General features: G+C 71.0%; 49 protein-coding genes, 4 tRNA genes, 1 pseudogene and 1 riboswitch (1 of these 55 only partly in view). Of the genes and pseudogenes, 27 read left to right on the forward strand and 27 right to left on the reverse strand.

All coding sequences use genetic code 11. The annotated features are described in order from the left end of the window. Positions 1–487: 487 nt before the first annotated feature. Positions 488–2,419, reverse strand: a complete 1,932-nt coding sequence (locus tag ACZ6CL_RS30360) for a DNA cytosine methyltransferase (RefSeq protein WP_468941339.1) — start codon at positions 2,417–2,419, stop codon at positions 488–490. A gap of 827 nt (positions 2,420–3,246) precedes the next feature. Here ACZ6CL_RS30360 and ACZ6CL_RS30365 point away from each other — a divergent pair. Beyond that, on the forward strand, positions 3,247–3,702 hold the full coding sequence (locus tag ACZ6CL_RS30365; RefSeq protein ID WP_468941341.1) for a very short patch repair endonuclease: 456 nt from the start codon (positions 3,247–3,249) through the stop codon (positions 3,700–3,702). A 402-nt stretch (positions 3,703–4,104) separates the two neighbouring features. Further along, positions 4,105–4,842 carry an HNH endonuclease gene (locus tag ACZ6CL_RS30370; protein WP_468941344.1) on the forward strand — a complete coding sequence of 246 codons (738 nt, stop codon included), beginning with the start codon at positions 4,105–4,107 and terminating at the stop codon, positions 4,840–4,842. 32 nt (positions 4,843–4,874) lie between these two features. Here ACZ6CL_RS30370 and ACZ6CL_RS30375 read toward each other — a convergent pair whose 3' ends face one another. Continuing rightward, on the reverse strand, positions 4,875–5,507 hold the full coding sequence (locus ACZ6CL_RS30375) for an ATP-binding protein (RefSeq protein WP_468941347.1): 633 nt from the start codon (positions 5,505–5,507) through the stop codon (positions 4,875–4,877). Between the two features lie 225 nt (positions 5,508–5,732). Here ACZ6CL_RS30375 and ACZ6CL_RS30380 point away from each other — a divergent pair, with 225 nt between their 5' ends. The 3 genes from ACZ6CL_RS30380 to ACZ6CL_RS30390 all read left to right on the forward strand — a co-directional run bounded on the left by ACZ6CL_RS30380 (position 5,733) and on the right by ACZ6CL_RS30390 (position 7,060). Continuing rightward, a complete protein-coding gene (locus ACZ6CL_RS30380; RefSeq protein WP_468941350.1) occupies positions 5,733–6,578 on the forward strand; it encodes a helix-turn-helix domain-containing protein in 846 nt (281 codons plus the stop codon). After that, entirely contained in the window at positions 6,578–6,787 is a 210-nt protein-coding gene (locus tag ACZ6CL_RS30385) for a DUF397 domain-containing protein (protein WP_468941352.1), read from the forward strand. The genes ACZ6CL_RS30380 and ACZ6CL_RS30385 overlap by 1 nt, the downstream gene beginning before the upstream one ends. 81 nt (positions 6,788–6,868) lie before the next feature. Next, positions 6,869–7,060 carry a DUF397 domain-containing protein gene (locus ACZ6CL_RS30390; protein WP_468941354.1) on the forward strand — a complete coding sequence of 64 codons (192 nt, stop codon included), beginning with the start codon at positions 6,869–6,871 and terminating at the stop codon, positions 7,058–7,060. A 63-nt stretch (positions 7,061–7,123) separates the two neighbouring features. On the opposite strand, the gene ACZ6CL_RS30395 is transcribed toward ACZ6CL_RS30390, so the two are convergent. Continuing rightward, positions 7,124–7,723, reverse strand: a complete 600-nt coding sequence (locus ACZ6CL_RS30395) for a hypothetical protein (RefSeq protein WP_468941357.1) — start codon at positions 7,721–7,723, stop codon at positions 7,124–7,126. 176 nt (positions 7,724–7,899) lie between these two features. Between ACZ6CL_RS30395 and ACZ6CL_RS30400 the strand changes: the two genes are divergently transcribed. Further along, the gene (locus ACZ6CL_RS30400; protein WP_468941360.1) at positions 7,900–8,226 is read left to right on the forward strand and encodes a hypothetical protein; all 327 of its coding nucleotides are present in this window, start codon (positions 7,900–7,902) and stop codon (positions 8,224–8,226) included. 260 nt (positions 8,227–8,486) lie between these two features. Then, positions 8,487–8,753, forward strand: a complete 267-nt coding sequence (locus ACZ6CL_RS30405; RefSeq protein WP_468941363.1) for a hypothetical protein — start codon at positions 8,487–8,489, stop codon at positions 8,751–8,753. Positions 8,754–8,970: 217 nt separating this feature from the next. On the opposite strand, the gene ACZ6CL_RS30410 is transcribed toward ACZ6CL_RS30405, so the two are convergent. The 5 genes from ACZ6CL_RS30410 to ACZ6CL_RS30430 all read right to left on the reverse strand — a co-directional run bounded on the left by ACZ6CL_RS30410 (position 8,971) and on the right by ACZ6CL_RS30430 (position 14,480). Beyond that, a complete protein-coding gene (locus ACZ6CL_RS30410) occupies positions 8,971–9,918 on the reverse strand; it encodes an aldo/keto reductase (protein WP_468941365.1) in 948 nt (315 codons plus the stop codon). 151 nt (positions 9,919–10,069) lie between these two features. Continuing rightward, positions 10,070–11,242 (reverse strand): M23 family metallopeptidase, encoded by a 1,173-nt coding sequence (locus ACZ6CL_RS30415; protein WP_468941368.1) that lies wholly within the window; start codon positions 11,240–11,242, stop codon positions 10,070–10,072. An 11-nt stretch (positions 11,243–11,253) separates the two neighbouring features. Continuing rightward, positions 11,254–11,383, reverse strand: a riboswitch (cyclic di-AMP (ydaO/yuaA leader). Between the two features lie 288 nt (positions 11,384–11,671). After that, entirely contained in the window at positions 11,672–12,934 is a 1,263-nt protein-coding gene (locus tag ACZ6CL_RS30420; RefSeq protein WP_468941371.1) for a PP2C family protein-serine/threonine phosphatase, read from the reverse strand. Between the two features lie 263 nt (positions 12,935–13,197). Further along, complete coding sequence (locus tag ACZ6CL_RS30425; RefSeq protein ID WP_468941373.1) at positions 13,198–13,557, reverse strand: hypothetical protein; 360 nt, start codon at positions 13,555–13,557, stop codon at positions 13,198–13,200. 152 nt (positions 13,558–13,709) lie between these two features. After that, the gene (locus ACZ6CL_RS30430; protein ID WP_468941375.1) at positions 13,710–14,480 is read right to left on the reverse strand and encodes a DUF6227 family protein; all 771 of its coding nucleotides are present in this window, start codon (positions 14,478–14,480) and stop codon (positions 13,710–13,712) included. A gap of 416 nt (positions 14,481–14,896) precedes the next feature. Here ACZ6CL_RS30430 and ACZ6CL_RS30435 point away from each other — a divergent pair, with 416 nt between their 5' ends. The 3 genes from ACZ6CL_RS30435 to ACZ6CL_RS30445 all read left to right on the forward strand — a co-directional run bounded on the left by ACZ6CL_RS30435 (position 14,897) and on the right by ACZ6CL_RS30445 (position 16,675). After that, positions 14,897–15,247: a hypothetical protein gene (locus ACZ6CL_RS30435; protein WP_468941378.1), complete on the forward strand. Its 351-nt coding sequence runs from the start codon at positions 14,897–14,899 to the stop codon at positions 15,245–15,247. A 254-nt stretch (positions 15,248–15,501) separates the two neighbouring features. Further along, the gene (locus ACZ6CL_RS30440) at positions 15,502–15,966 is read left to right on the forward strand and encodes a hypothetical protein (protein WP_468941380.1); all 465 of its coding nucleotides are present in this window, start codon (positions 15,502–15,504) and stop codon (positions 15,964–15,966) included. Positions 15,967–16,204: 238 nt separating this feature from the next. Next, positions 16,205–16,675 (forward strand): hypothetical protein, encoded by a 471-nt coding sequence (locus ACZ6CL_RS30445; RefSeq protein WP_468941383.1) that lies wholly within the window; start codon positions 16,205–16,207, stop codon positions 16,673–16,675. Between the two features lie 105 nt (positions 16,676–16,780). Here the strand turns inward: ACZ6CL_RS30445 and ACZ6CL_RS30450 are convergent, their stop codons facing one another. The 5 genes from ACZ6CL_RS30450 to ACZ6CL_RS30470 form a co-directional block, all read right to left on the reverse strand. After that, a complete protein-coding gene (locus tag ACZ6CL_RS30450) occupies positions 16,781–17,860 on the reverse strand; it encodes a right-handed parallel beta-helix repeat-containing protein (RefSeq protein ID WP_468941386.1) in 1,080 nt (359 codons plus the stop codon). Between the two features lie 181 nt (positions 17,861–18,041). Beyond that, positions 18,042–18,114, reverse strand: a tRNA-Lys gene (locus ACZ6CL_RS30455). Positions 18,115–18,221: 107 nt separating this feature from the next. Beyond that, positions 18,222–20,483 (reverse strand): DEAD/DEAH box helicase, encoded by a 2,262-nt coding sequence (locus ACZ6CL_RS30460; protein ID WP_468941389.1) that lies wholly within the window; start codon positions 20,481–20,483, stop codon positions 18,222–18,224. A gap of 282 nt (positions 20,484–20,765) precedes the next feature. Then, positions 20,766–21,323, reverse strand: coding sequence for a hypothetical protein (locus tag ACZ6CL_RS30465; protein ID WP_468941392.1), 558 nt, complete (start codon positions 21,321–21,323; stop codon positions 20,766–20,768). Between the two features lie 118 nt (positions 21,324–21,441). Next, the gene (locus tag ACZ6CL_RS30470; protein ID WP_468941395.1) at positions 21,442–21,792 is read right to left on the reverse strand and encodes a metallopeptidase family protein; all 351 of its coding nucleotides are present in this window, start codon (positions 21,790–21,792) and stop codon (positions 21,442–21,444) included. Between the two features lie 128 nt (positions 21,793–21,920). Here ACZ6CL_RS30470 and ACZ6CL_RS30475 point away from each other — a divergent pair, with 128 nt between their 5' ends. Both ACZ6CL_RS30475 and ACZ6CL_RS30480 read left to right on the forward strand, forming a co-directional pair. After that, a complete protein-coding gene (locus ACZ6CL_RS30475) occupies positions 21,921–23,390 on the forward strand; it encodes a metallophosphoesterase family protein (RefSeq protein ID WP_468941398.1) in 1,470 nt (489 codons plus the stop codon). A gap of 81 nt (positions 23,391–23,471) precedes the next feature. Further along, positions 23,472–23,544 (forward strand) — tRNA-Glu (locus tag ACZ6CL_RS30480). Positions 23,545–23,613: 69 nt separating this feature from the next. On the opposite strand, the gene ACZ6CL_RS30485 is transcribed toward ACZ6CL_RS30480, so the two are convergent. Next, complete coding sequence (locus ACZ6CL_RS30485; protein WP_468941400.1) at positions 23,614–26,559, reverse strand: glycoside hydrolase family 2 TIM barrel-domain containing protein; 2,946 nt, start codon at positions 26,557–26,559, stop codon at positions 23,614–23,616. Positions 26,560–26,830: 271 nt separating this feature from the next. Here ACZ6CL_RS30485 and ACZ6CL_RS30490 point away from each other — a divergent pair, with 271 nt between their 5' ends. From ACZ6CL_RS30490 to ACZ6CL_RS30525, 8 genes are all read left to right on the forward strand, one after another. Continuing rightward, a complete protein-coding gene (locus ACZ6CL_RS30490; protein ID WP_468941403.1) occupies positions 26,831–28,114 on the forward strand; it encodes an ABC transporter substrate-binding protein in 1,284 nt (427 codons plus the stop codon). After that, positions 28,111–29,139 (forward strand): carbohydrate ABC transporter permease, encoded by a 1,029-nt coding sequence (locus ACZ6CL_RS30495; protein WP_468941406.1) that lies wholly within the window; start codon positions 28,111–28,113, stop codon positions 29,137–29,139. The genes ACZ6CL_RS30490 and ACZ6CL_RS30495 overlap by 4 nt, the downstream gene beginning before the upstream one ends. Before the next feature lie 107 nt (positions 29,140–29,246). After that, positions 29,247–30,053 carry a carbohydrate ABC transporter permease gene (locus ACZ6CL_RS30500; RefSeq protein WP_468941608.1) on the forward strand — a complete coding sequence of 269 codons (807 nt, stop codon included), beginning with the start codon at positions 29,247–29,249 and terminating at the stop codon, positions 30,051–30,053. 33 nt (positions 30,054–30,086) lie between these two features. Next, the gene (locus ACZ6CL_RS30505) at positions 30,087–31,022 is read left to right on the forward strand and encodes a 5-dehydro-4-deoxyglucarate dehydratase (protein ID WP_468941408.1); all 936 of its coding nucleotides are present in this window, start codon (positions 30,087–30,089) and stop codon (positions 31,020–31,022) included. A gap of 8 nt (positions 31,023–31,030) precedes the next feature. Beyond that, positions 31,031–32,263 carry a glucarate dehydratase family protein gene (locus tag ACZ6CL_RS30510; RefSeq protein ID WP_468941411.1) on the forward strand — a complete coding sequence of 411 codons (1,233 nt, stop codon included), beginning with the start codon at positions 31,031–31,033 and terminating at the stop codon, positions 32,261–32,263. After that, a complete protein-coding gene (locus ACZ6CL_RS30515) occupies positions 32,257–33,408 on the forward strand; it encodes a hypothetical protein (protein ID WP_468941413.1) in 1,152 nt (383 codons plus the stop codon). Before ACZ6CL_RS30510 ends, ACZ6CL_RS30515 begins: the two co-directional genes overlap by 7 nt. A 137-nt stretch (positions 33,409–33,545) precedes the next feature. Further along, positions 33,546–33,620, forward strand: a tRNA-Asp gene (locus ACZ6CL_RS30520). 4 nt (positions 33,621–33,624) lie between these two features. After that, positions 33,625–33,698, forward strand: a tRNA-Phe gene (locus ACZ6CL_RS30525). Between the two features lie 394 nt (positions 33,699–34,092). Here the strand turns inward: ACZ6CL_RS30525 and ACZ6CL_RS30530 are convergent. From ACZ6CL_RS30530 to ACZ6CL_RS30550, 5 genes are all read right to left on the reverse strand, one after another. Beyond that, entirely contained in the window at positions 34,093–34,569 is a 477-nt protein-coding gene (locus ACZ6CL_RS30530; protein WP_468941416.1) for a glycine-rich domain-containing protein, read from the reverse strand. 173 nt (positions 34,570–34,742) lie between these two features. Further along, positions 34,743–34,886: a hypothetical protein gene (locus ACZ6CL_RS30535; protein WP_468941419.1), complete on the reverse strand. Its 144-nt coding sequence runs from the start codon at positions 34,884–34,886 to the stop codon at positions 34,743–34,745. A 47-nt stretch (positions 34,887–34,933) separates the two neighbouring features. After that, positions 34,934–35,365 (reverse strand): hypothetical protein, encoded by a 432-nt coding sequence (locus ACZ6CL_RS30540; RefSeq protein ID WP_468941422.1) that lies wholly within the window; start codon positions 35,363–35,365, stop codon positions 34,934–34,936. A 73-nt stretch (positions 35,366–35,438) separates the two neighbouring features. After that, positions 35,439–36,689 carry a helix-turn-helix domain-containing protein gene (locus ACZ6CL_RS30545; protein ID WP_468941424.1) on the reverse strand — a complete coding sequence of 417 codons (1,251 nt, stop codon included), beginning with the start codon at positions 36,687–36,689 and terminating at the stop codon, positions 35,439–35,441. A 149-nt stretch (positions 36,690–36,838) separates the two neighbouring features. Then, the gene (locus ACZ6CL_RS30550; RefSeq protein ID WP_468941426.1) at positions 36,839–37,078 is read right to left on the reverse strand and encodes a hypothetical protein; all 240 of its coding nucleotides are present in this window, start codon (positions 37,076–37,078) and stop codon (positions 36,839–36,841) included. Here ACZ6CL_RS30550 and ACZ6CL_RS30555 point away from each other — a divergent pair. The 4 genes and pseudogenes from ACZ6CL_RS30555 (at position 37,069) to ACZ6CL_RS30570 (ending at position 40,601) form a co-directional block, all read left to right on the forward strand. After that, entirely contained in the window at positions 37,069–37,650 is a 582-nt protein-coding gene (locus ACZ6CL_RS30555) for a LysE family translocator (RefSeq protein WP_468941611.1), read from the forward strand. The genes ACZ6CL_RS30550 and ACZ6CL_RS30555 overlap by 10 nt on opposite strands. Positions 37,651–38,011: 361 nt before the next feature. After that, positions 38,012–39,352, forward strand: a complete 1,341-nt coding sequence (locus ACZ6CL_RS30560) for an MFS transporter (RefSeq protein WP_468941428.1) — start codon at positions 38,012–38,014, stop codon at positions 39,350–39,352. Between the two features lie 33 nt (positions 39,353–39,385). After that, a pseudogene (locus tag ACZ6CL_RS30565) lies at positions 39,386–39,514 on the forward strand (aldo/keto reductase); the annotation flags it as partial. 106 nt (positions 39,515–39,620) lie between these two features. Continuing rightward, positions 39,621–40,601 carry a sulfotransferase family protein gene (locus ACZ6CL_RS30570; protein ID WP_468941431.1) on the forward strand — a complete coding sequence of 327 codons (981 nt, stop codon included), beginning with the start codon at positions 39,621–39,623 and terminating at the stop codon, positions 40,599–40,601. A 109-nt stretch (positions 40,602–40,710) separates the two neighbouring features. On the opposite strand, the gene ACZ6CL_RS30575 is transcribed toward ACZ6CL_RS30570, so the two are convergent. Genes ACZ6CL_RS30575 through ACZ6CL_RS30600 form a run of 6 tightly spaced genes read right to left on the reverse strand, consistent with a single transcriptional unit; the run spans position 40,711 to position 47,856 of the window. After that, entirely contained in the window at positions 40,711–41,571 is an 861-nt protein-coding gene (locus ACZ6CL_RS30575) for a TauD/TfdA dioxygenase family protein (protein WP_468941433.1), read from the reverse strand. Between the two features lie 13 nt (positions 41,572–41,584). Beyond that, positions 41,585–42,868, reverse strand: a complete 1,284-nt coding sequence (locus ACZ6CL_RS30580; RefSeq protein WP_468941436.1) for an FAD-dependent oxidoreductase — start codon at positions 42,866–42,868, stop codon at positions 41,585–41,587. Further along, positions 42,865–44,607, reverse strand: a complete 1,743-nt coding sequence (locus tag ACZ6CL_RS30585) for a prenyltransferase/squalene oxidase repeat-containing protein (protein WP_468941439.1) — start codon at positions 44,605–44,607, stop codon at positions 42,865–42,867. The genes ACZ6CL_RS30580 and ACZ6CL_RS30585 overlap by 4 nt, the downstream gene beginning before the upstream one ends. Then, positions 44,601–45,746 (reverse strand): UbiA family prenyltransferase, encoded by a 1,146-nt coding sequence (locus ACZ6CL_RS30590; RefSeq protein ID WP_468941441.1) that lies wholly within the window; start codon positions 45,744–45,746, stop codon positions 44,601–44,603. Before ACZ6CL_RS30590 ends, ACZ6CL_RS30585 begins: the two co-directional genes overlap by 7 nt. Further along, complete coding sequence (locus tag ACZ6CL_RS30595) at positions 45,743–46,768, reverse strand: polyprenyl synthetase family protein (protein WP_468941443.1); 1,026 nt, start codon at positions 46,766–46,768, stop codon at positions 45,743–45,745. The genes ACZ6CL_RS30590 and ACZ6CL_RS30595 overlap by 4 nt, the downstream gene beginning before the upstream one ends. Beyond that, on the reverse strand, positions 46,765–47,856 hold the full coding sequence (locus ACZ6CL_RS30600) for an aminotransferase class I/II-fold pyridoxal phosphate-dependent enzyme (RefSeq protein ID WP_468941445.1): 1,092 nt from the start codon (positions 47,854–47,856) through the stop codon (positions 46,765–46,767). The genes ACZ6CL_RS30595 and ACZ6CL_RS30600 overlap by 4 nt, the downstream gene beginning before the upstream one ends. 251 nt (positions 47,857–48,107) lie before the next feature. Here ACZ6CL_RS30600 and ACZ6CL_RS30605 point away from each other — a divergent pair, with 251 nt between their 5' ends. After that, positions 48,108–49,142, forward strand: coding sequence for a LysR family transcriptional regulator (locus ACZ6CL_RS30605; protein ID WP_468941448.1), 1,035 nt, complete (start codon positions 48,108–48,110; stop codon positions 49,140–49,142). A gap of 127 nt (positions 49,143–49,269) precedes the next feature. On the opposite strand, the gene ACZ6CL_RS30610 is transcribed toward ACZ6CL_RS30605, so the two are convergent. Further along, complete coding sequence (locus tag ACZ6CL_RS30610; RefSeq protein WP_468941451.1) at positions 49,270–49,677, reverse strand: ATP-binding protein; 408 nt, start codon at positions 49,675–49,677, stop codon at positions 49,270–49,272. A 416-nt stretch (positions 49,678–50,093) separates the two neighbouring features. Between ACZ6CL_RS30610 and ACZ6CL_RS30615 the strand changes: the two genes are divergently transcribed. Next, positions 50,094–50,489 carry a helix-turn-helix domain-containing protein gene (locus tag ACZ6CL_RS30615; RefSeq protein ID WP_468941454.1) on the forward strand — a complete coding sequence of 132 codons (396 nt, stop codon included), beginning with the start codon at positions 50,094–50,096 and terminating at the stop codon, positions 50,487–50,489. 163 nt (positions 50,490–50,652) lie between these two features. On the opposite strand, the gene ACZ6CL_RS30620 is transcribed toward ACZ6CL_RS30615, so the two are convergent. Continuing rightward, complete coding sequence (locus ACZ6CL_RS30620; RefSeq protein ID WP_468941457.1) at positions 50,653–51,678, reverse strand: ABC-2 transporter permease; 1,026 nt, start codon at positions 51,676–51,678, stop codon at positions 50,653–50,655. Between the two features lie 110 nt (positions 51,679–51,788). Here ACZ6CL_RS30620 and hrpA point away from each other — a divergent pair, with 110 nt between their 5' ends. Then, positions 51,789–55,410 carry the 5' portion of an ATP-dependent RNA helicase HrpA gene (gene hrpA / locus ACZ6CL_RS30625; RefSeq protein WP_468941459.1) on the forward strand. 305 nt of this gene lie beyond the right edge of the window, so 3,622 of the gene's 3,927 nt are visible here — the first part of the coding sequence; the start codon lies at positions 51,789–51,791; its stop codon lies off the right edge, out of view.

Consider the following 55,410-nt stretch of genomic DNA (forward strand, 5'->3'; position numbering starts at 1 on the left):
AGACGCAGCCTGCCGGTCGGAGTCAGCGGGGCATTACGGTGGATCAACGAGGGCCTCCTGGTGCCGGTACAGATGTCGCAATCCACACCGAAACCAGAGGCCCTCGCCTCTTTCAAGCACCACTCACAGCGCGTCGCCCGTCACCAACGTGCCGGGACAGCATAACTAGTTCGTTGATCGCGTCTTCTGCCGCGCCTCAGCGCGATGCGACCGTCCCCGTCGCTGAATACGAGCAGCTGTCGGCGACGGCTGAAATGTGGACCAGTAGCGACGCTTGAAGGTCGGCCCTCAGGTGGTCTGACTCGTTGAGCCGGACCGAGAGAAGTGGTGATCCGCGGTGGATCATCGCCGATGCTGCTTTCGAGGAACGCGGCCGATCTGATCGCCGGGCACTGGCAGCTGCTGACCGGCCTCGGCGCCGTCCCTAGGACGCTGGTGGTCACGGAGGCTGCGGACTCCAACGGCTCGGAGCGACCTCGCCGATCAATTACTTCTGGGTAATGGCAAAAGTCAGCAGGTCGTCGGACAACTTGTCCCGGCTGACACAGTGAGCAACGAGCGGGCACTCGGAGCACACGGGCTGGTCCTCCCTGCAGAGATCCATACCGATAAGCCGAATCGCTCCCATGCGCAGCGGTGCGTCCTCACCCGCGCCCACGAGCTTGACCAGATTGACGCGGCCCTCGCTGAGGCGGTTCACGTGGTCCGTATCCACACCGTTCACTCGAGCCGCGACCCGCAGCGTGCTCTGGCCGACCAGCATGAGGTCCTCTCCGATCAGTAGTCGGTAGAGGGCCGCCTCGGCTGGCTTCATGCCGAGTTTGGCGGGTACGTCGAGCCGCTTTTTCCACTGCCAGTCATAGGGCTTTTCCACCAGCGGGGCCAAGCGGTCCACACGGGACCGGACCGGCACCGTAGGCGCTGCGTCAACCAGCTTCTTAAAGAGTGCCGCGGTAAGCGTCTTTGACCTTCTGACAGGGAGCATCAACTCCGCCATCACAGCTGGCTTGACCTTTGCGCCGGAGACTATGGCCACCACTGCGGCGTGAAGGGATACCGGCTCTTCGCTGGGGAGCTGGTGCCAGTCCCCGCCATGACGCTTTTGCTTCGCCCAATCCGTCAGACCGTTCCTGACCTCCCGCCAGTGGGGCCGCAGCCCGGCAGTCTCGGCAGCGGCGTCGCCAGTCGGCTTCAGCACCTCCGCAGCGGCCTCTCCCAGTAGCGGGGGAACGGCGTTCCCGATCTGCCGAAAGGCGTCACTTCGGGTACCGGCGAACCGGAAGTGATCCGGAAACGTCTGTACGCGCGCTGCCTCCCGCACGGTGAGAGTCCGCGGCTGCTCCGGGTGGATGTACCAGTAGCCGTCCTTGGCGATGTGAGCGGTGATCGTACGGCTGAGTTCTCCCCAGGCCAGCTTCTTGTACTTGTCCGTGTACTTTTCCGCGCTGTACCGCTGGTATTCCTTCTCGTCTTCGGTCAGCTTCTCGTGAAGATCCGAGTATTTGGTGTCGGACTCCATGACCTCGAAGATCCGGTAGTCATCCTTCCGGACCCTCCGTGTCATGTGGTCCCAGATCAGCCCGCGAGCTGCCCTTTCGCGCATCTTCTTGGCGAAGGGGGACAAGTTACGAGGCTTCCGGTATTTCAGCTTCCGCTCTCCGACCCGTTCCGTGGCAACGACCTCCAGCTTGGGCAGGTCGCCGATAGCATCGCGGAGGGTGGTGCGCTTGGGTTCGGGCTGCCGCCACGCGAAGTCGTCGACGTCTTTCCTGGCCAAGAGGATGAGACGCTTCCGATGCTGCGGAACGCCGTAGTGCCACGCGTCGACGAGCCTCACCTGCGTCGCGTAGCCGAGCTCTTCCAGCTCCTCCTCAATCGTCCGGATGACGAAGAAGTCATCGTGGAGCCCCATGTCGGGGACGTTCTCCATGAGGACTGCTCGCGGGTTGATCCGCTTGACCATGTCCAGGTAGGCGCTCCACAGCTCCTTGCGGCGGTCCTCTGGGTCGCGGCCGTGGTGTTTGACGAGGTCACGGATCTTGTTTCGCCCGGCCCTGCTGAAGGGCTGGCAGGGGGGGCCACCCGCCACAAGGTCGATCTTGGCGGGCTTGAGGATCTCCTCAAGCCTGTCACGCTCGCCGGGGTCGCCGAGATTCATCTTCAGGCTGAGGCCCGGGAAGTTCGCCCTGTGACTCTCCAGCGCACGCCCGTCGAAGTCCACCGCTGCCGCAGTGGTCCATCCAGCGAGTTCAACACCGGCACTGAGACCGCCGGCGCCGGAGAACAGATCCACGGCCAGCCTCTTCCCCTTACCGAAGCCTTCCAGCCAGTCCTGGAATTCCTCCGGGGTGCAGCTGTTCTCGTTCGGATCCAGCTTGAGGTAGTCGCTGCGTTCAAGAGGTACGCCGTAGTGCCCCACCTTTACAGCACAACCCTTCGTACGCATGACATGAACGAGCACCAGGACATCACAGACGCGCTGGTGGAAGCAAGGATTCCGCCGAAGCGGACAGTGGGAAAACCCGCTGCTCACCCGCCGTGGCTTCCCCCGGGTATCGCGGTCTCAGGACCCCCCGGCCCCAGGTCCGAACCGATGCTCTGGCGGACTCTGAGACCACCAATCTTAAACGACCGAGAGACCATGATCCCCATCAGTTCAACAACAGGGCCCGCAGGGGGACACACTCATAGGTTCCCCCGATTCAGCCAGGTGGACCCTTGCCTGAAGGGTGGCATCGCGTCCGGTCTGCGCAGCATGAGGGCAGGTCCGAGCCTGGGGTCTCGACGCGTCAAACAGCTCCCTGCACCGGCCGCCGGTCAGGCATGATCGGCACATGATCCCCGAGTTCGATGTAGAGATCGGCGACAACTAGCGACCTCACGCATCAACTTGACGACCGAGAAGGTTGCCGCTGGTTTCGTCGAGCACCACCACGACCAGTGGCCAGGAGTGGCCGGCGTGAGTCGCGCCCTCAGCGCAGCTCGGACCGCCACCTTCTACTCCTGCTCCAGCGAGCTCGGCAACCACCAGCCAAGTATCCGATGGCAGACGTCGTCGTGAGCACCCCAGACGGTCAGTGCATGAGGCGTGAAGGCTCAGCCTCACCACGGTGGCCGCCCCCGCGCTTTCATGGACGGCGACTACTGGGTGGTGGCAGAGACCTCTGCCACCGAACAGGCAGCCCTCTGCCCCCGAGACGAAGAAGGCGTCTGAGGACTGAGTAGTGTCGGAGGTGGAGGCATGTAATGGCGACAGAGACACCTTGGATCCCGCCGGACGGATCATGGGCGTCGTCTGAGTCCAGACGACGGAACATGCAGGCGATTCGGAGCCGCGACACGAAGCCGGAGAAGCTCATCCGGCGCTTGGTCCATGCGCAAGGTCTTCGCTATCGCGTGGCAGCCAAGCCCCTCCCAGGCCTTCGCCGAACGGCTGACATGGTCTTCCGCCCGGCGAAGGTCGCGGTGTTCATCGACGGCTGCTACTGGCACGGCTGTCCCAAGCACTACGTGCCGCCGAAAACCAACCAGGGCTACTGGTCAGGCAAAGTGGCTGGGAACGTCGCACGCGATAGAGACACCGATCAGCGCCTTGCGGACGCGGGATGGACCGTGCTCCGCTTCTGGGAGCATGAGTCAGCTGACAGCTGCGCACTCGCGATCGCCGCTGCCGTCACCAAGCTCCGCCCCGGGCGGGGCTGACGGGTCCCCGAAGAGGTCGCGGTCGGGATCTTTGAGGTCTTCGGCTCGTTCGTCACGCCCAGGCCGCACACCCCGAGCTTGCGCCATGCCTCCTTGACGCGGGTCGGCCCGAGGCCAGCGCCGCCACGCTTCATCGATCTCGCTGAGGGCCGGGTGATGGAACCCAGCCCTGTGCAGTTCGACCGCTTGGCCTCCGGCACCAGTGCAGATCCCCACTGAGGCGAACTTGGCCTCAGTGCGAGTCAGGCACCCTCCTTCCGAACGGAAGGCACTGTGTGCAATCAACCCAGCACAGGGGGCGATAAGGCCACTGACGCTGTGACTCGCCAAGTGGGCGGGACAGCCTCGCCCCACACCGCCCGCCTCATACACATCTCTGCGAACACTCATACGATATTGCCTATGCGAAGCCCTGCATGGACCCGGGACGAATTGCTGCTGGCGTGCGTACTCGTCGTCGACAATGGTTGGCGCGAGCTGCGTGAAAACGATCCGCGGACGCATGAGCTATCCAGGCTGCTCCGTTCGCTCCCCCTTCACGGCGACGCAGTCAAGAGCGTGCCCAGCTTCCGGTCCGTTGGCAGTGTCAGCCGCAAAACCACTGACCTGGCCACAAACCATCCCGCGTACCAGGGGAAACCCACCAGGTGCGGGCGCCTGGACCGGGAGGTGATCAGCGACTTCATCTCTCAGCCGTCGAGGATGGTGAACGCAGCCAGGGCAATCGCGGAAGGCATCCGCTCCGGCGAACTCCAGCAGATACCCGAGCAGCCGGACGAGGCAGCCGAGGACGGCGCCACCGGTACCGAAGGCCGTCTCCTCGCGCGCTGGACGATTTCGCGTGAGCGCGACCCCAAACTCCGCCAGCGCAAGATCGACAGGGTTCGGTACCTCGGTCAGCCGTTGGCGTGCGAAGTCTGTGACTTCCACTTCGGCCGCTTCTACGGAGCGCTCGGCGAGGGCTACATAGAAGTGCACCACGTGCTGCCCCTCCACATATCCGGGCCGCGCGAAACCAAGCTGGACGACCTTGCCCTCCTGTGCTCCAACTGCCATCGCATGTGCCACAGGGGCCGACTCGGCGAATCATGGCGCACCCCCACCGCCCTCCGCACCGAGATCCGGAAAGCAGCCGGGTAGGCACACGCTGTCATCCCCGCGGCCTCTCGCGGCTATGCCACCTCCAGCCCAGCCTCGAAGTGGGTCTGGGCGCGGTCGAGGATGTCGTCGGGGTCGAGGCCCTGTGCGGTCAGCCAGTGCAGCAGGTCCAGGATCAGGCTGGTCGCCGAGTCCTCCAGGACGGGGCGGTGGGTGAGCCGGGCGGCCGGACCGCCGACTGCGAGGCCGTACGTCTCCATCACGGCCGTCGCGCGCTGGATTCGGCGGCGGGTTTCGTCCGGGGTTACAGGCAGTTCGCACCAGACCGCCTTGCCGGCCGCCGTACGGATCGTGCCCCAGGAGGGGGACAGGGCGGCAAGCAGTTGCAGGCCTCGGCCGTTTTCCTCGTCGCACGTCGGATGGAGACGCTGAGGCTCCTTGCCACTCTTGTCGTGCAGTTCGACGCGGAGTTGGTCCGCTCCGGCGTCGAGGACGAGGGTGGCGGCGGAACCCTGGCCGACGTGTTTGATCACGTTCGACACCAGCTCCGTGGTGATCAGCTCGACCTCGTCGGTTAGGGCTGACATACCCCAAGCGGCGAGTTCGGCTCTCACCGTTCGGCGGAGGCCGGCCAGTTGGGGAGCGTCGGCCGTGAAGGGGAGGACGCATCGGCATGGTCGGGGTTCGGTGACTGAGTAGCGGTACATGGCCACACTCCTTGGGTGCCACGTCAGCGCTGCGCCAAGCCGTGTCCGTACGGCTGCGCTGCGTAGCCTCACTGCTGCGAGTATGGCAGTGAGAAGTCTCGCTATGTAACTTCTCATGGAATCTCGAACGGGTGAATCCGCTGGTCCGCCAACTTCGCCCGGTCATAGCCTTGTTGCCGCTGGCCTCGTCCTTCACCGCCAGCCTCAGAGGAAGAGGTAGCCGTCATGCCAGCGCGGGCCACTACTCGTCGCCGCCAGCTCGGCGTCATGATGCGCAAGTTCCGGGCCCGCAAGGGGATGACGCTGGAGGAAGCCGGTCGGCTCGTCGGCGTATCGAAGGCGACCGTCAGCCGGTACGAGACGCAGGAAGGGCCCGTGAAGTGGCCCATCGTGGATGCGCTGTGCAGGGAGTACGGGGCGAGTGAGGCGGAGCGGAAGGCCGTGGTCGGCCTGGCGAAGGACGCCAAGCGGCAGGGGTGGTGGACCTCGTTCGCGGACTCGCTTCCGGAGACCATGAACCTGCTGTTCACGCTGGAGGACGAGGCGGTCCGTGAGGATCACTTCGCCTGCCTCTACGTGCCGGGCCTGCTGCAGACGCGTGGCTACACGGAGGCCGTGCAGCACGCTTCCGAGATGCGGTTGTCCGCGGAGGAGGTCGAGCGCCTGGTCGACATCCGCATGAAGCGGCAGGAGATCCTGAGCCGACCGAAGGCGCCGCACCTGTGGGCGATCCTCGATGAGTCGGTGATCCGGCGGGTGGTCGGCTCGCGCGAGGTGATGCGGGAGCAGCTGGACCATCTGCTCCGGGCCAACGAGTCGACCGACATCACGCTCCAGGTGCTGCCCTTCGCGAAGGGCGCGCACTCGGCGGCCATGGGGAGCTTTGTGGTCCTGGGCGGCGTGGAGCCCTCCCTGGACGTCGTGTACGTGGACATCCACGTCGGCTCGCTCTTCATGGAGAAGGACGAGGAACTGGAGCGCTACCGGCTCGCGTTCGACTACCTTCGCGCTCAGGCGCTGGACATGTCCGCGTCCTCCGCCCTCATCGAACGCGTCCGCGAGGAGATCTGATGCGCGAGCCCTGCATATCCGAGAGAGACGCCGGTTGGTTCAAGTCCTCCTACAGCGGTGCCGGTAACACTGAATGTGTAGAGGCGTCCTTCGGGCCGGGCAGGGCCGCCGTGCGGGACTCGAAGGAGCCGGGGCGGGGCGTGCTCGGGTTCTCGGCAGGGGCCTGGGGCGACTTCGTCACGGCCGTGCGGGGCGGGCAACTGGGCTGAGCCCTCGCTCGCCGGGCGCCGTTTCCATCCAGACGTCGCTCTGCCCCGTCAGGGGGCGGGGCGGGACAGGGAGTCGACCGGATGACACCTCTCGTGTGGCACAAGAGCAGCTACAGCAATGGGAGCGGGGGCAACTGCGTGGAGACGGCGAAGCTGCCGGACCACGAGACCGCCGTGCGGGACTCGAAGGAGCCGGGGCGGGGCGTGCTCGGGTTCTCGGCGGGGGCCTGGGGCGACTTCGTCACGGCCGTGCGGGGTGGAGAGTTGAGCTGAACGGCCGCGCGCCCGGCCGGGCCGGAGGGCCCGCCGGGCGCGCGTGGCGTGAGGTGCGGGGGCTTACGGGTGGTACTTCTCCTCGACCGACTCGGCAGCGCCGGACTTGCGGTCCATGGTGACGCGGACGGTCACGCTGTTGGTCTTCGCGGCCTTCTCCAGCTCCTCCACGGTGCACTTCTTGGTGCCGTAGCCGTCGTCGCCGATGCTCGGGCTGCCACTGTCGTCGACGCAGATCGCGGCCGCGCCGAGGATCTGCGTGGCGTTGGCGACCAGGAACGCCTGCTCCGTGCCGCCGTCCTCGGGCTTGACGGTCAGCTTGCCGGGCGCGAGGTACGCCAGCGTGCCCTCGATCGTCTTGTGGTTGCCCGCGTTGGCGACGCCGCCCCCTTCGGAGGGGGCCTTGCTGCCGGTGCCACCGGTGGACTTGCCGCCGTCCTGGCCCTGCGCGCCGGAGTTGTCCGAGGAGGAGCCGCCACCCGTGGACCCGGTCGAGCCCGAGGCGTCCTGCGAGGCGGACGCGGTCGAAGAGCTTGAGGAGCTCGCCGCGCCGTCTTCGGGCCCGCAGGCCGTGGCCCCCAGGCCCAGCGCCGCGGCGGCGACGACGGTGATGGCGATGCGGCGGCCGGCGCGGCCGCGGAAGCGGTTGGTGGCGGTCTTCATGGTGCTTCTCCCGTTGCTCTGTTCTCTCGTCTCGTTTCCGGACGAAGATCAGCTTCGACGACCGCGCTGGTGTTCTACTAACAAATAGCTAATGAAGTGCAGCGATGCACCGCAGCGCACTTGCGCCCCTGCATAGGGTCGGGGGCAACGAGACCCTTGGAGTGGGAGGCAGCGGGATGGCTGGAGTACCGGCGGGCGTCGTGGCCGCGGGTGGGTTGATCGGGGGGTACGGGGTCGCCCGGTGGACCAGGAAGCGGCCGCTCGGTGGGGTCGCGCTGGCGGCGGCCGGGGCCGTGGCCGCCAAGGGGTGGCGGGAGAAGGCGGGGAACGGGACGGCTGCCGCGCTCAGCGGTTTGTACGTGGCCGCGTTCGCCGGGTCGCATCCGTTGGCGAGGAAGGTCGGGGCGTGGCCGTCCGTCTTCGGGGTCGCCGGTGCGGTTGCCGCCGCTTCGTGGGTGCTGGCCGATCGGCGCGGGGCGTACGGGTGTCCGGATACGCGCTGACGGGCGGCGGCGCGGAGATGCACTACCCGTCCACGATCACGGCGTACTCAGTGGGCATCTGCTTCGACTGATCCGTCGGCCCGTGACTGCCTTCGGCACCGCAGCACGGCGGGCGCGTCACTGCGCCATTGGAGGTGACCGACGGACAGTCCTTGGGCTGTGTGGGTCAATTCCGGCGCCTTCATCCGCATTTTTTATGATTTTCTCTCTTAAATCTGAGGTGACAGTCGACATCCGACTGCGCTTCATATGGAGGAATCATGCAGATCGCGAAGAAGGCGGCCTTCCTGGCCGCGACCGCCGGCAGCCTGGTGCTCCTCGGGACCGGCACCGCGGCCGCCCACGGTGGCACGGACCACGACGTTCCGCCTCCCCCCGCCAACGTCCAGACCTGCAGCGTCCAGACCGGCGACATCAGCTTCACCAACGGTGACGTCACCACCGGGAACGTCGGGGACGACTCCCCGGTCGCCAACAACACCATCATCATCAGTGTCAGCTGCTTCAACACCACCGATGGCGCCTGAGGTGGCTTAAGGAGTAAAAGAGCTGGGAGTCTCCGGGCGACGATCATGAACTGAGCGAGTGGGAGAAACGCGCCGTGCATGTCGCCCCGGGACTCCCAGCGCACCCGACCCGTCAGGCTGCCCATGCTTGGTGGGTGTTGGCGGATCGGCGCCGGGGGGGTAGAGGCCCGGGCGGCCGGGACGGCGGATTGTCGTCCCGGTGCCGCGCGGGTCGGGGTCAGTCCGAGGCGGACGTCAGCAGGTCCAGTTCCGGCTGGGTGAGCTGGAGGTCCGCCGAGGCCAGCAGGGCCGGGAGTTGGGCCGGGACGCGGGCGCTGGCTATGGGGGCGACCACGGTCGGCTGGGCAGCGAGCCAGGCCAGGGCGACGGTGGCGTGGTCGGCGTTGTGGTTGGCGGCCACGTCGTCGAGGGCGGCGAGGACCTTCTGGCCGCGCTCGGTCTCCAGGTGCTGGGCGGCGCCCGTGGAGCGGGCGCTGTCGACCGTGGTGCCGGGGCGGTACTTGCCGGTGAGGAAGCCGGACGCCAGCGCGTAGTACGGGAGCGTCGCCAGGCCGTGGCGGGAGGCGACGTCGGCCAGCTCGCCCTCGAAGGTGTCGCGCGAGACCAGGTTGTAGTGGGGCTGGAGGGCGACGTAGCGGGCCAGGTTCTCCCGGGCTGAGAAGTCGAGGGAGGCCTCGAGGCGCTCGGCGGAGATGTTGGAGGCGGCGATCTCGCGGATCTTGCCCGCCTTCACCAGCTCGTCGAGGGTGGAGATGATCTCCTCCACCTCCACCGACGTGTCGTCGTAGTGGGTGTAGTAGAGGTCGACGTAGTCGGTGCCCAGGCGCTGGAGGGACTCGTCCAGGCCGGACTTGATGGCGGAGGAGGAGAGTCCGCGGGGCTCCGGGACGCCGGCGCCGACCTTGGTGGCGAGGACGATGTCGTCGCGGTTGCCGCGGGAGGCGAACCACTTGCCGAGGACCGTCTCGGACTCGCCGCCCTGGTTGCCGGGCGCCCAGGCGGAGTAGACGTCGGCGGTGTCGATGAAGTTGCCGCCCGCCGCCGCGTACGCGTCGAGCACCTCGAAGGACTCGGCCTCGTCGGCCGTCCAGCCGAAGACATTTCCGCCCAGGGAGAGCGGGAAGACGGACAGGCTGCCGATGTTCTTGCGGGTCGTCTCAGTCATACATACATACAGCGTCTCCGACGGGCCCGTGTATTCCGGTGGCGGCGGGGCGGCGGTAAGACGGACCGGCGGCCCTGGCGTCAAGGGGGGAGAGAGCGCCAGAGCCGCCGGAACGAGGGGCCGTCGCGGCGGCGACGGCCGGATCAGGGAGTCACGGGTTCAGCCCGTGGTCGCGCAGCCAGGTCAGCGGGGCGATCGGGGAGCCGCCGCCCGGCCGTACCTCCAGGTGGAGGTGGGGGCCCGTGACGTTGCCGGTGGCGCCGACGCGGCCGATGGTCTCGCCCGAGGACACCTTGCCCGAGGTGACGACCATGGACGACAGGTGGCAGTACCAGATCTCGGTGCCGTCATCGAGCTTGAGCACGATGCGGTAGCCGTACGAACCGGCCCAGCCCGCCTGGGTGATGGTGCCGCCGCTCACCGCCTTGACCGGGGTGCCGGTCGGGGCGGCGAAGTCCTGGCCGGTGTGGTCGGCGGACCAGATGTCGCCGGCCTGGCCGAAGCCCGCGGTCAGGGTGTACGAGGCGACGGGGAGGGTGAACCCGGCGGAGGTGGAAGTGGAGGACTTGGCGGGGGCGTCGGCGGCCTTGGCCGCGGCGGCCTTCTTCTCGGCCTCTTCCTTCGCCTCGGCGGCCTCGGCGGCCTTCTTCTTGGCGGCGGCCTCGGCCTTCTTCTGCTCCGCCAGGTCGCGGGCCTTGGCCGCGGCCTTCGCGGCGTCGTCGGCGGCGGCCTTCGCGGCGGCGCGCGCCGCGGCCTCGCGCCGGTCGTCGTCCGCCGCGGTCTGCTGGCTCTCGGCCTGCTGGAGGATACGGGTGCGCAGCGCCTCGCCCGAGTCGGTACCGCTCGTGGCGAGGGTGGCCGCGGCGGGCTGGGCGGAGTCCTGGTCGTCGGCCATCAGGGAGCCGATGCCGGGCAGGTCCTTGGCGGCGGGCAGCTGGGCCTTGACCTCGTCGGCGACGTGGGCGAGGTCCGGCATGGAGATCGGTGGGTTCGGCCGGTCCTTGGCGCTCGCCATGCCGCCCGCGCCGACCGCCGCGATGACGCCGACGCCGAGCACGGCACTGCTGCGGGCCATGGTGCCGCCGCGCGGCTTGACGACGCGGTGCCTGCCGCGCAGCGGAGCGATGGACTCCTCGGTGGGGTTCCACTCGTCCCAGACGGCTTCCTTGCCTGCGGACGGCTCATCTGGTTCGGCACCGAGGCCGACTGCGGGGCGGGCGCCGGCTCCGGCGTCGAAGCCGACTCCGTACGCGGTCGCGGTGCCGATGCCGGTACCGGACGAGCGGTACGGAGCTTCGTCCAGTACGGACCTGTTGGACGCCACCGGGGCGCACTCCTTTCCTTCCCTCTCGCCTACCGGGTTAGCTGACGGGTTCGGAGCAGGAAGGTCTCCTACGGGTCAGGTTCGACCCGATTCACCCCAAGGTGGTGGTTCCCCGGTTCCCTGGTGCCGCGACTGTTGCTGCCGTGGTGCGTGGTGGTGCGTGGTGCTCAAGGTGGTGCTGTCGCTGCACGTAACGGGATTCGGCGACGGCGCACGGTGCCGCCTCTGCGACGGCTGTGCCGACCGCGCTGCGTTATCGAACGTTAATAGAGAGCGCGACATGATTCCAAGCTCTTCTGAAGAATTCGCGCAGCTTTGGCATGAACTTAGTAACCAAGGAAGGACAGATGGGGGCGTTTCACCCCACTTGAAAAGGGATGGCAAAAACCTCCGGCGGGCTGATCGTGTGTCAATCGTTATGCGCGCGCGTCACGGTTGGCTACGGTCCGTGTCCGGAGCGGGGGGTGTCGTTCCGTTCGGCGCCGTTCCGTTCGGCGCCGTTCCGTTCGGCGCCGTTCCGTTCAGGCCGGGCGGGCGCCGCACCGCGAGCAGTGCCATGTCGTCCGAGGTCTCCCCGCCCGAGTGCAGCGCGACATCCTCCACCAGCGCGTCGAGCATGCCGCCCGGTCCGGTGAAGCGGCGGCCGCGCAGCCGCTCCTCGGGGACGTAGAAGGTGCCGTGCCGGTCGCGGGCCTCGGTCACCCCGTCCGTGAACAGCAGCAGCGTGGCGTCCTCCGGAAACCGCAGCTCCGTCACCCGGTCGGGCCACGCGCCCAGTTCGCCCATCCCCAGCGGCAGCGCGGGCGTCTCCGGCTGCAGTGGGCGCACCTCACCGTCGCCGGGCAGCAGCAGCGGCGCGGGGTGGCCGCGGTTGATGAGGCGGAGGGTGGAGTCGCCGCGCGGGATCTCGCCGAGGACGGCGGTGGTGAACCCCTCGAACGCCTCCAGCTCGGCCCGCCGGGCGCCCTCGCGCCGCAACGCCCGCTCCAGCCGTCCCGCCAGCCCCTCCAGCGTGGCCTCCTGCTCGGCCGCCTCCCGGAACGCGCCGATGAGGACCGCGACGACCTCCACCGCCTGCAGCCCCTTGCCGCGGACGTCCCCGACGATCAGCCGTACCCCGTGCGGGGTGTCCTGGACCGCGTACAGGTCGCCGCCGATCGCGGCGTACCGCTCGGCCGCCACATAGCGCGCCGCGACGTCCAGCCCGGCGATACGGGCGGGCGGTACGGGCAGCACGGCCCGCTGCGCCGCCTCCGCGATGCCGCGCGCCGAGGCCAGCCGCCGGTCGCCGCGGCGGACGACGCGGTTGATCACGAGCGCGAGCAGGGCGACGGTGGCCACGGTGGCGATCTCGGTCGCGGCCTGGGTCGGGTCCCGTACGCCGTGCAGCTCCGCCAGCAGGCAGACGGCGGTGAGGGCGAGGACCGTCGTGACGATGGTCTGCCGCAGCGGGAAGAGGGAGGCGGCGACCAGCGGGGCCGCGGCGAAGAAGGGGGACGCGGTGTACGGGGCCGGGGCGGCGAGGTCGAAGGCGACGCCGCCGAGCAGGAGGAGGGCGGGGGTCCACGGGGCCAGCTGGCGCCCCGGCGAGGCCCGGACGGCCTCCTCGGCCGTGATGAGACCGGGGGCCGTGCCCGAGGAATCGGGGGCGGCGGGCGTACGGGCGCCCGGACGAGCCCTGCTCCCTCGCACCCGCGCCACCGGCCTGTCTCGCTTTCCCTGGTTCGTGGCCCCGTCCATCAGACTTCCGGGTGCCGGGCCGCCGTGCGAGTCGATGGCGGCCATGTGGGTGCGTCAGAAGTGCTTCGCGGACGGGGCGTGGTTGTGCGGGGGTTGACGGCCCCCGGGTGCCCTGCGGCCCCGGATGGCGTGCATCCGGGGCCGCAGGGTGAGCCGTGGCGTTCGCCGGGGCTCGGTCAGCCGCGGCCGTGGCCGCCACCTTGGTGTTCGTCGCTTCAGGGGGTGCCGAGGGCGATGTTGGAGCACTTGCTGCCGATGTTGATGTCACCCGTCGGGGCGAGCGCGGCGGCGCCGGTGATCGGACCGGTGGCGGTGTCGCAGTCGTTGCTCTGGACGGCCGCAGTGCCGTTGGTGAAGTTGATGCAGTCGGAGGCGATGTTGAGATCGCCCGCCGGAGCGGCCACGGCGCCCTGGATGATGGCGCTGGTCGCGGTGTCGCACGCGTTGGTCTGGATCGTCCCGAAGGGGTCGAAGCCCCCGCCACCGTAACCGTGGGCGGACGCTCCAGCCGCACTCCCCAGGACCAGGGCGCCTGCCGCCACGGTCAGGACAGCAACCTTCTTGCCGATGTTCACGAGATTTCCTCCAGAAGAGCTGAATCCGCGGAAAACCACACATTGCGATTCAACGAAAGGACATCCGCGACACCGGGGAGGCGCGCACGCACTTCACCCGATGGGCCCACTGTCGGACTATTCGGAAGCCAGCGCGTCAGGGATCGACGCCGTCAGAGATCGACGCCAAGGGCGCGGGCGTGGCGGTCGGCCGCCAGCTCCGCCGACACCTCGTCGAGGTAGACCTCGCACACCAGCCGCCCGTCCCGGGTCAGGTTGTGCTCCAGCTCCCACAGCACGATCTCGTCCCCGCCCGCGAGCAGGAAGGCGTGTTCGTAGAAGCGGCACCAGGTGGCGTCGGGGCCGCCGGAGCGGCGGCGCGGCTTGGGGGCGAGGGCGATGTCATGGGCGAAGGCGGTCATCAGCAGCCGCTCGGTCTCCTCCCCCGGCCGGTCGGGGTTCTCCGCGCGGCGCAGGACGCGGCGGGCGTGGTCGGCCGAGTTGTCGGCCACGTACGCGCGCTGGACGCCCGGGGGCTCGGCAGCCTGGAGCAGTTGGTCCGGCAGCCACAGCGGTAACCCGTCCAGCTCTTCCCAGCGGGCACCGCCGATGCAGCGGTGGACGCGGCCCTCGGCGAGCGCGAGGGCGCCCTCGTCCGCGTACAGCTCGAAGAGCGGGTGCTCCTCCGGGCCGGTGTTGTGCTCCAGCTCCCACAGCAGCAGGCTGCTGCCGTCGGGCAGCAGGAAGACATGCCGGTACGTCGTATAGCCACGCGGACCTGACGGCTCGTTGCACTGCCGGCAGGAACGCAGCTCGGACTGGTGCATCAGGGCGCTCCGCGCCCGCTTCAGCACCGCCTCGCCGATCTCGAAGCCGTTCTGCGCACGGGCCAGCAGCCCGTCCATCAGCTCGGCGGGGGTTCCCCCCGCTCCTGAGTGCCCCACGTCTCTCCTCCCGCCCCCGGGTGACCGCCTCGCACACTTAGCGTAGCGGCGTGAACACGCGCCGCGCCTGTGGTTCCGCGAAGCAGCCGGTCGGACTTGCGCCTCACTCACTCCTGCGTCATGGAGCCAGGATGTATCACTTGTTCGACGGACCGAACAAGTCGGAATGTCATATTCCGGATACCTGGCCGCCATCGACGGGCCACCGGCAGGCCGGGACAGAGCCGCCGCACACTTCACTCCGGCCTTTTCGGATTTCCCGAAAAGGCGGCACGCCTCACGCCCCTGAATGCCTGTCATATGAGGGACGCCCTATGCCAGACGAGTGAAACGAAGTCCTCACCCAGTGCCTTTCCTGAATGCCTTCGTTGAGTCAGGCGTCCGTGAATCCGCGGAATAACCACACGGAGGATTAAGTGAACATCGGCAAGAAGGCAGCCTTCCTGACCGCAGCGGCCGGCGCTCTGGTCTTCGTCGGCGCTGGCGCCGCTAGCGCGCACAACTACGGCTCCGACCTGGGCGCCATTCAGACCAACGCGTGTGACACCGCCACCAGCGCCATCATCACCGGCGCCGTGGCCGCTCCGTCGGGCGACTTCAACCTCGGCTCCGACTGCATCAACTTCACCAACTCCGGTGCGGTCTACCAGAGCAACGACTGCGACACCGCGACCGGCCCGATCACCACCGCCGCCGCGCTGGCCCCGACGGGCGAGATCAACATCGGCAGCAACTGCACCAACATCGCGGTCGACGACACCCCGTGACGTCTCCGCGTCGCTGAACACCCCACGGTGTTCCTGTGGAAACGGCGGCCCTGGAAGCACTCTTCCAGGGCCGCCGCCGCATGAATGGACATTGACCCACGATGTGTTTACTGCGCCATTCGGGTACGGCGATGGCGTTCCGGGGAGCCTCAGCTGGTCGGCGTCGTTCATCAGGTGTTCGCTGATATCCGGGAAAAACACTAGGAGGCTCTTAGATGCACATGGGAAAAAGGACGGCGCTTCTCGTAGCAGCCGTGAGCGCACTGGCCATCGGTGGCGCGGGTGCCGCCGACGCCGCCGACAGCGGCACCGGTCCATCGACACTCCCGCTCGGCGGCGGAGTCCAGCAGAACCGCTGTGACACCAGCTCTCTCATCGGCACCATCGAGATCACCGGCGGCGGCGAGGACATCACCAACGAGACCAATTGCGTCAACTACGCGGAGTCGGGGGTGTCGGAGCAGAAGAACCGTTGCCGGACCCATTCCGTCGTCGGGCCCATCACGGTCGCCCTGGCGCCCGGTTCCGAGGTCACCAACCGGACCAACTGCATCAACGTCAGCGAGTCGGGCGAGGTGACGAAGCAGAGCAACGACTGCGGGACGACCTCCGTGCTCGGTCCCATCACGCTCGGCCCCGGCACCGAGGTCACCAACGAGACCAACTGCCTCAACGTGGCCGGAAACGGGGAGGACCAGAGCAGCGGAACGGCGGAGTAGTCGACGGCGCTTTTTCATTCGCGCGGCCCCCGGAATATCTTCACGGGGGTCGCGTACTTTTTTGACGCCCGGAGTTTCCGGCCGCCAGAGTTTTCGGTGACTGGGGACAAGGGGTGAAGATATCCAAACTGCGGCGGACGGGTGAAGCTCCCCGCCGTACCGGATCCTCCGGTCTTCGTCTTCGTTGATTGGGTGTCTGCGGAATATCGCGGAGAATCACCTACGGAGGCACCAAGCAATGAAGATCGGCAAGAAGGCAGCTCTCATGACGGCCGCGGCCGGCGCCATGGTCATCGGCACCGCGGGTGGAGCGAGCGCCTACGGCCTCGGCGGCCTGACCGGCGGCAACAACGGGGCCCACCAGGCGAACTCGTGTGACACCGCGACCAGCGCCATCATCACCGGCGCTGTGCTCGCCCCCTCGGGCGTCCTGGATGTCGCCTCCGACTGCGTCAACTTCACCAACTCCCGCGCGGCCACGCAGGTCAACGACTGCGACACCGCCACGGGCCCGGTCACCACCCTGCCCGCTGTGGCGCCGACCGACGACATCGAGCTGGGCAGCAACTGCACCAACATCGCGATCGCCGAGCCGCCGACCGTCGTCGTCAAGCAGGTGGTGAAGGAGAAGCACCACAAGGTCGTGAAGAAGGAAAAGAAGGCCAAGAAGAAGCACGCCAAGAAGAAGGCGCACGGCCACTCTTTCTGAGACCGTCAGTCTCACTGAGTCGGCATCGCACCGACGCGGCCCTGGAAGCGGCATTCGCTTCCAGGGCCGTGGCCTTTCCGGGACGCAGGACGGTTGCCGGCATAATTATCCGGAGCAGCCCGCGAGGGCCGGAACGCAATTGTTGGGGTTGTTGCCGGTCACGTTCGTCGCGATCAGCGATACCGAACCGCCGTCGGAGAAGATGCCGCCACCCTGGCCGCCATTGGCCGTATTGCCGGTGATGTTGGTACCGACAATTTGCGTGCTTCCGGCGTGGCTGAAGAGTCCGCCGCCATTAAGGGTGGCGATGTTTCCGGACACCGTGGTGGACTGCAATTGCAGCGCGCTGCCGAAGTTCGCGATACCGGCGCCGTGACTTCCCGCCGTATTTCCGATGATGCGTCCGCCATTGAAGGTCATATTCCCGGTGGACGTCCAGATACCGCCGCCCTCGAAATTGGTCGCGTGGTTGGTCTCCAGCGTCACGGCGCTCAGGACGGAATTCCCGAAGTTCGCGACGGCGCCGCCGGTGCTGTCGCCGGTGTTGTCGGCGAACGTGGTGCTGTTGGCGGTCAGCGAGGCTCCCGTACCGACGTGCACGCCGCCGCCGTCGCCCGCGGTGTTGCCCGAGAGGTGGCTCAGGGAGAAGGTGGCCGAGGCGCCCGGGGCGACCTGGACGCCGCCGCCGATGCCGCTCGCGACGTTCGCGGTGACCGCGCTCTGCTGGAGGGTCAGGAAGCCCTGGTCCAGGATCCCGGCTCCCTCCACCGCCCGCCCGCTCGAGAAGGTCACCCCGTTCACGGTGAGACGTCCGCCGGGCGCGACCTCCGCGATGCGGAAGTCCGGTGCCGAGGCGCTGCGTCTGATGGTCGCTCCGGTGCCGGTGAGGGTCACGTTCCCAGTGATGATCGGGAGCCCGTCGGGGCCGTTGGCGCCCGTCGCCGCCACCGAGGTGAGCGTGTACACGCACCCGGGGGCGAGGGAGACGGTCCCGCCCGCGGCCGCCTGGCCCACCGCGGTGACCAGCGCCGCCGCGTTCCCGCAGGGCACGGTGGCCTGCGGCGAGGCGTCACCGCCCGCCCTCGTTCCCCCTCCCTCGGCCGACGCCGGTGCGGAAGCGCCCCACGCCAAGAGCGCCAGCACCATGACGGGGAGGGTTCCGCGGCTGGTAGTCACGAGTCGCACGAGGGTCTCCTTACGCGTTTTCCTGGGAGAGCGAGCAGGCTCAGCCTGTGTGGCCAGGGCGCGTTCGGCATCCGCTCAGGCGCCGCCCGTGTGACCGCCGATCGTGCGCGCACGCGGCGGGCCAAGGCCCCAGAAAAACGACGAAACCGCAGGTCAGCGATGCTGCCTGCGGTTTCCCGGGTGGGTCATCAGGGGCTCGAACCCTGAACCAATGGATTAAAAGTCCACTGCTCTGCCAATTGAGCTAATGACCCGCACCCCCGCAGCATAGCCCGGCCGCGGGGTCCGCCCCGAGACAATATCGTCCCGGGTCGAAAGGCCGTGCAACCGCGGGGGGTTGCACGGACCTCATCGGCGTCGGTCAGCCGTTGCGCTTCCAGCGCGGCTTGTCCGTGCGGCGGTCGTGGGAGCGGCCGCCGGCGTTGCCGCCGCGGTGGTCGTCACGGCGCGCCGGGCGGTCGTCGCGGCGGTCGCGGTTGAAGGGGCGGTCGCCGCCACGGTGGTTGTGGTCCCGGCGCTCGAAGGAACGGCCACCCGACGGACGGTCGTCCCGGCGGTCGCGGTTGAAGCCACCACGGTCGTCGCGGCGCTCGAACGAACGGCCACCACGGTCGCCGCCACGGTCATCGCGGCGGTCCCGGTTGAAGCCACCCCGGTCATCCCGGCGGTCACGGCCACCCGACGGACGGTCATCGCGGCGGTCGCGGTTGAAGCCACCACGGTCATCACGACGCTCGAACGAACGGCCACCACGGTCGCCGCCACGGTCATCGCGGCGGTCCCGGTTGAAGCCACCCCGGTCATCACGACGGTCACGGCCACCCGACGGACGGTCGTCCCGGCGGTCGCGGTTGAAGCCACCACGGTCATCACGACGCTCGAACGAACGGCCACCACGGTCACCGCCACGGTCATCGCGGCGGTCCCGGCGGTCGAAGTTGCCCCGCTCGTCCCGGCGCTCAGCGGCCGGGGCAGCGGACTCGGCCGAGCGCTGCGCGGGCACGAACGGAACGGCCTCGGCGGCCTCGGCGGGAGCACCGGCGGCCTCGGCCGCGTCGCCCTGCGCCGGGGTCTCGCCGCGCTCGCGCGCCGCGCGGGCCGCCAGCCGGTCGGCCTCCTCGCGCAGCTCGCCCGCGCGCCGCTGCACCTTCTCCAGCTCCCGGGTGAGGTCCTGCACCTCGCGCTCGGCCTGCTTGGCGGAGTTCGCGGCGGCCTCCGCCTGCACCTCGGTGAGCGAACGGGCACCGGTGATCCGGGCCACGTCCTCGTCGAAGACGCCCGCCCCGCCGACGATGTGACGGGAGGCGTCGACGCCCGCGTCCTCCATCAGCCGGAAGATCTGCCGCCGCTGGTGCGGCAGGGCCAGCGACACGACGGTGCCGCTCTGGCCCGCCCGCGCCGTACGGCCGGAGCGGTGCAGGTAGTCCTTGTGGTCACCGGCCGGGTCCACGTTGAGCACCAGGTCGATGCCGTCGACGTGGATGCCGCGGGCGGCGACGTCGGTGGCGACGAGCACGTTGACGTACCCGTCCTTGAAGTCGGCCAGGGTCCGGGTCCGGGCGCCCTGCGTCATGCCGCCGTGCAGCGCGTCGGCGCGCACGCCCGCGTCGCACAGCTGCTCGGCGACCCGGTCGCAGCCCAGCTGGGTGCGGACGAAGATGATCGTGCGGCCCTTGCGCGCCGCGATGGCGGCGGTGACCGGCGCCTTGTCCTTCGGCTTCACCACGAGCACGTGGTGGGTCATCGTGGTGACCGCGCCCTGCGCCGAGTCGACCTCGTGGGTGACCGGGTCGACCAGGTAGCGCTTGACCAGGCTGTCGATCTCGTTCTCCAGCGTCGCGGAGAACAGCAGCCGCTGGCCACCGCTCGGCACCAGGTCCAGGATCTCGGTGACCTCGGGCAGGAAGCCCATGTCGGCCATCTGGTCGGCCTCGTCGAGGACGGCGATCTGGACCTTGTCGAGGGTCGCGGCGCCGCGGTCGATGATGTCGCGCAGGCGGCCCGGGGTGGCGACCAGGATGTCCACGCCCCGCTCCAGGGCGTAGATCTGATTGCCCATCGAGGTGCCGCCGCAGACCACCTTGAGCTTGAGGCCGAGGACGTCGCCGTACGGCTGCAGCGCGTCGCTCACCTGCATCGCCAGCTCGCGGGTCGGGGTCAGGATGAGACCCCGGGGGCGCTTCTTCTCGGTGTGGCCGCCGGCCAGCGAGGTCAGCAGCGGAAGACCGAAGGAGAGCGTCTTCCCGGAGCCGGTACGGCCGCGGCCGAGGATGTCCTTCCCGGCCATGGCGTCGGGGATGGTCGCGGCCTGGATCGGGAAGGGCGTGGTCACGCCGTTCTGCGCGAGCTTGCGGACGATCTGCTCGGGGAGGCCGAGGTCAGCGAAGGTGATTTCGGGGCCCTTGGAAGTCTCGGGGGTGCTCTGCTCGGCGTCATCGGCGTCAGCCGTTTCGACCGCGTCGGCCGCGTCGTCAGCGGAGACGTCGGCGCCGGGCTCGGCGGGGGCAGTGGTGGACTCGGCGCGCTCGGCCTGCTGGAGCTGCTCGACCGGCTGGGGCTGGTCCCCGTGGTCGCCCTGCTCGTCGGTGGCGGGCATGACGGCGTGATCAGTGGAAACGGACATGCGAAATGCGAAACCTTCCGGAGTCTCGGCACGCGCCCAAACTCCGTGTTGTCGCAAACGACCGCCTCTATGCGGTCAGCCACGGGATGGCAAGGAACGCGCCTCACGGCGCACTTCGATGAGGCGCCGGGCAATGGGATCAAACGATCTACCACCATACGCACCCTCACCCCCCAAGAGCAAATTCGCCACGCCAACCGCCCATCCCTACCCCCCGTGTCCCACATCACGCCCGCGTCACGCACCGCGCCTGGCCCGTGCCTGGCCGCCCGTTCGCCCGTGCTACCCCGCGGGCTCGGCGGGGTCCGAAGCGGGCGGGGACGCCGGCTCCGACGGAGTGGGCTTGGGGTCGGGCGCGCTCGGCGGCGGGATCGACGGACGCGGCTCCGGCGCGGCATCGGAGGGCGCGGGCGCCCCCGGCTCCGGCGGCGGGGACGGCGCCGGGCGGTGCGCCCCTGAGCCGTGCTTCCCGGGCGACGGCGAGGGCTCGGCGCCGGGCTCAGCGGCGGCGGACGCCGACGGCGGACGGCGCTCGCCGTCCTTGCGCTTATGGCCCTTGGCGTCCCGCGGCGCCACCGTGTACGTGTGCCCGCGGCCGTCCGTACGCACCACCACGCCACCGCCCGGCTCCGCCGCCCCGCCGCCCTTGTCGGAGCCGCCGCGGTGCCGGTCCGGCTTCCCGGGGTCGTCGGAGATGCTCATGCAGCCGCCCAGGGCCAGGGCCCCGGCCACCAGGGTCACCACCACGGCGCTCCGCGCCGAGACGCGGGGGGCGCGCGAGGCGCGGGGCGCGTCGGTGCCGGAGGAACGGTCGGTGCGAGGAGCGGGGGTTCCAGACATGCGTGGGACACCTCCAGGCCGCAGGGCTGTGACGCAGTACCCAACTGGCCCCGCCCCCCTTAGGACACGCGTGCGGCGTAACCCGTGCGCCCGAAGCGAACCCGCGCCCCCCTTGGCCTCACCCGTAGCCGAGTGCGTGCAGCCGCTCGTCGTCGATGCCGAAGTGGTGCGCGATCTCGTGGACCACGGTCACCTCGGTCTCCTGGACCACGTCCTCCCGGGTCTCGCTCATGCGCAGCGTCGGCCCCCGGTAGATGGTGATCCGGTCGGGCAGGACGCCCGCGTACCACTCGCCGCGGTCGGTGAGCGGCGTCCCCTCGTAGAGCCCCAGCAGCTCGGGGTCGTTCGCGGGCGGCTCGTCCTCCACGAACACCGCGACGTTGTCCATCAGCCGCGTCAGCTCCGGCGGGATACGGTCCAGCGCCTCGGCGACCAGTTCCTCGAACTCCTCGCGCGTCATCTCCAGCACCTGGCCATTGTCGGTCAGCCGGGCCCGGATGGGGGCGGTCCGCGCCCGGGAATGGCGCGCTGGACGCCCGGGAATGGCGGGCCGGGCGCCCGGGAATGGTGCGCTGGGCGGGCGGGCATACGCGCTCCATGGCCCGCGATCCGCTGCCCCTCGCCCCGGCCGCCGAGCGGCCACGGCCGGTCGTCCGCGCCGCCGGGCTGGCCGCGGTGACCCTCCTGGGGGCCTGGATGGGGCTGCTGGTCGTCGGGAGCGTCCACGCCTCGGTGGGCCCGATGGACACCCGGATGGCGCTCAGGCCGTCCCTCACCGGCGGCACCGAGATCAACGTCTCCCCGCTCGGCGCCCTCGAACTCCGCAGCCACCACGCCCCGCTCCGCCTCGACGTCGACGTGGACCGGCTCGACCCGATCCGGTCCGCGGCCCTGGTCGACCACCCCGAGCGGCTGTCCGGGCTGCAGGAGGAGGTGGCGGGCGATGTCGTCCGCGGCACCCGGGACCTGGCGGTGCGCTCCTGCGCGGCCGTCGTGTTCGGCGCCACCGCGCTGGGCCTGGCCGTCTACCGCCGCCCACGGCGGGCGCTGGCGGCGGGCGGCCTCGCGCTGGGGCTGCTGGCCGCCTCCGGCGGCGCCGCGTACGCGACCTGGAACCCGAACTCGGTGCTGGAGCCGCGCTATTCGGGGCTGCTGTCCAGCGCCCCCTCGGTGGTCGGCAACGCGCGCGGCATCGTCACGGACTTCGACGTGTACCAGCGGGAGCTGGCCCGGCTCGTGACCAACGTCACGCAGCTGTACGAGGCGACCTCGACCCTGCCCGCCTACCGGCCCGACCCGACGACGATGCGGGTACTGCACGTATCGGACATCCACCTCAACCCGGCCGCCTGGCACATCGTCCAGTCGCTGGTCCGGCAGTACAAGATCGACGTGATCATCGACACAGGCGACACGATGGACCACGGCACCGCCGCCGAGAACGGCTTCCTGGAGCCGGTCTCCGACCTCGGCGCCCCCTATGCATGGGTACGCGGAAATCATGACTCGGCGACGACGCAGCGCCATCTGGCGGGCCGCGAGGGCGTCCACGTCGTGGACGGCGGCCGTACGGTGACCGTCGGGGGCCTGCGGATCGCGGGCATCGGCGATCCGCAGTTCACCCCGGACCGCTCCGCCGCCGTGGCCGGTGACGCCGCCGAGCACCGGGCGGGCCGGACGCTGGCCGACGCGATCCGGGCCCGGAAGGCGGCGGGCGCGCCCGTGGACATCGCCGTCGCCCACAATCCGCTCGCCGCCCGGGAGACCGACGGGACCGTGCCTCTGGCCCTCACCGGTCATGTCCACCACCGCCGGACGGAGGTGCTGCCCGGCGGCACCCGGCTGATGACGGAGGGCTCGACGGGCGGCAGCGGGCTGCGCGCGGTGGACGACGCCGAGCCCGACAAGGTGCAGGCGTCGGTCCTCTACCTGGACCGGGACACCCGCCGGCTGCAGGCCTGGGACGAGATCGATCTGGGCGGGCTCGGGCTCGCCAAGGCCGAGGTCAGCCGTCATCTCCCGGCCGAGAACCGGCCCGGGGCGACCCCGGCGCCGACCGATCCGTAAACCGTTTTGGCGAACCTCACCGGCATCCCATATGCTTCTCGCGTCCCCGAAAGCGCCGAGAGGCGCCCAGGTGGGCCATCGGCCCTCATCGTCTAGTGGCCCAGGACGCCGCCCTTTCAAGGCGGTAGCACGGGTTCGAATCCCGTTGGGGGCACCCACATCTTTGGTGCGAAGGCCGCGTCTCGCCGAGCGAGACGCGGCCTTCGTGCTGTGTGCACCGCGCTCAGCGCGGCAGGGTGAAGCCGACGCCGAACCGCGTCCGGGCGGCCCACAGCTCGTACGGGGCGAGGACGCCCGGGCCGCAGGACGCGGTGCCGATGCCGTGGTGGGCCGCGTCCAGGTCGAGGTGGAGCACCTCGCCCGGGGTCAGGTCGGCCGGGTGCCGGGCGGCCTCCAGCTGCCCGGTGGTCCAGCGGCGCGCGGTGAGCGCGAAGGCGGGGCGGCCCTCGACGCGCAGCCCGCCGCCGTCCGGGCCGCGCAGCTCGGCCCAGCGGACGTCGCCGCGGCTGCCGTTCTCCTGCGGGAAGACGTACGGCGTCTGGAACTCCTCCACGGTCGTCGCCCAGCGGCCGGTGCGCGCCGCGCGCCGGGTGTCGGGGTACGACTCGCCGGGGCCGCCGCCGTACCACTCGATCCAGTCGAGCGGCGCCCGTACGCCCATGGTCAGCCCGAGCCGGGGCAGCGGGCAGGGCCACTCGCCGTCCGGGGCGATGTCGACGGCGAGGTCGAGCCGGGTGCCGTCGCCGGTCCGTTCGCTGGTCCAGCGGTAGCTGACCAAGAGGCCGAAGAAGCCGCCGGGCGGCGCCACCCGCGCCGTGACCACCAGCGACTCGCCCTCCACCGCGACGCCGTCGCAGCGGTGCCGCATCCGGTCCAGGGCGTGGCGGCGCCACTGCGCGGCGAGGGACTTCGTCTCGTCCGGGCCCCGGTCGTTGTCGGTGGTGGCGCGCCAGACGTTCAGCCGGGGCGGGACGGCGATGGGCAGCCCGTGGAGGGTGCGGAGGCTGCCGTCGAGAGGGTCGAAGGTGGCCGGGCCGAGGGTGATGACGTCACCGGTGCCCTCGGCGCCGGGGGCTGCGGGGGCGCGTATGGGGGCGATGCGCGCCCCGGGCGTACGCGTCACAGCGGGCCCCCGGGCCCGCGCCTGGCCCCACGCCACCTCGTGGCCCGCGGGCGCCCAGGCGGTGTCGGCCGCCAGGACGGCCCGTACGGTCCACCACTCCTCGCCTTCGGACTCCCCGCCGACCGCCTCCGGCAGCGCCACCTCGGCCGACTCCCCCGGGGCGAGCGGCGGCACGTCGAGGGCGCCCTCGGCCACCCGGCGCCCCTCCACCTCGCGTGACCAGCCGAAGGCGAGCCCGGTCAGGTCGATGACGTCGTACTTGTTGGTGACGCGGACGGTGCGGGCGGCCGCGTCCACGCAGATCCCGACCGGCTCGACCACCTTCTTGTACTCCAGCAGCCCCGGGGACGGCGTCCGGTCGGGGAAGAGCAGGCCGTCCGCGCAGAAGTTGCCGTCGTGCAGTGGCTCGCCGAAGTCGCCGCCGTACGCGAAGTACGGCCGCCCGGCGGCATCCCGGGCACGCAGCCCGTGGTCGATCCACTCCCAGACGAAGCCGCCCTGCAGCCGCTCGTACGTCTCGAACAGCCGTTGGTACTCGGTGAGGCCGCCCGGTCCGTTGCCCATGGCGTGCGCGTACTCGCACTGGATGAACGGCAGGGTGCGGCGGCGGGCGTCCAGCCGGGGGTCGTCGAGCGGCTTCTCGGCGCGGCGGCCGATCGCCTCGACCTCCTCGTGCGAGGCGTACATCCGGCTGTAGACGTCGGTGTGCTCGCAGGACCAGTCGCCCTCGTAGTGGATCAGGCGGTCCGGGTCACGGTCCCGGATCCAGCGGGACATGGCGGCCAGGTTGCGGCCGGTGCCGGACTCGTTGCCCAGCGACCACATGATCACGCTGGGGTGGTTCTTGTCCCGCTCGACCATCCGGGCGGCCCGGTCGATCAGGGCCTCCTCCCAGTCCGGGTCGTCGGCGGGGTTGCCGCGCCAGCCGCCGTAGATGAAGCCGTGGGTCTCCAGGTCGGCCTCGTCGATCACCCACAGCCCGAACTCGTCGCACAGGTCGAGGAAGGCGGGGTCCGGCGGGTAGTGGCTGGTGCGGACGGCGTTGATGTTGTGCCGCTTCATCAGCAGCACGTCCTCGCGCATCGTGGCGTACGGGACGGCGCGGCCGTGGTCGGGGTGGAACTCGTGGCGGTTGACGCCGCGCAGCAGCAGCGGCCGCCCGTTGACCGTGATCACCCCGTCCTCGACGGCGACGGTGCGGAAGCCCAGGCGCAGCGGGACGCGCTCGCCGTCCGTCGTGAGCGTCGCCTCGTACAGCCGGGGCGCCTCGGCGGACCAGGGCTGGACGCCGGGGACGGTCGAGGTCTCGCCCGTCGCGAGGGTCAGGCCCAGCTCGGGGACGGTGACGCGGCCGGACGGGCTCGCGTCCACGCGCAGTGTGCCCTGACCGGTGCGGTGGTCGTATCCGGCGTGCACGAAGACGTCCACGACGGCGGCCTCGGGCCGGTGGAGGAGCGCCACGCCACGGAAGATCCCGGCCAGCCACCACATGTCCTGGTCCTCGACGTAGCTGCCGGAGGACCACTGGTGGACGCGTACGTCCAGCACATTGCCGTGGCGCCGCAGATCGGCGCCGGTGTCGAACTCGTGCGGCAGGCGGCTGCCCTTGGCGGTGCCCAGCTCCCGGCCGTTGAGGCGGACGCGGTAGCAGGACTCCACGCCGTCGAAGCGCAGCAGAGTGCGGCCGTCGCCGGGCTCCGGCCAGTCGGCGGGGAGGTCGAAGACGAGGCGGTGGTCGCCGGTCGGGTTCTCGGTGGGGAGGTGGGGCGGGTCGACCGGGAAGGGGTAGCGGATGTTGGTGTACTGCGGGGCGCCGTGGCCGTGCAGGGCCCAGTGGGAGGGGACGGGGAGCTTGTCCCAGGTGCCCCCTTCCGCCTCTTCCTCCGCCTCTTCCGCCGCCTCTGCCGCCTCCGCGTGGGCCACGGTGGGGAAGAGCCGGAAGTCCCACTCGCCGTTCAGGGACAGGGTGCGCGCGTCGGACCGGAAAGCGGCGCGGGGCGCGAGTGCTCCGGCGCCGGGCGAGGGGTCCTCGTAGTACGCGGTCATGGCTCGATTTGAGCGTCGACGCGTGTTGATCATTGTGGGAATGCCTTCCGCCGCAAGGAGAGATGCCCTGCTCAGGCAGGGATACGGAAGCGATGGTTCCGACTTAGCAAACAACACCGCACAGGGCGAAACAAGTATTGACAGCCACCCCGGAGCGCTCTAGCGTCCCGCCATCTGGTTCGCGAATATAACCAGTGTTCATCTATGCGAACGGGCGGTGGCCATGTTCAGACACTCAGCCACGACGAGGCGACTGGCGCCTCTGGCGTGCGTGGCACTCGCCGGTTCCCTCGTCGCCGGATGCGGCGCGAGCACCAGCGGCAGCGGCGGCGGGAGCGCCAAGGGCCCACTGGAGGTGTGGACCCGCAGCGACGCCGTGGACGCGAAGGCCTACAAGAGGATATTCGCCGCCTTCACCAAGAAAACCGGCATCAAGGTCGATTACAAGCCCGTCGTCGACTTCGACAAGCTCCTCCAGCAGCGCGCCGCCTCCAAGAACCTGCCCGACGTCACCGTCAACGACATGGGAAGCCTCGGGAACTACCAGTCCCAGGGGCTGCTCCAGCCCATCGACCGGAAGGCTCTCGCGGGCACCTCCGACATCACCGGCACCGCCTGGTCCGGCGCGGTCGGCACCGACGGCAAGGTCTACGGCATTCCGTTCTCCCGCCAGGCCCAGGGGATGTTCATCCGCAAGGACTGGCTGGCGAAGGTCGGCATGAAGGCCCCGAAGACCTGGGCCGAGCTGCTCGACGTCGCCAAGGCGTTCACCGACAAGGACCCGGACGGCAACGGCAAGAACGACACGTACGGCCTGCTGGTGCCCGGCTCCACCAACAACGGCTACCTCGCCTGGTTCGCGTCCAACTTCATCTGGCAGGGCGGCGGCGACATCGTCGCCTCGCGCGGCGGCGGCAAGTACGAGGCGGTCGCCGACTCCCCCGCGAACGTCAAGACCGTCACCTGGCTCAAGGGCCTGTACTGCTCCAGCAAGGTCACCCAGCCCGGCTCGCTCACGATGACCACCGGCGACTCGTACCCCTTCTTCACGCAGGGCAAGGTCGGCATCTCCCTCACCGGCCCCTATGAGTTCCCGCTCTTCGACAAGACGCCGGGCAAGGACAAGCTGGAGGTCATCCCCGCGCCCAAGGGCCCGGACGGCAACACCGTGCTGGCCGAGGGCGAGAACGTCTATCTGATGGCGGGCTCCAAGAAGGCCGAGCAGCAGCGCAAGCTCGCCGAGTTCCTGATCAGCCCCGAGGCGCAGAAGCTCGGCATGACCGCCCCCGACGCGCCCGTCGTCCGGCTGTCGGTCAACACCAAGGTGGACACCGGAAAGGTCTACAACGACCCGCGGTGGAAGATCTTCTCGGACGCGTACGCGAACGACTCCAAGCCCTTCCCGTCCGCGATCAACTACCAGCCCATCCGGCAGGACACCGCCGAGTCGCTGAACAAGCTCTTCGCCACCTGCGGGTCCAGCGTCAAGAGCGGGCTGAGTGAGCTGAACTCCACCCTTCAGCAGGAGCTGAAGTCCCAGGGAGTGGCCAAGTGACCCAGCCCCTGGGCCACTCGGGGACCACGGCGGCCGCCGTCACCAGGACGGCGGCCGAGGGGGCCTGGCCCGGGGCCGCCGAGGCCACACCCCCGCCCGCCGGCGCCACGGCCCCGCCCGCCCCGGCGGTGAAGCGGCGCCCACGGGGCCGCCGTCCGACCGCCTCGTCGTGGGTCCCCTGGCTGTTCGTGGCCCCCGCCCTGCTCCTCTTCGTCGTCTTCAAGTACCTGCCCATGGCCAAGGGCGTCCAGCTGAGCTTCTACGACGTGCGGCCGTTCCTCGGCAATCTGTGGGTGGGCCTGGCCAACTACCGGGCGGTCTTCGCCGATCCGCAGTTCCAGGCCGCGCTCGGCCACACCGTGCTGCTGGCCGTCGGCGGAACCATCGGCTCCGTCATCGTCGGCTTCGTCCTGGCCCTGCTCCTCGAAGGCCCGGCGCGCTCCCTGTGGTTCATGCGCTCCGCCGTCTTCCTGCCGGTCGTCACCGCCACCGCCGTCGTCGGCGAGATCTGGCGGCTGCTCTACTACCCGACCAGCGCGGGCTTCCTCAACACCGTCCTCGGCTTCCTCGGCATCGGCCCGCTGCACTACCTCGACCACACCAGCTCGGCGATCTGGTCCGTCATGGCGGTCGCCGTCTGGACCGGCGGCCCGTACAACATGGTGATCGTCCTCGCCGGGCTCACCCAGGTCGACCGCGGGCTGTACGAGGCGGCCGCCCTCGACGGCGCGAACACCTGGCAGCGGCTGCGCCACATCACCCTGCCCGCGCTGCGCCCCGTCGTCACGATCCTGCTCACCCTCGCCGCCATCCGCGGCTTCCGCACCTTCACCGAGGTCTACGTCCTCACCGGAGGCGGACCCGCCGGATCCACCGATGTCTGGATGACCCGGATCTACCAGCTCGGATTCACCCGCAACGAGATCGGTGTCGCCTCCGCCGCCGCCACGCTGCTGTTCCTGGTCACGGTGTGCCTGACAGTCGCGATGCAGTGGTACCAGCGACGGAAGGAGGCCCGGCCGTGACCCTCTCCCTTGCTGCCAAGACTTCCAAGCAGCGCCCGGGCGTCGGCGTCTCGCAGAGCGTCGAGACCGCGCTCGGCTGGCGCACCGGCCGCAGCCACCTGCTGAGCATGGCGCTCCGGGCCCTGCTGTGCCTGCTCGCGCTCGCCATCTTCGCCGGGCCGCTGATCGTGCTGTTCTCCGGCGCGTTCGACAACAACCCCGATCCGACGAAGCTGAACCTCGTCCCCAACTCCCCGACCCTGGAGAACTTCAAGGTCGCGGGCGAGCGGGACGTCTGGCACTACCTCGCCAACTCGCTGATCGTCGCGGGCGGCGCGCTGCTGCTCCAGGTCAGCGTCAGCGTCTTCGCCGCGTACGCCCTGGCCCGCAAGCGGTTCCGGGGGCGGGCCATCCTGTCGCTGCTCTTCCTGACGACCATGATGCTGCCCGAGGAAGTCATCGCGATCCCGCTCTCGCTCGTCCTCGGCGACCTCCCGGTCGTCCATCTGAGCCTCAAGGGCACCCTGCTCGGCATGATCCTGCCGCTCGGCGCCTGGGGATTCTCGATCTTCGTGATGACCGAGTTCATGCGGGAGCTGCCCGCGGAGCTGGAAGAGGCCGCCAAGATCGACGGGGCCGGGGAGTGGCGCATCTTCGCCCAGGTCGTGCTGCCGCTGTGCCGCCCGGCGCTCGGCGTGATCACCGTCTTCGGCTTCATCATGATCTGGGACCAGTACCTGCTGCCGCTGATCGTCGCCAACGACCCGTCGGACTACACCCTGTCCGTCGCGCTCTCCACGATGCGCAGCGACACGATCGGTCCGGGTCTGGTGCTGGCCGGTTCGCTGCTCGCGCTCATCCCGAGCCTGATCGTCTATCTGCTGCTGCAGCGGTCGCTGATCCGCGGCATGACGGCGGGAGCGCTGAAGGGCTGACGCCCGCCCCCACCACTACCGATGAGGTGCCGCATGTCCCCTTCTTCCCCTCCCTCCCCTTCTTCCCCTCCGAGACTCACCGGAGTGCTCTTCTTCCCCGTCACGCCCTTCGCCCCGGACGGCACCGTCGACGAGAAGACCCTCGCCACCCACATCGAGCAGGGCGTCGCCGCCGGGCCGGGCGGGGTGTTCGTCGCCTGCGGCACCGGCGAGTTCCACAGCCTGGAGCCCGGCGAGTACGAACGCGTCGTCCGCGTCGCCGTCGAGGTCACCGGCGGCCGCGTCCCCGTCTACGCCGGCGCGGGCGGGCCGGTCACGCTGGCCGCCCAGTTCGCGCGCGCCGCCGAGCGGGCCGGTGCGGACGGGCTGCTCCTGCTGCCCCCGTACCTGGTCACCTTCCCGCCCGAGGGCCTGGTCCGCTACGTCGAGCAGGTCACCGCCGCCACCCCGCTGCCCCTGATCGTCTACCAGCGCGGCAACGCCGTCTTCACCCCGGAGACCGCCGCCCGCGTCGCGTCCATCTCCGGGGTGACCGGCTTCAAGGACGGCACCGGCGATCTCGATCTGATGCAGCGCATCGTGCTCACCGTGCGCTCCACGGTCGGCGAGGACTTCCAGTTCTTCAACGGCATGCCCACCGCCGAGATGACCGTCCCCGCCTACCGGGCCGTCGGCGTGGACCTCTACTCCTCCGCGGTCTTCTGCTTCGCCCCCGAGGTCTCCCTCGCCTTCCACCAGGCGGTCGGCTCCGGCGACACCGCGACGGCGGAACGGCTGCTGGCCGAGTTCTTCCAGCCGCTGGTCACCCTGCGGGACAAGGTCCCCGGCTACTCCATCTCTTTGATCAAGGCGGCGGTGCGGCTGCGTGGGCTGGACGTCGGCGGGGTACGACCGCCGCTGGTGGACCCGAGCGGGGACCACCTCGCCGAACTTCAAAAGATCATCGACGCCGGAATCGGACAGGTGTGACAACACGTATGCGCATCAAGGACCTGGTGATCACCCCGATCGCCTTCCGCGACCCGCCCCTGCTCAACGCGGACGGCGTCCATGAGCCATGGGCGCTGCGCAGCATCGTGCGGCTGGTGACGGAAGACGGGGTGACGGGCCTCGGCGAGACGTTCGGCGACACCCTCCACCTGGACCGGCTCGCGGCGCTGCGCCCCCATCTGGAGGGCCTGAGCGTGTACGCGCTGGGCGAGCTGTACGAGAAGGCGGCGGCCCTCTTCGACCACGCGGGCGGCAAGATCTCCTCCTTCGACCTCGGCCGGGTGCACGCCGCCGTCGAGGTCGCCTGCCTGGACGTCCAGGGCAAGCTGGCCGACCGCCCGGTGAGCGACCTGCTCGGCGGCGCGGTCCGGGACTCCGTCCCGTACAGCGCGTACCTCTTCTACAAGTGGGCCGGGCACCCGGACGCGGAGGAGGACGAGTGGGGCGCGGCGCTCGACCCCGAGGGCGTCGTGGCGCAGGCCCGCCGCATGATCGACCGGTACGGCTTCGGCTCGATCAAGCTCAAGGGCGGCGTCTTCCCGCCCGACCAGGAGATCGCCGCCATCCACGCCCTCCGCGAGGCGTTCCCCGACCATCCGCTGCGGCTCGACCCGAACACCGCCTGGACGCACGAGACCTCGCTGGAGGTCGCCCGCGCCCTGGACGGCGTCCTCGAATATCTGGAGGACCCCACCGGCGGCATCCCCGGCATGGCGCGGGTCGCCGCCGAGTCGCCGCTCCCGCTGGCCACCAACATGTGCGTGGTCGCCTTCGACCACATCCCGGCGGCCGTCGCGCAGGGCGCGGTGCAGGTCGTGCTCGGCGACCACCACTACTGGGGCGGGCTCACCCGCACCCGCCACCTCGGCACCCTCTGCGACACCTTCGGGCTCGGCATGTCCATGCACTCCAACTCGCATCTGGGCATCAGCCTCGCCGCCATGACCCACCTCGCCGCCGCGACCCCCAACCTGACGTACGCCTGCGACACCCACTACCCGTGGAGCGCCCAGGACGACGTGGTGCGGCCGGGCGCGCTGACCTTCGTGGACGGCGCGATCCCCGTCCCCACCGGCCCGGGCCTCGGCGTCGAACTGGACGAGGACGGCCTCGCCCGGCTGCACGAGAACTACCTGACCTGCGGGCTGCGGAAGCGGGACGACACGGGGTACATGCGGCGCGTGAACCCGGACTTCACGGCGGGCCTGCCGCGGTGGTGACGGCGACGGCCTATCTGTACCCGTGGGACGTGGTCGGCGACCCGGCCGCCGCCGAGCGGATCGCGGCCCTCGGGGTGGACGCGGTGGCGCTGGCCGCCGCGTACCACTCCGTACGGGCCGCCACCCCGTTCCACCCCGCGCACCGGGTGGTCGACGCGCACCACGCCGCGCTGTACCTGCCGGTGCGGGGCGAGGCGTGGTCCGGTTCCCGCCTGGTCCCGGGCACCCCATCGTGGATGCCGGGCCCCGACTCCTTCCTGGCGGCCCGCGACGCGCTGCGCGCCGTGGGTCTCCCGGTCCACGCCTGGACGGTCCTCACCCACAACACCCGCCTCGGCGGCGCCCACCCCGACCTGGCCGTACGGAACGCCTTCGGCGACCCGTACCCGTACGCCCTGTGCCCCTCGTCCGCCGAGGTCAGGGCGTACTGCGCCACGCTCGTGCGGGAGGTCCTGGCGCTGGGCGAGCCGGACGGCCTGGTCCTGGAGGCGTGCGGCCCCCTGGGCCTGGGGCACGGCGGCCACCACGAGAAGACGGCGGGCGCGGACTGGGACGCTTCCGTGGACCGCCTCCTGTCGTGGTGCTTCTGCGCGGCGTGCCTGGCCCGCTACGAAGCGGCCGACCTGTCCCCGTCCCGCCTCCGCCACCAGGTCCGGCGGGCCGTGGACGAGGGCACGCCCCTCTCCCCCACCCTGGTATCGACCCTGCGCGAGATCCGCACCGCCCTGACCGCGGACCTGCGCCGCGAGGTGCTGGCGGCCGCCTCCGGACCCCTCCCCCTCCCCCTGACCCTGCACGCGAGCGCGGACCCCTGGGCCACGGGCCCCTTCGCGACGATCGCCGGGGACCACGTCCCCCCGCCCGTGGACACCCTGGTCGCCTCCGCCTGGACCAGCGCCGACCAGGGCGCCGAGGCCCTCACCGCCCTGCGCCCCCTGGCCGCCCCGGCCACCCGCCTCGCCGCCTACGTCCCGGCCCTCCCGCCCCGCCCGGCGGACCCGTCAGCCCTGGCCGCCGAATGGACCACCTGCCTGACAGCGGGCGCGGACGAGCTGCACCTCTACCACGCGGGCCTCGCCTCCCAGGCCCGCCTGACCGCCATCCGCACGGCTCTCGACGCGGTCAGGACAGGGCCTGAGGTCTGATACGCTGATCCAGCGACATCGACGCGGGGGAAAGCGAAAACTTCCGCCGAGAAGATCGCAGGTTGTACGACCTCCCGACGGAAACCCGTTAGGCCCGTACGCCGCCTTGTGCGAGACTCGTTCTCGCACACACGCAAGGTCCTGTGGAGCAGTTTGGAGTGCTCGCCACCCTGTCAAGGTGGAGGCCGCGGGTTCAAATCCCGTCAGGACCGCTGCGGCTGGGTAGCTCAGTTGGTACGAGCGTCCGCCTGAAAAGCGGAAGGTCGCCGGTTCGACCCCGGCCCCAGCCACCGCCGAGAAAGCCCCCTCCCGGTTCGCCCGGAGGGGGCTTCTTCGTGCCGGTGACGCCTACGGCGCCGGATCTACGCAGGCCCCGACGTGCGCCACGGTGCGGACGGCGCGAAGGGAGCCGCGTTCGGGCCACCGAGCTACGGGGCGATGCCCGTACCGTCGCACCGGTTACACCCCACCGTGAACACCTTGCCGCCCGGTTCCACGAAAACGGTCGCGGGAAGACCGCGGCGCCTCTTGCAGCCGCAGGCCTCATCCGGTCGCCGGGCCGGGGCCCGGAGCTGATCCACGAGTTCCACGAGATCGACCCTCTCGGGATTCACCCACTGCTCCAAGGCGACCACCTCCTGTGACGATGGTACGGGTGCGACGCCCGGTCGCTCAGCCCTTCGTTCAGTTCGGACCGCTCGGGCCATCGCCGTCCGGGTCGCCGGTACAACTGCCCTCGGGGCCGCCGGGACCGTGCTGGCAGCTGGCCGCGACCGGGATGGAGCTGTCGGTCGGCGCCAGCCACAGCGCGTCGTCCCCAGGGAACCCGGCCTCCACGATGCGCTGCTGGGTCTTCGTCAGCGCCTCGGGATCGCGCCGCTCCGGGTCCGGTGCCTCCGGCACCTGGTGAACGAAGGCGCCGAGGCGCTCGCACGGTTGGCGGTACGTGCGGGTGTGAAGGATCAGGGCGTGCCACCCCTCGTCCACCACTCGCGACGGGGCGAGCGGCTGGGACGCGTCCGCGGCGGCCGCGACGAACTTCACCGCTTCGTCGACGGTCCGCCCTGCCGTGCCCTCGTCCATGCCGGGGTTGTTGCGCAGAACGGTCTCCACTACCTCGGCCCGCTGTGGCCGGTCGAGTAACGCAGTAACGTCACGCATGTGCCTTCCTCTCTCTGAGTTGGGGTGGTGCACGGTTTCCGTCCCGGTCACCAGCCGCCCAAGCGCGCGATCGGGGCGGGCCTTGTCTCCGACGGGACCCGGCACCGTGCCGGAGACCCGTCGCTCTGCGGTCGGCAGCCGTGGCGGGGCATGACCGTCCGGACGCCTACAGCTCATCGGCCGCGCTCTGCGGGGCGGTGGTGGGCGAGGAGGCTGGCGTCGAAGGGGTCGCGCTGCTTCGGGAAGGTGGGTGCGCAGTCGGGACAGGCGTAGACCGTGCCCCCACCGGCGCTCGCGCCGTACCCAATCGCGACCACGACCGGCTGCCTGGTGGTCGTCTGGCAACGGGCGCAGACCTGAACGCTCACCGGGCCGTCGCCCCCTCGACCGCGATCGCCCGCGCCAGGGCATCGCGAAGCCGTGCGGGGTCGGTGAGGTACCGGTCCGGCCCCACCGGAACGCGCCAGTGCAGACGCGGACCACCCCTCCAGTCCACGGGCGGCACGCCCACGTACGTAACCTCGGCACCGTGCGCGCCCAGGGCCTGCACCTGCTGCAAGCCTCGCCAGTCCTGGGCATGACCCGCCGGGATGAGCCAGTACATCAATCCGTAGTCGGCGATGACGGCGCCGGACGCGTCGCCGAGTAACTGCAGTGCCCGTTCACCGATCTCGGCAGGGGCACGCAGGACGTCCCAGTGAGGGCCGACCTTGACCATCTCGACGTCGCTGCCGCGCGGCGGCGTCCAGGGAGCGGGTGTTGTGGATTGCGTCTGCACGGGGTCTCCCGGCGTCATCGGTGAGCAGGTGATGACCGACCGTAGGAGCGCCGGGAGCGGGGTAGGGGCAGGATTCCTGCCCCTCGAACCTTCAGGCGGCCAATACTCCGATCTTCACGGCCAGTTCGGCGGCGCGGTGGCGTTGCACCGGGGACTTCGACTCGGTCTCTTCCAGGACGATGCGGCGGGCGTAGCCGTTGTAGCGGATCGTCTCCGGCGCGGCCTCGTACGCCTTGTCCAGCGTTGCCAGAGCGGTCTCCGGCTGCCCGTCCAGCTGGTAGCCCCTGGCTTCCTCGATCCGGTGCCGGGCTCGCCGTGGCCGCGACGGAATCGTCCTGGCGTCCGCCTTCGCCGCCTGCCGTACGGACTCCCCGCCCGCGTGCAGTTCGACCGCGACGGTGACCGCGTGCGCGCCCATGACGGCCCGGGAGAACGACGTCGCTGGGTGGTAGTAGTCGGCGGGGAGCCGCTTGGCCACCTTGCGGGCGGTGTCCCAGTAGTTCCAGGCGGTGCCGGTGTCGCCGCGTCGGGCGGCGGTGTACCCGGCTTCGAACCGCAGGGCGCCAGCGATGGCCCGTACGTCGTCCGACGCGTCCGGCAGCAGCGGGGTCAGGTAGCGCAGCGTCTTGAGGGTGACTGCGTCGGCCGCGTCGAAGTGGGCGGGCCCGCTGTCGCGGTGGGCCTGAGCGGTGAGCCAGGCCGCGACGCCGATGGCGTGCGGGTCCTCGCTCTCCTGGGCGGCGACCATGCCGCGCTCGGCCGCGCGCCACAGGAGGGCGGAGTCGGGCTGGTAGGCAAGGAAGAACTGACTGAGGCCGTAGACCTCAGCGAGCACGGCCTGCGCCGCACGCCGTTCGGGAGCCCGGTCGGCCTGGCGGACGGCGAGTTGCGCGTCCTGGATGAGGTCCGGCAGAAGACCACCGATCACCTCGCGGTGATTGGGTGCGGAGTGGCGGGCGGACCAGGCGCTCGCGAGGCGAGCCCTCAGGTGCGCGGCCGAAGGCGCCTCGCGATCGGTGGCGAAGGGGAAGTCGTCGATCGCGTCCCGCACGGCTGGCAGCTTGGCGTGGCCGGGGCCGATGAAGAGGTCGACGGGCATGGCCTGGTCGCCCGTCAGTTCACCGAGGTTGCGCACGCGCAGCACCTCGGCGACGCGCAGGATCATGGGCAGCCCAGGGGTGTGGAGCGTGCCGTTCTCCACCTGCTTCACCCAGCTCGGGGACTTGTCGAGGAGACCGGCGAGGACGGTACGGCTCATGCCTCGACGTGTACGGAGGACCTGCATGCGCTGGCCGAAGACCAGCGGGTGGTCCATCGGGTCCGGAGTGACATCAGATGGCATGGCCTTGCCCCTCTCTGTCCAGCTCGTCGCTGCCAGGGTATGAGGCAAGGCCCTTGTCATGTGAGGCCGTTCACCCGCGGGCCGGATGAAAACCCCGAAGACAACGAGGGGACACGGCCCAGCGCCAAGAGACGCCAGCGGCGGGTTGATCAGACGTTGGCGCAGATCACGTAGACGCTGATGCCCACGTTGTCGGTGTCGGTCTGGCGGCCCAGGCCGATCCAGCCGGTTCCGTCTTCGGTGGGGAAGCTGCCGACGAGGATCGCGGTGTTGCCCCGGGCCTCGGCGCCGCCGCCGAGGACCTTCTTGCCGTAGGGGCAGTACACCGTGCGCCGCTCGAAGTTGGGGACGTTCTCGTTGGACAGGGTGACCCGCTCGTATCCGGGCACTCTCTCGTCGTCGGGGTGGTGGCCCTTGTGGGAAACGGGCCGTCTCGTGCGACTGGCAGGACGGTTTGCGGACGGCCGGTGGGATCACCGCCGGGCTGCTGGTGTGGGGGATGCTCACGCTGGTCGGGCTGGCGGCCGTGCTGGCCGCGTCGGCCGTGGCGTACACCGTGGTCAAGCTGGCCGGAGCCGCGTATCTGATCGTGCTCGGGGTCCAGTCGCTGCTGCGCAGCCGTCGCGGCCGGGCCGGCTCTCCGGCGGCGGCAGGGGCTGCTCCAGGGGGTAACCCCTGGCGTACGGGGCTGGTCAGCAACATCTTCAACCCCAAGATCGCCGTCTTCTATACGGGGCTGCTGCCGACGCTCGCTCCCGCCGGGCTCTCTCCCCATCTGGGGATGGCGGTGCTGGTGCTGCTGCACGCGACGATCACCGCCGTCTATCTCGGCGGCTACGTGATGCTGCTGGCCAAGGCGCGCGGCTTCTTCGAACGGACCGCCGTGCAGCGCGCCTTGGACCGGGTGACCGGTGTCGTCCTGATCGGGTTCGGGGTCAAGGTCGCCACGACGCGGGCGTGACGGCGGCGGCAGTTACCGGGGGGAACTCCTGTTTCCGGCGGAGCCGCTGCCCCAGAATCGGAAGCCACGGGCCGTCAGAGGGAGAAGTGGCATGTCACGGGGATGGAAGATCACGCTCATCGTGATGGCGGCGGGCGTCGCCGGATGGTTCCTGTGGCCCTGGTTCCTGTACTCCTGGGCGCGCAGGGAGTGAGCAGCGAGGAGCGCGAAAGTCGCCGCGCTGTGGCGGGAAGTCCCTGACACGGTCGCCGCGGCGCGGCCCCGAGCGTCATCCCAGTGAGTGGAACGGCTTCGTTCCCCCCGGGGGTGGCACGGCGAACAATCACCGGCCAAAGCCCAGCTGCAGCATGGGAGAGTCGGCATGGCAGACGAGACGGGCGCCCCGCGCGAAGTACGCAAGGCCGCCATCGCAAGCTTGTTCGGTAGCGCGTTGGAGTGGTACGACTTCTTCCTCTACGGCACGGCCGCCGCGCTCGTGTTCAACACCCTGTTCTTCCCCACCTTCGACCCGCTCGTGGGCACGATCGCCGCCTTCGGCACCAACGCGGTCGGCTTCCTCGCCCGGCCGCTCGGCGGCATCATCTTCGGGCACTTCGGGGACCGGCTCGGCCGTAAGTCGATGCTGGTCATCACCCTGGTGATCATGGGCGTCGCGACGTTCCTGATCGGGCTGCTGCCCACCTACAGCACCATCGGGGTGTGGGCGCCGGTGCTGCTGATCGGCCTGCGGATCGTGCAGGGCATCGCGGTGGGCGGCGAGTGGGGCGGGGGTGTGCTGATCGTCAGCGAACACGCGCCGCGCCACCGCCGCGGCTACTACTCGGCCTGGAGCCAGACCGGTGTGGGGCTCGGGTTCGTGCTCTCCGCCTCCGTCTTCGCGCTGGCCCAGGGCGTGACCACCGAGGAGTCCTTCCTCGCCTGGGGATGGCGGATTCCGTTCATGGTCGGCATCCTGCTCACCGCCGTCGGGCTGCTGATCCGGCTGCGGATCATGGAGACGCCCGCGTTCCGGGAGGAGGCGGCGGCGAAGCCGGAGAAGTCCGCGCCGCCGATCCTCGACGTCCTTCGTACCCACCCCAGGTCGGTGCTGATCGCCTTCGGGGCGCGGGTCGCCGAGACCGGCGCGAGCTATCTCTTCCTCACCTTCACCCTGTCCTACGCGGCCAAGATCGGCGTGGGCAACGGGGTGGTGCTGGCCGCGGTCGTGGTGGGGATGCTGGCCGAGTCGTTCGCGATGCCGATGTTCGGGGCGCTCTCCGACCGGATCGGACGCCGTCCGGTGTACATCGGGGGCGCGGTCGCGGTGATCGTGTGGGCCTATCCGTTCTTCGCGCTGTTCGACTCGCGCCAACCGGTGCTGATCTTCGTGGCCATCTTCGTGGCGGTCGTGATCGGCCACGGGGCGATGATCGGCACCCAGCCCGCGTTCTTCACCGAACTCTTCGCGAGCCGGGTCGCCTACAGCGGGCTCGCCCTCGGGCATGAGCTGGCCTCGATGATCGTCGGCGGGTTCTCCCCCATCATCGCCACCGCGCTGCTCGCCTGGGCCGGGGCGTCCTGGCCGATCGCGCTGTTCCTGATCGGCATGGGCGCGGTCACTGTGATCGCGGTGGCGGCCGCTCCCGAGACCAACCCCAACGTCCGAAAGGACCGCGAGGACCCGGCGCGGAAGGCCGAGGATGTGGAGCGTCAGGCCGTCTGACGCGCGTACGCTCACGCCCGGCCAGCGCGTACGCTCCCGCCCGGCCAGATGGCGAGGCTCGACGCGGCGAGCGGCGGGACGGCCCCCTGTCCCTCCTTCCCGTACCAGCGCCAGGAGGGTTTCGCCCGGCTCAACCCGCCAGTGTGGGGATCGCCCTCGTAAGGGGCGGGCACAGGGGTACGGGCGGTCCGGGCGGGTAAGGGCGCGGCAGGAGTCCGGGGCCGATCGTCGGGTGGTTCCGGCAGTCCCCTCATGCCCCGGGAGAGACATGGCGTCACGGCCGTTGACCTTCGTCGTCGGAACCGGGCGGTGCGGGTCCACCGCCCTGTCGGAGGTGCTGCGCCTGCACCCCCACATCCTCAGCCTGAGCGAGCTGATGGCCTCCCTGGAGCCGGACGCTCTCCCCGAGGAGCCGCTGTCCGGGGAGGAGTTCTGGGAGATCCTGGCGAACCCGCCCGCGTTCGCCAACCGGCTGATCCGGGAGGGCTTCGGGCTGCCGGAGCACACGTATCCCGGCCTCGGCGGACGGTTCTCGGCGGAGGGGAACGGGATACCGGCGGTGGCGATGACGACGCTGCCGCATCTGAGCGACGACCCGGACGCGCTGTTCGACGCGCTGCGGCCGGTGATGTGCGCGCGGCCCCGGGGGCCGGTCGGGGACCATCACCGGGCCCTGTTCGACGCACTGGCCGACCGGTTCGACAGCCGGGCGGTGGTGGAGCGGTCCGGGTTCTCGCTGCGGCTGGTGCCCCGGCTGCGGGAGGTGTTCCCCGAGGCGCGGTTCGTCCATCTGTACCGGGACGGGGCCGACTGCGCGCTGTCGATGAGCCGCCACCCCGGCTTCCGGATGATCCAGCTGATGGGAGAGGGCGGCGACGTGCCGGGCGAGCTGGCCGCGTTGATGAACGACGAGAGCGCCGAGGTGGGGCCGCTGTTGACGCGGCCCGTGCCGGTGTCCGCGTTCGGGCGGCTGTGGTCGGACACGGTGATCGAGGGGATGGCGCACCTCGACGCGCTGCCCGCCGGGCTGGTGCTGCCGCTGTCGTACGAGGCGCTGCTCGACGCCCCCGACGCCCAACTCACCCGGCTGGCCTCGCACCTCGGCGTCGAGCCGCTGTCCGGGTGGCTGGCCGGGGCGCGCGTGCTGCTGGACGGTGGGCGGCGGGGCAGCGCCGAGCGGCTGCCTCCGGCGGAGCTGGCGGCGCTGCGGGAGAGCTGCCGGGCGGGGGCGCGGGCGCTGGGGGTGTAGGGCGCGGGGTGGGTAGGGCGCTGGGGGCGCGCCCGTTGTACGGCTCTGGGCGCGGCGCGCTCGTTGTACGGCCCTGGGCGCGCCCGGGGCCGTACAGCGGAGCCTGGCGTCAGTAGCCCGCCTTGGCGTTGACGCGGCGCGGGTAGTAGCGCTCGTCGCCGCGCCGCTCGTACTCCTTCCAGCGGGGGGCGTCGCCGGTCGGGTGGTCGCCGAGGATGGTGACCCGCTGGCCCTTGCGGTAGGCGGAGTAGTCGTTGATGGCCAGGTGCTGGGTGGCCCGGTTGTCCCACATGGCCACCGCGCCGGGCTGCCAGCGGTAGCGGCAGTTGAAGATCGGCTGCTCGGAGTGCTCGAAGAGGAACTGCAGGACCGAGTCGCTCTCATGGCGGCTGAGCTGCGGAATGTGCGACGACCACATGCGGGTGACGTACAGCGAGCGGCGCCCGGTCTCCGGGTGGACGCGGACCACCGGGTGCTCGGCCTTCATCTCGCCGACCTCGGGCGCCTTGAGGACGTGGACGGCGGTCAGCCCGTCGAGCATCTCGCGGTACGGCTCGGACAGCGTCTCGTACGCCAGGTACTGGTTGCTCCACATCGTGTCGCCGCCGGACTCCGGGCAGGTGACCAGGTGCAGGATCGAGGCGACCGGCGGGTTGGGGCTGAAGGTGACGTCGATGTGCCACTCGTCGGCCTTGCCGCCCTTGTCGGACTCGATCAGCGCCAGCTCCGGGTAGCCCTCGACCTTCGGCAGGAAGGGGTGCACCTCCACCTCGCCGAAGCGCTTGCCGAGGGCGATGTGGGCCTCCGGGGTGAGGTGGGACTGGTCCGGGAAGAAGATCACCAGGTAGCGCAGCAGCAGCTCGCGGATCCGCTCGAAGTCGGCGTCGTCGATGTCCGTCAGGTCCATCCCGAAGATCTCCGCGCCGAGGGCGCCGGATACCGGGCGTACGACTGCTTCCTGTTTCGGCATAGGTGCTGTCCTTTCAGGTCTGGGGGACGCGGTGGGCGCGCGGGTCGGGCAGGACGCCGAGCTGGTGGAGGCGGTCCAGGAACGTCATCGGCCGGGGGCCCAGGCCGGACATGTTGTACGTGACGGTGTGCAGCAGCCGGGGATTGCGCCCGGTGAAGCGGACCGCCCGCCGCCCCACGACCCGGCCGCGCCAGCTCAGGTCGGTGACCATGCGCGCCGCGTTGTCGCTGGTGGTGGCCGCCTGGGCGAGGATCGGCCGCCGCTCGGCCTGGTAGGCGCGGAGCGCCGCGTCCACGGTGGCGGCGGTGGGCGCGGCCGCGCCGAGGTGGTCGTCGAGCTGGTCGGCCAGGGCGGCCGCGCAGGTGATCGCGGTGTTCATGCCCTGGGCGGCCATCGGGTGCACGGCGTACGCGGCCTCGCCGACGAAGGCCATCCCGGGGACGGCCAGCCGGGGCGAGAGGAAACGGGACACCGGCAGCATCTGTCTGCTGTCCAGACCGGCCAGCAGAGGCCCGGTTAGGGGTTCCAGCGCCGGAACCTCCGCCACCACCCCCTCGGCCCAGGCGGCCAGGGCGTCCCGGTCGCGGCCGCCGCGCAGTTCGTCGGGCGCGGTCTGGACGTACAGCCGCACCCGGTCGCCGGGCAGCGCGTACACCAGCCTCAGCCCGCGCGGGCTGAGGTACGCGGAGAAGTCGTCCGGGCGGGGCGCGCCCGCGAGGTCGAACGACACCAGGCGGTGCGGGTAGTCCACGCGCCGGGCGTCGATGCCCGCGGCGCGGCGCAGCCGGGACGAGATGCCGTCCGCGGCGACGGTCAGCGGCGCGTGGACCTCGTACCGCCGTCCGCCCTCGCTGACCGCCACGCCGGTGACGCGGCCCGGGCCGTCCCGCAGGGCCTCCTCGGCCAGGGCGCCCCGGCGCACCTCCACGGTCGGGCCGAGCCCCTCGGCCAGCGCGTCCAGGATGGTGAGGTGGTCGTGGGAGAGCAGCCACCGGTCGCCCTCGGGGAGTTGTCCGTAGTCCAGCGCCATCAGCGGCGCCCCGGCCGGGTCGCGGACCACCAGGTGGCCCAGCCGCACCCCGGCCCGCTGCTCCAGCAGCCGCTCGGTCCCCCAGCGGCGCAGGACGCGCAGCGCGCCGGGCTGCAGGACCTCGCCCTTGGCGACCGGGCGCGGCTTGGGCTGCTTGTCGAGGACGAGGACGCGCAGGCCCAGCGCGCCCAGGGCGCGCGCGGAGGCGAGCCCTCCGGCGCCCGCGCCGCACACGACGGCGTCATACCGGGTGTTCGTCTCGCTCATGCGGAGCCCTCCGGCGGTCGGTGTGACGCGGTGGCCGTCCGCAGCCGGGCCAGGGCGCGGAGCGCGAGCCCGGAGGCGATCACGTCGTCCGCGTAGCGGTAGCAGAAGCGGATGTACTCGTTCACCGGCGATCCGGCCCAGCCGCCGTCCGGGCGCTGGGCGTCCGTCAGATAGCGCGCGGCGGCCGTCACGGGCCGCGAGCCGGGGTCGTGGCCCGCGGTGAGCAGCGCGTACAGCGCCCAGGCCGTGTCCTCGACCGTGCCCGGAGGGGCGCCGTCCGCGCCCGCCGACGCGCCGCCCCAGGAGCCGTCGTCGTGCTGGGTGCGCAGCAGCCACGCGGCCGCCCGCCCCGCCGCCGGATGCGCGGGGCCGACCGTGCGGCACAGGGTTTCCAGCACCACCGCCGTGCCCGCCGTACGGCCCCGGTACCAGAGGGCCTCGTACGAGCCGTCCGCCGAACCGCCCGTCCGCTGCTGCCCGATGAGCCAGCGCACGGCCCGCGCCACGCGCCGGTCGTCGGGGCGCGCGCCGTCGTCGAGCAGCGCGCGGACCGCCTTGGCCGTCATCTGCGGGCAGGGGCCGAACCCGCCCGGCTTGCTGTTCCGTACGGCCAGGCTCCAGGAGCCCGCGGAGTCCTGCGTCCGGGTCAGCCAGTCGATGCCGCGCCGTACGTGCGAGTCGTTGCCGCCGCCGGGAAGGCGCAGCAGCACCGAGCTGATCTCCGCGGTCTCCAGCGCCATGGGCCAGCTGTGCGCGCTGGAGAAGCCCCAGTAGCCGGGCGGGCAGGCGAGGGCGGCGAACGGGGTGTTCTGCTGGCGCTCGTGGAACATCGCGCGGGTCGGCGTCAGCCGCGGGTCGTCCGCGTACCCCGCCTCCAGGAGGGCGGAGGCGGCGAAGCTCGACCAGGTGACGTCCAGCGGCATCAGCTCCCACTCGCCGTCCGCGCCGGCCGCCGACCGCAGCCAGGCGGTGGCGTCGCGCACGATGTCCGGGGCGAGGCCGGAGCGGGTGGTGCCGACGCAGATGAGGCCGGTCAGCCAGGGGTCGGTGCTGAACGACCCGCTGGCGCCCTCCCGTTCGTACGCCTCGCGCACGACGGCCAGCGCGGCGGGCCGGGCCAGGGCGTTGAGCCGCCGCCGCACCAGCCCCTGGGTACCGCGGCGCACGGTGGCCTGGCCGAGCGCCATGCTCGCGAGGATCGGCAGCCGCAGGCTGAGCAGCCGCCGCGCGGGGCCGGGCAGCAGCAGCAACTCCAGCGGGAGGCGGGGCAGTGCCGCCTCGTCCAGCCGACCCGCGAGGGCGTCGAACTGCCGGATCAGCCCCGCCATCACCGGCTCCGGCAGCGCCTCGGGCCCGCCCAGCTGCGCCAGCCGCTGCCGCCCGGCGCGTACGGCGGGAGCCGCGTGGCGGGGGGCGACCAGGTCGAGGGCGTCGGTGACGACGGCGGTGGTCAGCACCTCGTCGGCCACGCCGCGCATGGCCCAGCCGCCGCTGTCGCGCTGCGCCTTGACGAGCCGGTCGGCGCCGCGGGTGAGGAGCGGGTCCGTCGTTCCGGGCCGCTGCTCCGCGAGGTGCAGGGCGATGAGGGCGAGGGCGGTGTTCGCCGGGGAGAACCGGTCTTCCGTCGCGTCGGGAGCGAACACACCGTCCGGGCGCCGCCGGGCGAACAGCGCCTCGGCACCGGCGGTGACGGCGGCGTCGATCCGGCCGGTCGAGGGTGTCAGGGGTGAGGTCACCATGGGCTCGGACGGTCCTTCCGTTGTACGGCGCGGAGGGTCTGGCGCGGGTCGGGAAGCCGGTCCGGATGCCGGTCGAGACTCTGCCCTGGATGCCGGTCGGGAAGCCGGTCCGGACTCCGCCCCGGATGCCGGTCCGCGCCCGGTCCCGGGCCCTCCCCCGCCCCGCCGTCCGGCGGGATCTCGTGGCGGGCGCGCATCCTGGACTGGGTCAGCACGCTGAGGGCGAGCAGGGGGACCAGCACCGCAAGGGCCGGGGCCAGGGCCCAGCCGCCGGACAGCACCGCGCCCGCCAGGATCAGCCGTTCGGCGACCAGCACCTCGTGGGCCCGTAGCGCCCGCGCCTGGGTCAGCGGGGCCGTGCCGCGCAGCAGCGGGGTGAAGGCGACGGTGCCGCAGGCGGCCGCGACGAGCAGGAGGGCGCCGAAGGCGGGCCGCCCGTCCGGGGCGGCGAACCGTACGCAGACCGCGGCGGTCACGACCGCGGCCGCGTACAGCAGGGCGGCGGTGCGCGCCGCGTAGCGGACGCCCCGCGACACCGGAAGCGTGTGGTAGCCGCCGCGGCGGTCGCCCTCGACGTCGCGGAGGGTGCCGACCAGGTTGGACGCCGTGTCGTGGCACCAGAAGGCGAGGGCGGCGAGCAGGACGGCGGGCCAGCGCGGCTCCGTTCCGGCGGTCATCGCCCCGAAGACGACGGTGAGCGCGGTCAGCGCGCCCCGCACCGCGTTGCCGGACAGCCCGCGGCCCTTGAACACCTTGCTGTACGCGACGATGCCCGCCATGCCGCCCGCGACCAGCAGCAGCGCGGTCCAGGCGGCCAGCGCGGTGAGGACGGCGGCCGCGAGGGCGCACAGGACGCCGGAGGCCACGGCCGCGCGGGGGCTCAGCCGTCCCGAGGGGATCGGACGCTGCGGCTTGGCCGTGGCGTCCAGGTCGCGGTCGAAGTAGTCGCCGAGGTAGTGCCCGGCGATCCAGCTGAGAGTGGGTACGGCCCAGGCGGCCCACAGGTGCGCCGCCGAGGGCGAGCCGTCGGCCAGCGCGGCACCGGCCAGGCCCACCAGGCCCGGGTAGGAGAGGGTGTACAGCCGCCAGGTCTGTAAGTGCGCCCAAGCACCGGTGGCGAGCGCCCCGGGCACGGTCACCGCTCCCGGTCGGCGGAGAAGTCCGCGATGGCGGCGAGCGCGGCGGAGCCCTCGGTCGGTGGCAGTTCGGCGAGGCAGTCCTTGGCGTGGGCCACCTCCGCCCGGGCACGCTCGCGGGCGGCGCGCAGCGCGCCGGTGGAGTCCAGGACGCGGCGTACGGCGTCGTAGGAGTCCTGCGCGGGGAGCGTGCCCCGCAGCGCGGTCCGCAGTGCCTCGCGCTCGGCGGTACCGGCCCGTTCGTACGCCATGAGCACGGGGAAGGTGGGGCGCCCGTTGGCGGTGTCGCTCAGCGCGGACTTGCCGGTGGCCGCCGACTCGCTGGTGTACGGCAGCAGGTCGTCGTGCATCTGGAAGGCGAGCCCGAGGTGTTCGGCGTAGGTGGTGAGGGCCCGCTGCCAGGCGGCGTCGGCGCCGCCGAGGAGGGCCCCGGCGTGGCAGGAGCCGCGGAAGAGCGCGCCGGTCTTGAGCGCGATCATCGTGAGGTAGCGGTCGAGTCCGCAGGCCGCGTCCCCGCGCAGCTCGGCCTCCATGGCCTGGCCGCGGCACAGGTCACCGCCCGCGCGCGCCAGGACCCGTACGGCCTCCAGCAGCCGGTCGGCGGGCAGGCCCTGGTCGGCGCACTCGGCGACAGCGCCGAACATGCCCATGATCAGGGCATCGCCGGTGACGACGGCGTCCGCGACGCCGTACCGCGCCACGACCGTGGGGCGGCCGCGGCGCAGCGCGTCGCCGTCGATGACGTCGTCGTGGACCAGCGACCCGGTGTGCAGGTACTCCACGCCGAGCGCGGCGGGCAGGCTCTCCTCGTAGCCGCCGCCCACGGCCCTGGCCGACTCCACGAGCAGCAGCGGGCGCAGCAGTTTGCCCGCGGGCAGCAGGGCGTAGCGGGATATCCGGTGCACCCGCTCCTCGCCGGACGGCCAGCGGGATTCGAGGTCGCGCAGCAGCCGGGCGAGGGTGGGGTGGGCGGCGGAGAGCGGATCCGCCGGGGCGGTCACCGTGGTGTGCGGGGCGGCCGTCACGGGGTCTCCCCGCCGGAGGGGGCCGTGCCTCCGGGGGGCCCGCCGGTGTCCCGCGCCTTCGCCGCCAGCTGCGCGAACGCGTCGTTGGCCGCGGGCTCGGCGATGGTCACCCGTACGCCCTCGCCCGGCTTGCCGCACACCAGCACGCCGTGGTCCGCGCAGAACTGGGTGAAGCGCTCGACGCCGGTCTCCATCGGCAGCCACAGGAAGTTGGCCTGGCTGGGCGTCACCTGCCAGCCCTGTTCGGCCAGGGCGCCGTGCAGCCGCTCCCGCTCGCGGGCGGTCTCCTCGCACTGGCGGCGGATCGCGGCAGACTCGGCGAGGGCCGCGACGGCGGCGGCCTGGGCGGCCGCGCCGACCCGGTAGAACATCAGGGCACCGCGCAGCGGCGCGAGGGCGCGCTCATGCCCCACGAGGTAGCCGACGCGCAGGCTGAGCAGGCCGTACGACTTGGAGAAGGTGCGCACCACGCACACCCGCTCGTCCTCCCGGTACAGCTCGACGCCGTGGGCGACGGCGGCGGCGTCCGGGTCGGCGAAGTCGATGTACGCCTCGTCGATCAGCACGGTGACGTGGGAGGGCAGCAGGTCGAGGAAGCGCCTCAGCGCCGCCTGGCCGACGGCGGTGCCGGTGGGGTTGTTGGGGTTGCAGACGATGACCAGCCGCGTCTGCTCGGTGACGGCGGACGCCATCGCCGCCAGGTCGTGGGTCTCGTCCCGCAGCGGCACCCGCACGGTGCTGGAGGCGGCGTTGGCCGCCATCATCGGGTACGCCTCCCAGGACGGCCAGGCGTGCACGGTGTGGGTGTCCGGCCCGGTGTGGGCGGAGAACAGCAGCTGGAGCAGGGCGCCGGAGCCGGGGCCGACGGCGACGTCCCCGGGCGGCACTCCCAGGTGCTCGCCGATGGTCCGGGACAGGCCGAACCCCAGCGCGTCAAGGGTGCGATGGGCGTCGGCGGCGGTTTCCTGGACGGCCCGCAAGACGGCTGGCAGGGGTGGGTGGAAGGTCTCGTTCAGCGACATCTGATGCTGTACGGCGCCCTGGGCGAGCACCGGCTGCATTCTGTTCCAGCCGTCTTTGTCAGACATGTTCCATTCCAATCCGCAGAAATTCTAGGGAAATCCCGCAAGGTTTGGATCGGCAGCGCACCGAATGATGGGGGTGGTCGGTGGTGGAAGCGGCGGAGAATACGAAAATGGGCTCAGCGGGCCCAGCTCACGCGAACGGCGTGTTGACTAGCGGCCGTCGCTCAGCCGCCTCCTTGAGTGTGGAGGCGCCAGGACCCTACGTCCAATAAGGATCTTCCCGGCATCCATAAACGCCTTTTACAGTGGTTCATGTGCTCGACATCCATCAGTTAGCTGTCATAGCCGGTGTGGCGCGCGCGGGTTCCTACACCGCCGCCGCCGAATTGCTGGGTTACACCCAGCCCGCCGTCAGCTACCGCATGCGCGCGCTGGAACGCACCATCGGCGTGCAGCTCGCGGTCCGGTCGGGGCGCGGAGTACGGCTCACCCCGGCGGGCCGCCGCCTGGCCCAGCACGCCGAGGCGGTGCTGTCCGCCCTGGGCGCCGTCGAGGACGAGTTCCGCACGTACGCCGCCCACGCGCGCGGCATGGTGCGGGTGTCCGCGATCCACAGCGCCTGCGCCTCGCTGCTGCCCGGTGCGGTGGCGCGGCTGCGGTCCGCCCGGCCCGACGTACAGATCGTCCTGGAGCGGGCCACCTCCCCGGACGCGTACCGCTCACTGCGGGAGGGGACGACGGATGTGGCCCTGGTGAGCGTCCGCGACGGCTCCCGCCCGGACGAGCCCGGCCCCGGAACCGGAAATGACCCCGGAACCGATTCAGGAACCGACCCCGACGCCGATGTGGTGGACCTCCCGCTGATCAGCGATCCGCGCTGTGTGCTGCTGCCGTTCGACCACCCGCTGGCCGACCTGCGGACGATCCCCCTCAGCGCGCTGGCCGATGAGGCCTGGGTGCTGGACGAGGACCACGAGGAGTTCACCGCCGCGTGCTCCCGGGCGGGCTTCGAGCCCCGTACCGTCGCCATCACCAACGACCCGGCCACCGCCCACGACCTGGTCGCGCACGGCGTGGGCGCGGCCGTCGCGGAGGGCCTGGCCCTGCCGCCGCGGCCCGACCCGCGGGTGGCGGCCCGCCCCCTCCGCGGCTGGCCGCCGCGCCGCGTGCACGCCCTGCTGAGGGCGGAGACGAGACGGACGCCCGCGGTGGAGGCACTGCTCACGGCCCTGCGGGAGGCGGTGGAGGACCACCTCGCGGCGGACGGGGACAGCGGGGTGCCGCGATGGGGTAGAGTAGATCTTGCAACGCCGCCCCGAGGGGCGGAAGTTGATGCGTCGGTCGTCTAAGGAAAGATGCTCGTCTCCAAACGAGAGATGTAGGTGCAAGGCCTGCTCGGCGCTCCGTGAAAGATCCCTCTCCTGTTCGTCAGGGGAGGGATTTTTTGCGTGCGTGACACGCGCACGGCGGTCGCGGTCAGCGGGCGAGGCTCGCGTAGATCGTCTTGCCCTGGCCGCAGGTGATGGTCACCTCCTGGGCCAGCCGGCGGACCATGTGCCAGCCGAAGCCGCCGGTGCCGGTGTTCAGGTCGGGCGGACGGGCCCGGGGCGCCGCCGGGTTCGGGTCGCTGACGGCGACGGTCACCGCGTCCGGACCGGCGGAGAGTTCCAGGGTGTACCGGCCGCCCCCGTGCCGCAGCGCGTTGGTGACCAGCTCGGACACCACCAGGAGTATGGCGTCGGTCGCGTCCGGGGCCGGGGCCGGACTGAGCCCCCGGGTGAAGGCCCGGGCGACGGCGCGGGCGCGGTGAATGCCGCCAGGGCTGTCACCCCGCACCACGGTCGAGGCCGCGGGCCGAGCGTTGGCGATCTTCGTGGCGTTCATGCGCGTACACCCCTGGTTGCTTCGGATATGCCGCTTTGCAGAGGCTCGTCTGCCCGCTCTGCCGCTTCGCACGCTCGGTCCGGGCGCCCCAGGCCCCCGATCTTCCGCACGCGAGAAAATCTGTCGTGTCGGCTGTAGACATCGACGGGGCGCCGGAGGTAGATTCCCTGTCGTAGTCACGGCGCCCGATGAGGCGCGGCACACACCGACGACAAGGAGGCGGACACCATCAGGATCGCCCGGGCGAAGAGCTGAGGCCGCTCGGGTACCGCACGCCCCGGAAGGGAAGGTGGTCCCCGGTCAGAAATCCGCGATCCCCGCACACTCGTCTGCGCAGACGAGTCCGCGGAAAATGGTGTTGAACCCCTCGGGGCCCTGGAGCCGAAACGGCACCAGGGCCCCTCGACGCGCGACCGATGAGACGCGAACGACGACAGGAAGATGAGGTGTCAGTGGCCGAAGACAAAGAGCACAACCGGCTCGACGATGACGACTACCCCGCGTACACCATGGGCCGCGCCGCCGATCTCCTCGGCACCACGGCGGCCTTCCTGCGGGCCATCGGCGAAGCCGGTCTGGTCACACCGCTGCGCTCGGAGGGCGGCCACCGCCGCTACTCCCGCCACCAGCTGCGCATCGTCGCCCGCGCCCGCCAGCTCGTCGACCAGGGCACCCCGATCGACGCCGCGTGCCGCATCGTCCTCCTGGAAGACCAGCTCGACGAGGCCCGGCGCGCCAACGACGACCTGCGGCACGACGCCGTGGAGCCCCGGCGCGACGACGATTGCGCGGCGGGCCCCCTGATGGGGTAAAGTGGATCTTGCAACGCCGCCCCGAGGGGCGGGAGTTGATGCGTCGGTCGTCTAAGGAAAGATGCTCGTCTCCAAACGAGAGATGTAGGTGCAAGGCCTGCTCGGCGCTCCATGAAAGATCCCCCTCCTGGCTTCAGGAGGGGGATCTTTCGCGTCCGGGCGCTCAGGCGGACGCTGTGGTCCGGCCCGGGTGGCGGTGGCGCCAGGTCCAGAAGACGGTGGCGGAGACGAGCGACCACCCGGTCAGCACCAGGAACGGGAACGCGTGCTGGTGCTCGCCGAAGTAGACGGCGGTGTGCTGGGCGTTGACGGAGGCGCCCGGCGGAAGCCAGCGGCCCACGGCGCCGAGCAGCGACGGCAGCAGCGGCCAGGAGACCGCGCCGCCCGACGAGGGGTTGCCGAGGAGGACCATCAGCCCCCAGGTGGGGATGAGCGCCCAGCGTCCGAACAGGACGTTGAACATGGAGAAGACCATCCCCGAGGTGAACATGGTCAGGGCGAGGATCCCCCAGGACCCGGCGAAGGGCAGGTCCAGCGTGCCGAGCCCCCAGTCGACGACCGCGGCGATGACGAAGCCGCCGAGCAGGGCGTACGCGATGGTGAAGGCGATCCGCTCGGCCGGGTACAGACCGGCCGCGTTGACGCTCAGCTGGACGGCGCCGAGGAAGCCCATGATCACCGCGGCCAGCGAGACGTAGAAGACCGCCAGCCCCCGCGGATCGCCCGGCTGGAGCGGCTTCAGGTCCCGTACGGCGACCGGCACGCCCACCGCCCGGCCCACCTTCGTGCCGGCCGAGCCGAGCACCTGGGCGACGCTGGCGCCCGCGGCGGAGGACAGGCCCAGCTCGACGCCGCGGCCGCGGGTCCGCAGGATCCCGAAGATCTGCTGCTCCTCGACGGCCCAGCGGGCCCGGCCGTACGACGGCTCGCGGCGCAGCCGCAGCGACGCGTCCAGGGCCTTCTCCATCCCGGCGACGAAGCGCCGTGGCGGGGCGTCGCCCGGGTGGGTACTCACGACGGCGACGGGGATCTGGCGCGGGGTGGGGTTCGCGAAGGCGAAGGTGTACGAGCCCGCGAAGAGCCCGGCGCCCGCCGAGATGATCAGCACGATGACCGTGGCCGGGAGATACGGGCCGTGCTTGAACCGGGTCCACGGGGACCGGGCCCCCGGGGAGTCGTCGTCCGCCATGCGCTCACGCTAGAGGGGACACTCCCGGCATATCGCGCGACGTGGCCCGGACAACACCCGGCGGAAATGGTTCGCCAGTCGTTTTGCCGAGGTGAGATCCTGGGATCCGTATGTCCACGACTCCTGCCCCCGCCCTGTCCGCCCTCCTGGAGCGGCTCCCCGAGCTGATGCTGCGCGACCAGCAGCGGCTGGGGCGCCGCCTCGACGGCGCCCGCCGGATCCGTAAGCCCGAGGCCCGTACGGCCGTGCTCGGCGAGATCGCCGAGGACATCGAGCGGGCGGAGCTGCGGGTCGCGGACCGCCGCGCCGCCGTACCGGACGTCACCTATCCGCAAGAGCTGCCGGTCAGCCAGAAGAAGGACGACATCCTCGCGGCCGTCCGCGATCACCAAGTGGTGATCGTCGCGGGCGAGACCGGCTCCGGGAAGACGACGCAGATCCCCAAGATCTGCCTGGAGCTGGGCCGCGGCGTCAAGGGACTGATCGGCCACACCCAGCCCCGCCGGATCGCGGCCCGCACCGTGGCCGAGCGCATCGCGGACGAGATCGGGACGCCGCTCGGCGAGTCCGTCGGCTGGAAGGTCCGCTTCACCGACCAGGTGAGCCCGGACACCCACATCAAGCTGATGACGGACGGCATCCTGCTCGCCGAGATCCAGACCGACCGCGAGCTGCGCCAGTACGACACGATCATCATCGACGAGGCCCATGAGCGCAGCCTCAACATCGACTTCCTGCTCGGCTACCTGGCCCAGCTCCTCCCCCGCCGCCCCGACCTCAAGGTCGTGATCACCTCCGCGACCATCGACCCGGAGCGCTTCTCCCGCCATTTCGGGGACGCGCCGATCGTCGAGGTCAGCGGGCGTACGTACCCGGTCGAGGTGCGCTACCGGCCGCTGCTGGAGGAGGGCGGCGAGGACAGCGACCGGGACCAGATCACCGCGATCTGCGACGCGGTGGACGAGCTGCAGGCCGAGGGCCCCGGCGACGTCCTGGTCTTCCTCTCCGGCGAGCGGGAGATCCGGGACACGGCCGACGCGCTGAACAAGAAGCAGCTGAGATCCACCGAGGTGCTGCCGCTCTACGCCCGGCTGTCGCACGCCGAACAGCACCGGGTCTTCCAGAGACACACCGGGCGCCGGATCGTCCTCGCCACGAACGTCGCGGAGACCTCGCTGACCGTCCCCGGCATCCGGTACGTGATCGACCCGGGCACGGCCAGGATCTCCCGGTACAGCCATCGCACCAAGGTCCAGCGGCTGCCCATCGAGCCGGTCTCGCAGGCCAGCGCCAATCAGCGCAAGGGCCGCTGCGGCCGGACCAGCGACGGCATCTGCGTCCGGCTGTACTCCGAGGACGACTTCCTCACCCGCCCGGAGTTCACGGACGCCGAGATCCTCCGTACCAACCTGGCCTCCGTCATCCTCCAGATGACCGCGGCGGGGCTCGGCGACATCGAGAAGTTCCCGTTCATCGACCCGCCGGACCGGCGCAACATCAAGGACGGCGTCCAGCTCCTGGAGGAGCTGCACGCACTGGACGGCAAGCAGAAGGACCCGCGCAAGCGGCTCACACCGGTCGGCCGGAAGCTCGCCCAGCTGCCGGTGGACCCGCGGCTGGCCCGGATGGTGCTGGAGGCGGACCGCAACGGCTGTGTCCGCGAGGTCATGGTGATCGCGGCGGCGCTGTCCATCCAGGACCCGCGCGAGCGCCCCTCCGACAAGCAGGCGCAGGCGGACCAGCAGCACGCCCGGTTCAAGGACGAGTCGGGCGACTTCCTGGCCTTCCTCAACCTGTGGAAGTACATCCGGGAGCGGCAGAAGGAGCTGTCCTCGTCCGCGTTCCGCCGCATGTGCCGCAATGAGTACCTGAACTACCTGCGCATACGCGAGTGGCAGGACATCTACAGCCAGCTGCGCACGGTCGCCAAGACCATGGACATCCAGCTGTCCGAGCAGGACGCGGCGCCGGATCCCATCCATCAGTCGCTGCTGTCCGGGCTGCTGTCGCACGTCGGCCTCAAGGACACGGAGAAGAACGAGTACCTGGGCGCGCGGAGCGCCAAGTTCGCCGTCTTCCCCGGGTCCGCGCTGTTCAAGAAGCCGCCGCGCTGGGTGATGTCGGCGGAGCTGGTCGAGACGTCCCGGCTGTGGGCGCGGGTCAACGCGAAGATCGAGCCGGAGTGGATCGAGCCGCTGGCCCAGCACCTGGTCAAGCGCACCTACAGCGAGCCGCACTGGGAGCAGAAGCAGGCCGCGGTGATGGCGTACGAGCGGGTCACGCTCTACGGCGTCCCGGTCGTCGCCCAGCGGAAGGTCAATTACGGCCGGATCGACCCGGAGACCAGCCGTGACCTGTTCATCCGCAACGCCCTGGTCGAAGGCGACTGGCGCACCCACCACCAGTTCTTCCACGACAACCGGAAGCTGCTGGGCGAGGTGGAGGAGCTGGAGCACCGCGCCCGGCGCCGCGACATCCTGGTGGACGACGAGACGCTGTTCGACTTCTATGACCAGCGCGTTCCGGAACACGTGGTCTCGGGCGCCCACTTCGACTCGTGGTGGAAGCACAAACGCCGCGACGAGCCGGAGCTTCTCAACTTCGAGAAGTCCATGCTCATCAACGAGCGGGCGCAGGACGTCTCCAGGGACGCCTATCCGGACTCCTGGCGCCAGGGGAAGCTCAAGTTCAAGGTGACGTACCAGTTCGAGCCGGGGGCGGACGCGGACGGCGTGACCGTCCACATCCCGCTCCAGGTGCTCAACCAGGTCACCCCGGACGGCTTCGACTGGCAGATCCCGGGGCTGCGCGAGGACCTGGTCACCGAGTTGATCCGGTCGCTGCCCAAGCCGGTGCGCCGCCACTACGTCCCGGCGCCGAACTACGCCACGCGCTTCCTGGACGGCGCCGTGCCGCTCCAGGAGCCGCTGACGGCGGCGCTCGGCCGGGAGCTGCACCGGATGGTCGGCGTGCGGATCGAGCCGGAGGACTGGGACCCGGCCAAGGTCCCCGACCACTTGAAGATCACCTTCCGGGTGGTCGACGAGCGGCGCCGCAAGCTCGCCGAGGACAAGGACCTGGAGGCGCTCAAGCAGCGGCTGCGGCCGAAGACCCGGGCCGCGATCTCCAAGGCGTTCGAGTCCTCGAAGGAGTCCGCCGGTATCGAGCAGCGCGGCGGCCTGACCTCGTGGGCGGTCGGCACGCTGCCGCGCACCTTCGAGACCCGCCGCGGCGGCCAGCCGGTCAAGGCGTACCCGGCGCTGGTGGACGAGGGCGCGTCGGTGGCGCTGCGGCTCTTCGACACCGAGCCCGAGCAGCGGCAGGCGATGTGGCGGGGCACCCGGCGGCTGATCCTGCTCCAGCTGCCGTCCAACCCGGCGAAGTTCGCGCAAGGGCAGCTGACCAACCAGGCCAAGCTGGCCCTGTCCAGCAGCCCGCACGGCAGCATCCCGGCGCTCTTCGACGACTGCGTCTCCGCGGCCGCCGACCGGCTCATCGCGGCCCGCGGGGGCCCCGCGTGGGACGAGGAATCGTTCCGCAAGCTCTTCGACGCGGTCCGGGCCGACATCGCGGACGCCACGCTGGACACCGTCCGGAAGGTCCAGGAGGTGCTGGCGGCCTGGCAGGCGTGTGAGCGGCGGCTGAAGGGCATCAAGAGCCCGGTGCTGCTGCCGTCCCTCGCGGACGTCCGGGAACAGCTCTCGGAGCTGATGAAGCCGGGCTTCGTGACCG

This window comes from Streptomyces sp. NPDC041200 (assembly GCF_055591805.1).

What these genes read in the sequence shown, in the direction of transcription:
- ACZ6CL_RS30365 (WP_468941341.1), top strand. Translation starts at nt 3,247, where the DNA reads ATGGCGACAGAGACACCTTGGATCCCGCCGGACGGATCATGGGCGTCG.
- ACZ6CL_RS30370 (WP_468941344.1), top strand. Translation starts at nt 4,105, where the DNA reads ATGCGAAGCCCTGCATGGACCCGGGACGAATTGCTGCTGGCGTGCGTA.
- ACZ6CL_RS30375 (WP_468941347.1), bottom strand. Translation starts at nt 5,507, where the DNA reads ATGTACCGCTACTCAGTCACCGAACCCCGACCATGCCGATGCGTCCTC.
- ACZ6CL_RS30380 (WP_468941350.1), top strand. Translation starts at nt 5,733, where the DNA reads ATGCCAGCGCGGGCCACTACTCGTCGCCGCCAGCTCGGCGTCATGATG.
- ACZ6CL_RS30385 (WP_468941352.1), top strand. Translation starts at nt 6,578, where the DNA reads ATGCGCGAGCCCTGCATATCCGAGAGAGACGCCGGTTGGTTCAAGTCC.
- ACZ6CL_RS30390 (WP_468941354.1), top strand. Translation starts at nt 6,869, where the DNA reads ATGACACCTCTCGTGTGGCACAAGAGCAGCTACAGCAATGGGAGCGGG.
- ACZ6CL_RS30395 (WP_468941357.1), bottom strand. Translation starts at nt 7,723, where the DNA reads ATGAAGACCGCCACCAACCGCTTCCGCGGCCGCGCCGGCCGCCGCATC.
- ACZ6CL_RS30400 (WP_468941360.1), top strand. Translation starts at nt 7,900, where the DNA reads ATGGCTGGAGTACCGGCGGGCGTCGTGGCCGCGGGTGGGTTGATCGGG.
- ACZ6CL_RS30405 (WP_468941363.1), top strand. Translation starts at nt 8,487, where the DNA reads ATGCAGATCGCGAAGAAGGCGGCCTTCCTGGCCGCGACCGCCGGCAGC.
- ACZ6CL_RS30410 (WP_468941365.1), bottom strand. Translation starts at nt 9,918, where the DNA reads ATGACTGAGACGACCCGCAAGAACATCGGCAGCCTGTCCGTCTTCCCG.
- ACZ6CL_RS30445 (WP_468941383.1), top strand. Translation starts at nt 16,205, where the DNA reads ATGAAGATCGGCAAGAAGGCAGCTCTCATGACGGCCGCGGCCGGCGCC.
- ACZ6CL_RS30460 (WP_468941389.1), bottom strand. Translation starts at nt 20,483, where the DNA reads ATGTCCGTTTCCACTGATCACGCCGTCATGCCCGCCACCGACGAGCAG.
- ACZ6CL_RS30465 (WP_468941392.1), bottom strand. Translation starts at nt 21,323, where the DNA reads ATGTCTGGAACCCCCGCTCCTCGCACCGACCGTTCCTCCGGCACCGAC.
- ACZ6CL_RS30475 (WP_468941398.1), top strand. Translation starts at nt 21,921, where the DNA reads ATGGCCCGCGATCCGCTGCCCCTCGCCCCGGCCGCCGAGCGGCCACGG.
- ACZ6CL_RS30485 (WP_468941400.1), bottom strand. Translation starts at nt 26,559, where the DNA reads ATGACCGCGTACTACGAGGACCCCTCGCCCGGCGCCGGAGCACTCGCG.
- ACZ6CL_RS30500 (WP_468941608.1), top strand. Translation starts at nt 29,247, where the DNA reads ATGGCGCTCCGGGCCCTGCTGTGCCTGCTCGCGCTCGCCATCTTCGCC.
- ACZ6CL_RS30505 (WP_468941408.1), top strand. Translation starts at nt 30,087, where the DNA reads ATGTCCCCTTCTTCCCCTCCCTCCCCTTCTTCCCCTCCGAGACTCACC.
- ACZ6CL_RS30510 (WP_468941411.1), top strand. Translation starts at nt 31,031, where the DNA reads ATGCGCATCAAGGACCTGGTGATCACCCCGATCGCCTTCCGCGACCCG.
- ACZ6CL_RS30530 (WP_468941416.1), bottom strand. Translation starts at nt 34,569, where the DNA reads ATGCGTGACGTTACTGCGTTACTCGACCGGCCACAGCGGGCCGAGGTA.
- ACZ6CL_RS30540 (WP_468941422.1), bottom strand. Translation starts at nt 35,365, where the DNA reads ATGACGCCGGGAGACCCCGTGCAGACGCAATCCACAACACCCGCTCCC.
- ACZ6CL_RS30545 (WP_468941424.1), bottom strand. Translation starts at nt 36,689, where the DNA reads ATGCCATCTGATGTCACTCCGGACCCGATGGACCACCCGCTGGTCTTC.
- ACZ6CL_RS30560 (WP_468941428.1), top strand. Translation starts at nt 38,012, where the DNA reads ATGGCAGACGAGACGGGCGCCCCGCGCGAAGTACGCAAGGCCGCCATC.
- ACZ6CL_RS30570 (WP_468941431.1), top strand. Translation starts at nt 39,621, where the DNA reads ATGGCGTCACGGCCGTTGACCTTCGTCGTCGGAACCGGGCGGTGCGGG.
- ACZ6CL_RS30575 (WP_468941433.1), bottom strand. Translation starts at nt 41,571, where the DNA reads ATGCCGAAACAGGAAGCAGTCGTACGCCCGGTATCCGGCGCCCTCGGC.
- ACZ6CL_RS30580 (WP_468941436.1), bottom strand. Translation starts at nt 42,868, where the DNA reads ATGAGCGAGACGAACACCCGGTATGACGCCGTCGTGTGCGGCGCGGGC.
- ACZ6CL_RS30585 (WP_468941439.1), bottom strand. Translation starts at nt 44,607, where the DNA reads ATGGTGACCTCACCCCTGACACCCTCGACCGGCCGGATCGACGCCGCC.
- ACZ6CL_RS30600 (WP_468941445.1), bottom strand. Translation starts at nt 47,856, where the DNA reads ATGTCTGACAAAGACGGCTGGAACAGAATGCAGCCGGTGCTCGCCCAG.
- ACZ6CL_RS30610 (WP_468941451.1), bottom strand. Translation starts at nt 49,677, where the DNA reads ATGAACGCCACGAAGATCGCCAACGCTCGGCCCGCGGCCTCGACCGTG.
- ACZ6CL_RS30615 (WP_468941454.1), top strand. Translation starts at nt 50,094, where the DNA reads ATGAGACGCGAACGACGACAGGAAGATGAGGTGTCAGTGGCCGAAGAC.
- ACZ6CL_RS30620 (WP_468941457.1), bottom strand. Translation starts at nt 51,678, where the DNA reads ATGGCGGACGACGACTCCCCGGGGGCCCGGTCCCCGTGGACCCGGTTC.